The sequence below is a fragment of the Iodobacter sp. BJB302 genome, from assembly GCF_002735645.1.
Taxonomy (GTDB): domain Bacteria; phylum Pseudomonadota; class Gammaproteobacteria; order Burkholderiales; family Chitinibacteraceae; genus Iodobacter.
This window is the reverse complement of the sequence record NZ_PDZG01000022.1, coordinates 1-57,671: the sequence shown is the minus strand read 5'-3', so window position 1 is coordinate 57,671 and position 57,671 is coordinate 1. Positions and strand designations below refer to the sequence as shown.

Sequence of the window (57,671 nt, the reverse complement as noted above, 5' to 3'; positions counted from 1 at the left end):
TGGTGATTGATTATTCCTCGCCGAATCTCGCCAAAGAAATGCATGTGGGCCATTTGCGCTCCAGCATTATTGGCGATTCGCTGACACGCATTTACAGCTATCTGGGCCATAAAGTCATCCGCCAAAATCACGTTGGCGATTGGGGCACGCAATTTGGCATGCTGACTGCCTATATGCTGGAAAACGAAAATCAAAATTCGGAATTAGAGCTGGGCGATTTGGAAGGCTTCTACCGCGCCGCCAAAGTGCGCTTTGATGCCGACCCTGCTTTTGCTGATTTATCCCGCGAATATGTCGTGAAGCTGCAATCTGGCGACGCTGAAGTGCGCGCGCTGTGGCAACGCTTCCTCAATATATCGATGAAGCATTGCGAAGATGTTTATCAAAAGCTTGGCCTGTTGCTGACCCGCGATGATGTAAAAGGCGAATCTTCTTATAACGATGATTTACCCGTCGTGATCGATGATCTGCGTGCCCAAGGTTTACTTACCGAAAGCCAGGGCGCACAAGTGGTATTCCTTGAAGAATTCCGCAATAAAGATGGCGATGCAGCTGCCTTTATTGTACAAAAACAAGGCGGTGGCTTTCTTTATTCCACATCCGATTTAGCCACAGCCCGCTACCGTACCGGCGGGCTGGGTGCAAACCGTATTCTGTATGTAGTTGATGCCCGTCAGGGCCTACACTTTCAGCAGCTGTTTACCGTGGCGCGTAAAGCAGGCTTTGTGCCCGCCGACACCCACCTAGAACACGTCGCCTTTGGCACCATGATGGGCGACGATGGCAAGCCATTCAAAACCCGCAGTGGCGAGCTGATTAAGCTGGTGGATTTACTCTCCGAAGCGGAAAGCCGCGCCTTTGATCTGGTCAGCAGCAAAAATCCAAATATGGATGAAGCCACCCGCCACCATATCGCCCACGCGGTAGGGATTGCTGCGGTAAAATACTCGGATCTGTCCAAGCACCGCACCAGCGATTATGTCTTCGACTGGAACAGCATGCTTAGCTTTGAAGGCAATACCGCGCCGTATCTGCAATACGCCTACACCCGTATCGCCAGCATCTTCCGTCAGGCGGGTGATGTAGACGCCAATGCAAAAATCGAGTTAATCGAGCCTGCCGAGCACGCGCTTGCCCTCACACTGGTTCAATTCCCGGATATCTTGCAACAAGCCGCAAACGACACCTGCCCGCACGTTTTATGCAGCTATCTTTACACCCTTGCCACCCGTTTCTCACGCTTTTACGACGCCTGCCCGGTACTTAAAGCTGAAGGCGATACCCGCAGCAGCCGCTTAGCCCTTTGCCAGGCAGCAGCTAAAACCCTGCAAACGGGTCTGGATTTATTAGGAATTGAAGTGCTGCAAGAGATGTAATTAAAAATACCTGCCACTTTAAATACACGGAAATATTTACGACATAAACCATAAAAGTTGATGCTACTATTTGCACTTCTTTATATGAAAATTCAAAGCAATTAATTACATTTGCATATTGAATTGTCTCTTTAATATATATTGGTAGAAAAAAATGAAACAAAATACTCTTGCTTCCTTAGTTTTATCCACTCTAATTGCATCGCCAGTATTTGCTGAAGGTTTTTATATTGGAGCAGACGTAGGCATCAGTAAAATGTCTGAAAAAACAATGAATCTAACTCCAAAAAAAAATAATGCCGCTTGGGGTATTAACGGCGGTTATACGTTTTCTCCATATCTAGCTGCAGAATTAGGTTACCGTGATTTTGGTAAAGCTGAAGGAAAATACCATGGCATTTATGATGCATCTATTAAAGCCAAAGCAGTGCAAGCATCCGTATTGGCTTCTTATCCATTTACCGATGCATTTAGTGTATTTGGCCGCCTAGGGATTGCGCGCATTAAACTAACTAATGAACTAAACGTAAATGGAGTCCAGCACGCGTCCTCTAAAGAAGACTCTCAAACCAAAGGTCTATTTGGTGTTGGTGCACAATATGCATTCAACAAAAACCTTAGCTTGCGTGCAGAATACAATCAATATGCACACGTTGCAGATTTGAAATTATCAACATACACTGTTGGTACAAACTACAGCTTCTAAAAATAAATTAATTTATTTATTTATTTTTAGAAATATAAAAGCGCATTCCAATATGGAATGCGCTTTTTTTATAACCCGCTTAATAGCTGCTGATTAACTGCGGCTATTTACTATCAACAAATGATAACCGAATTGAGTTTTTACCGGGCCTTGAACTTCGTTCAATGGCGCGCTGAAAACAACTTTATCAAATTCCGGCACCATCATGCCCGGGCCAAACGAGCCCAGATCACCACCTTGAGCAGATGAAGGGCAGCTGGAGTGCTTTTTAGCTACGGCAGCAAAATCAGCACCGGCCAGAATTTCTTGTTTTAATTCTTCGCACTTGGCTTCGCTGCTTACTAAAAGGTGGCTTGCTGTCGCTTGTACCATTTCAAAACTCCAAAAAAGATGACGCCACTCTGTGGCATCATTAAAAAGCGCTGAGCGCATAGGTTAAAAGGCAATATGATGCCTTTATGATCAATTTCAAGTAAATAACATGAAAAAATACCACAGACATATCATCACAGCAGATTAATGGCCGCACTTTTTCAATACAAAAAAGCAAAGTGCCATAAAATAGCCCGTCCTCCCTTTCTTTGCACCGTGGCCAAACGATGAATAGTCAAAAAATCCGTTTTTTCCGCCAGCGAATTCCTTCATTTGAATGCATTCCAGGCTGCCACGATTGCTGCGGCCCCGTCACCACATCCAGTGAAGAAATGGCCCGCCTGCCCCGCAAAAGCGCCGCAGAACAAGCCGATGCGCTGGAAAACCTGAGCTGCCCCCACCTTGCCGAGAAAGGCTGCACCGTCTATGTAGAGCGCCCGCTGATTTGCAGACTATTTGGCACCACTCCCGCCCTAGCCTGCCCCCACGGTAAACGGCCAGAAATGATGATAGACGAAGCCATTGAGCAACAAATTTATCAATTTTTTAAAGAAACGCGCCAGGTTCTCGTTTAGAAAAACAACTGCGCCCCCAAGCAAAATAATCATTCAAGAACTATGCTGACATAGACCCTGCACTAGGATTTATCTCTTGATCAGCAAATTACGAATCAGAGTATTACGCCTGCTCGGTATCACACTATTGGTGACCGTTAGCTTTGGCTCGTATTTTTCTTACCAGATACTCTCTGAAAAATTCACCCAATTTGAAAAAAGAAGCATCCAAAGTGATTTAGATGCTGCTAATTTACTGATCAATGAGCAACTCCTCTCTCATAAAAAATTTGCAACCGATTATTCCGTCTGGGATGACACATGCACTTTTATGAAAGATGGTAATAAAAAATATATTGCTTCAAATTACACCTATGAAGCCATCAGCAATATGGGAAATGACTTCATCTTTTTAATTCATCCCAATGGTGAAATAGCACTATCAGTGATTCTCAGCGATTTCCTGGGCCAGGAGTCAGGAAAATCCATTATTAATTCAAAAAGCAGGGAAACTGACGCGCTTTTAAAAAAACTAAATATTGAAAAAGAAATAGCCATCACCAGCTCAAGATCAGCTATATATTTTTTAAATGATCAGGCCTATATTTTAGCATTCTCACCTATCGTAAAAAGTAATGGCAGTGGCCCGGCAATGGGAATAACGATTATGGGCAGGCATATTAATGCCAGCAGGCTGCAGCATATGCAAAAACTGATCCAGACACCATTTAAACTCTTACCACCCAATGTTCAGGCAGAAAACATCAGCTTTAGCGATCAGCAATACCATGCAATACGGCAAACCAAAGATGCGCAACCATTTATAATCAGCATTGATGGTGTACGCCCGCTCTATAAAGAAGGGCAATTTGCTTATATTTTACTGCTTATTAATTTAATTTCTGTATGGGCTATATCACTGATATTAGTTATGCTGGGGCTGGGCCATCTGGTTATTAAGCGGATTACCTTTTACAGCCAGAAACTGCACAGAATCCGCTTAGGTGAACAATCAGACGGGCGCCTGCAACATTCTGGCATTGATGAAATTGATTTTCTTGCCCTTTCCGTCAATGAATTACTCGACGAAATAGAAAATCAGCATCAAAAATTAATTAGGGATGCACTTTATGATCCGCTTACATCGCTTGGCAACCGCAGCCGTCTAAATGAGCAGTTAAAGTTATCGCTTAGTTTATTGCGCAGAAAATCAATGCAGGCACTGTGCTTATTATTAATTGATTTAGATGGTTTTAAAATGATTAATGATGTGCACGGGCACCCGGCAGGTGATCAGCTGCTTATTGTGCTTTCAAAACGAATTTTAGAAACCATACGTGAAAGTGATTGTGCAGTACGGCTGGGCGGAGATGAATTTGCCATTATGCTGACAAATCCGCTCAGCATGCCTATTGCGGAGCAAATTACTGAGCGAATTCGTGTACAACTTTCATTACCTGTAGATTTTGCGAATAAAACATTACGCGTTTCAGCCAGTATTGGCCTAGTGTATTTAAATAATGATATTAGTAAGACATTGCTTCCCGAAGATATTATCAAGCAGGCAGATATTGCCATGTATCAGGCCAAACAAGCCGGGCGGGACCGGACTGTTATTTTTGATAAGGCCATGGAATCCCTGCTTGATGAATATGAAAAATTAGAAAACGACTTAAGATCAAGCGTAGATGGCGAATTAATTGATATTTCTTTTCAGCCTATTTTATCTACAGATGGAAAAAAACTGGAATCACTGGAAGTATTAGGGCGCTGGTTTCACCCAAGGCTTGGTTTAATCAGCCCGGATCGTTTTATTCCTATTGCAGAAAATGCCCGGCTTATCCGACGCTATACTTTGGGCGTACTAAAAAAAGCCTGCATGGTGGCTAAAATGGAATTTGGCGTTTATCCGGATTTACGCCTTTCTGTTAATATCAGTGTTCAGGAAATGCTGGAAAATGACTTTTTTGATGATTTGCACGCCATTTTATTAGAAACTGATTTCCCTCCCCATTTATTAAACTTGGAAGTCACCGAATCTTTATTTGCAAAAAATGAATCTGAGCTAACCGAAACCATGCTGAAATGCTGCGAATTAGGAATAAAATTTCATATTGACGATTTTGGTACCGGCTATTCTTCTTTAGCACGCCTGCATGCGCTGCCTATCAGCATATTGAAAGTTGACCGTGCTTTTGTAAACAGAATTGGCGAGGGAGGCGAAACATTGATTAAGGCAGTCATCGAAATGGCTCATGGCTTAAATATGAAAGTCATTTGCGAAGGGGTAGAAACAACCGGGCAAGCCAGCTGCATTGCCCAGCTTGGCGGCGACTATATTCAGGGCTATCTTTATGCAAAGCCTATGGCTACAGCTGAATTATCCATGTGGCTGTTTAACTTTGCCCATCAGGAAACCAGCCCAAAACTTATACACTAGGCAAATCGCGGTAGAATAAATCATACCCATTTTGCAGATGCTGCCATGCCACATATTACAACCACCCGCCTTTGCCTCAGCACAATCAGCATTGAAGATGCTGCATTTTATCTGCAGCTTCTGAACGAGCCATCGTGGCATCAATTTATTGGTGACCGGGGAATTCGCACTTTAGAAGAAGCACAAGCCGCTATTATAAATGGCCCTGTTGATATGCAAAACCGCCTTGGCTTTAGCTTATATATTGTAAAACTGAGAGATTCTGAAACACCCATTGGCCTCTGTGGCCTGTTAAAACGAGATTATTTGGAAGATGCAGACTTAGGCTATGCCTTTTTGCCGCAATACTGGGGCCAGGGGTTTGCCTTTGAGGCGGCCACGGGTGTTGTTAAATACGCTAAAGAAGTATTAAACATGACCCGCCTGCTGGCAACAACGGATTTAAATAATCAAACATCAATGCAATTGCTGAATAAATTAAACTTTAAACTCATTAAAACGCTGTCCCTGCATAAAGAACTAAAATTATTCGCTCTTGATCTTTAAATTATTTTTATCATAAAAAAACGGGCATAAATGCCCGTTTTTTTATTCAGGAGGGTTTTGTTACCCTCCCTCTTCAGCCCTGGCCAGTTAAGCAATAATTGCTTTAGCCTTAGCCACTACATTTTCTACAGTAAAGCCAAAGTGTTTAAACAATTGGCCGGCAGGTGCAGATTCACCAAAGGTATCCATGCCAATAACATCGCCTTCGAGACCTACATATTTGCGCCAGAAATCAGAAGTGCCTGCTTCAATCGCCAAACGTGCTACGCCACGCGGCAATACAGCTGCTTTGTAAGCTGCATCTTGCGCATCAAATACATTGGTCGATGGCATAGACACTACACGGGCAGCAACACCATCGCTTGCCAGTGCTTCGGCCGCTTTCACAGCCAGCTCTACTTCAGAGCCAGTTGCAATCAAGATAACAGCAGGATTTGCTACGTCTTTTAATACGTAGCCGCCTTTCTTGATATTGGCGATGGTGGCTTCATCACGCGCCATAAACATTAAGTTTTGACGGCTGAAAATCAGGGACGAAGGCGTTGATTTTTGTTCAATCGCATGAGCCCAGGCCACCATCGATTCTACGGTGTCGCATGGACGCCATACATGGTGGTTAGGAATGCAACGTAGCGTTTGCAGCTGCTCTACCGGCTGGTGTGTTGGCCCATCTTCACCCAGACCAATCGAATCGTGGGTGTAAACGAAGAGGTTGTTGGTCTTCATTAGAGAGGCCATACGCAGGGCGTTCAGTGCGTATTCGCAGAACATCAGGAAGGTTGCGCCGTAAGGACGGAAACCGCCGTGCAGCACCACACCATTCATAATGGCGCTCATACCAAATTCACGCACGCCGTAGCTGATATGGTTACCAATCAGCTCATTGCCTTCACGTTTCAGTGAAACGCAGCCTTTCCAGTTGGTCAGGTTAGAGCCGGTCAGATCAGCCGAGCCGCCCAATAATTCTGGCACTTGCGGCGCATAGGCATTCAGTGCGTTTTGTGATGCTTTACGCGAGGCGATTGTTTCTGCCTTGCTGTTGGCATCGCTTACTGCAGCCTTCACCACATCTTGCCAGTTGGCTGGCAATTCATTGCTCATACGGCGTTTGAATTCTGCAGCGTCGCTTGGGTAAGCTGCTGCGTACTTGGCAAACAGGGCATCCCAATCGGATTCTAAACGTGCGCCGGATTCTTTTTTGTCCCAGCCAGCGTATACATCAGCAGGGATTTCGAACGGGCCGTGGTTCCAGCCAATTGCTGCGCGAGTGGCAGCGATTTCAGCATCGCCCAGTGGCGCGCCGTGGCAATCGTGGCTGGCCGCTTTATTGGGCGAGCCTTTACCAATAATGGTTTTGCAGCAGATCAGTGTTGGTTTGTCTGTAACCGCTTTAGCAGCAACGATGGCAGCATCCAGCGCATCCACATCATGGCCGTCTACAGATAAAACATGCCAGTTGTAAGCTTCAAAACGCTTAGGGGTATCGTCAGTAAACCAGCCTTCTACATGACCGTCGATAGAAATACCGTTGTCATCCCAGAATGCGATGAGCTTACCGAGGCCCCATGTACCCGCCAAAGCGCAAGCTTCATGGCTGATGCCTTCCATCAGGCAGCCATCGCCAAGGAATACATAGGTGTGGTGATCAACGATATCCAGACCTGGCTTGTTGAAATCGCGTGCCAGCAGTTTTTCTGCCAATGCAAAACCTACCGCATTAGTAATACCCTGACCCAGCGGGCCGGTGGTGGTTTCTACACCCGGGGTGTAATGCACTTCAGGGTGGCCTGGCGTTTTGGAGTGGAACTGACGGAAGTTTTTCAGATCATCCAGCGTTACATCGTAGCCAGTCAGATGCAGCAAAGCGTATTGCAGCATGGAGCCGTGGCCGTTAGACAAGATAAAACGGTCGCGATCAGCCCACTGTGGATTAGTCGGGTTAAAGCGCATGTGGTTGCCCCACAGTGACAAGCCGATTTCCGCCATACCCATAGGCATGCCAGGGTGGCCGGAATTCGCTTTTTGAACAGCATCCATTGCTAAAGCGCGGATTGCATTTGCCAGATCATTACGCGTTGCCATATCTTTTCCTTGTGTGCATTAAGGTGAAACTGCGCCCGCCTCTCTTACAAAGAGAAGCTAAGGGGGAGGGAGGCCAGGGCGACTTGCCCTATCTGTCAGGAAGCCCCGTTGCCTTGACCGGAAGGCCAATCATCATCAAGTCTTTTTATGACTCTAAATACCGTAAAAAGGCATAAGAGTGAATCGCTGCCCCCATTATCACTGAGGGACTGTGTCTGCAACAATATCAAATTACCATATCATTTTTAACACGAGATAACGCGCATAGCGTTGAGCTGGCTCAAAGTGTTAAGGCGGGCTTTCGCCCGCCTTGGAATAAATTAAAACCCGTAGATGTTTTTACTTAAAAACGAAGATTACGCAGTGGTGAACTCACATTAATAATACATGTGCATAACTTCCCGAATAACGCGATTTTATAGCTTGGGGATAGCGGTCTGCGAGCAAGGTTTACCTCGCTCAGCGATATTTCGCGCAATCCAATATTTTTTTCACCAGAGCCCGTTGGGTTAGGCAGGTTTATCCGCAAGAAAACCGCTGCTAATAAACCTGCTAACCCAAGCTACGCCAGCGGTCCGTGTTCGGGGAAGTTATATTGACCACATTTAAATCAACTTTTTCTCCGTGAACCCTGGTGGTCTTCATGTTAAAGAATTTGAATTTTAGCCACTACTCCAAAACATAAGTCCCTGGTGCCGCCCCTTGTTGTGGATGGGCACGGCTGGACAATTTTGGTTTGACCTGCTTGCCACACTGCGGCTTAAGCCACTCTACCCAGTTGGGCCACCAAGAGCCTGCTACCTTTTTTTGCCGGGCTAAAAAATCTTCGGCGCTTTCGCCTGCCTCAGGCACGCCTTGCCAGTAGCTGCGTTTGGATGTGGGGCCTGGTGGATTAACGATGCCGATAATATGGCCTGATGTGGAGAGGGTAAAGGTGACATCGCCCCCGCTGCGATCTGCCAGGGTGTAAGTTTGCCGCCAGGGTGCAATATGGTCTTCTTCGGCACTCACCATAAACAGCGGCTGCTTAATTTGGCCTAAATCGATTTTTTGCCCGGCAATTTCTAAGGCATCGGGCTGAATAAGTTTATTTTTCCAATACAATTCGCGCAAATAGGTGCGGTGCATTTTCATTGGCATACGGGTGGAATCCATATTCCAATATAAAACATCAAATTCGCTTGGTGTCTGGCCCAGCAAATAATTATCTACCCAGTAATTCCAGATCAGGCTGTTGGAGCGCAGCATTCTGAAAGAGGCGGCCATATCTTTGCCGTCCAGATAGCCTTTTTTCTCCATCACGCTATCAATAAAATCGAGGCCTTCTTCATCCAAAAAGACTTCGATATCACCAGGATATTCAAAATCAGTCAGCGTAGTGAGTAAGGTTGCTGACACCACCGGCACCTTGCCCGGCATTTTTCTATTGGCCCACGCAAGATAAGTCGCAGCAAGCGTGCCGCCAAGGCAGTAGCCCAATAAATGGACTTGTTCGCTGCCGCTGATTTCCTGTGCCACTTTAATAATTTGTGCCACACCATCATTCAGATAATCATCAAACGATACATCGCGCATGCTGCCATCGGGGTTTTTCCAGCTGGTGATAAACACCGAAAAGCCTTGGTCAACCAGATACTTCACGAGGCTTTTTTTCTCGTTCATATCGAGGATGTAATACTTATTAATCCATGGGGACACCAGCACCAGCGGCACGCTGTGCACCGTGGGTGTAGTCGCCTCGTAATGCAGCACTTCAAGCAAACGCCCGCGATACACCACCGATCCTGCAGTCGTCGCCAGATTTTCCCCTACTTTAAACGCGTTCATATCAGTCATGCTGATATCGCCACGCGCTTTGTCTTCTTTAAAGTTCTTATAGCCTGCAACAAGGCTTTCGCCATTAGTGCTTAATGCTCTGGCAATAGCCACCGGATTCGTCAGCAAAAAATTTGTCGGGGCCGCTGCGTTCAGCACCTGCCGAAGCCAGAATGCGCTGCGGTTACGCTCGTGCTCGCCCATGTCCGGCGTGGCATAAAGCGCATCCTGCAGCCAATGGGTGTTGAGTAAATACCATTCTTTAATACCATCCCAATAGGGGCTGTCGCTCCAGACAGGGTCTGAAAAACGCACATCTTCCGGGTGAGGCGGAAAAACATCGCTATCGGCTTCGCCCCAGAAGCGCCGCGTAGTAAAGTTTTGCCACTTTGTAACGTCATTAACATAACGGAATAAAACATTGGATAAGGCAACAGGGTTTCGCAACCATGCCTGCTGCGCCTTAAACGAGCTGGCAAGTAAGCCAAAGGGATCGGTCGATTGTCTTAATTTGTGCTGTAAATCGGCGTAGCGCTGAGATTGTTCCGTAAAAAAAGTAAACGCTGACATGGCCGTCCCCCTTGAGATCGTTGTTCCAGCTTAGGTTGCAGTGCAGCAGAACTCAATGTGTAAGATCAAAGAGCCCGCTGATTATTAAGCCCAAATATGTCAAATTGCTACCCTCTGCGTCAGGCCCACACAAAAAACAACAATACCCAGGCCCAGCCGTATAAAGCCAGCCCGAGGCCCGCCAGTGTCAGCGCACCCAAACGCGGCCCCCATTGCATCGTGCGCTGGCCCGCCAGGCGCCAAAACAAGCGCAGAGACCACAATAGCGCCAGGCTCAGCAACACGGCTCTGGTGGCTGGAGCCCATGCCGTTGCTACACCTTCATGCTTCAGTAAATTCACCGTCAGTGCCGACAGGCCTAAAAACACACCACAAGCCGCGGCGGGGATAAAGGATTGCGCCAGCTTATGCACGCTTAAAGCATCACGCTTGGGTAAGATCCAATCGGCCAGTTTTAAACACAGATAGAGGCTGCCGCCCAGGAACAGCATGCTGCAGCCGATATAAGCCACGATCAGGCCGCCATCGAGCCAGGAGAAGCTATCGTTCACCTCTGGGTAATGAGTCAGAATCCACCAAGGCGCGTTGTCTTGCAGCGGCCAGAAGATATCCCGGTTCACCAGCCACTCGGCCATCATCTGCTTGGCATCCACCAGCCACGGGCTGGCCGTCCACTGGAATGCGCCAACGGCAAGCCCCATCAGGCCAAATAAAATCAGTACGGTTTCCCAGCCACTGCCCTTGGCTACCTGGGTGATTTCAGCTTCCGGCGAGCGCACGCTCAGTGCAATTGCGCCGCGATAATCACTGCAACGCCCGCACATATGGCATTCGGTTGCGCCCTGCATATTGCGCATCGGCACCAGCGGAGCACAATTAATCGGAATCACTTTGGCTTGTGGCGTTTTCCATGCATCCACGTCTACCTTGTAATGCCAGGGTGCCAGCTTGGCTAATAAATTAAACACGCCATTCACAGGGCACAGATAGCGGCACCACACCCGCTTACTGCGGCCATACCAATAGCCAACACCCACCGCCGCCAGGGTGGAACCGCCCAGCACCAGCATGGCGGCCAAAGGATATTGGTACACACTCAGCAGCTGGCCGTAGACGGTGGTACAGGCGAAGGCCACAAAGGGCCAGCCCTGCCAGCGTATCCAGCGTGGAATAGTATGATTACGCCCGCGCTCACTGGCCCATTCTGTCAGCATGCCTTCCGGGCAAAACCAGCCACACCAGACACGGCCCATCAGCAGCATGGAGATCAGCACAAACGGCCACCAGATCCCCCAAAATGCAAACTGCGCAAAGATCACCAGATGATTAAAAACCCGCGCGCTTTCATCAGGCAGGCTGACAAAAGTAGGGATAATCAGCAGAAATAAATAGAAAAAAACCACCACCCATTGCAGCTTACGCAGCCAATGAGCGTGGTCCCGTAAAAAATTGCCGAACTGAGCGGTGCGAGAATTCAAAATAGTCATTGCCCTGTACGACTCACACGGCGCAGCAAATATGTGGTGGCAATCCAATAGCCACTCCAAATCACCAGCAAAGATAAAGCCGGGTGCGAGCGGTAACCTGCAAAATCGGCCAGCAATTTACCCACACTCGCGCTTTCATCCAGCCAGGCCGAGCTATCCCATAGCGGATCAATAATCGCTGGCAAAACACCCATGCCAATCAAATGTTCAACGCCGGAGTTCAGCATTGCGCCCGCCAGCAGCAGCAACAAGATTTCGGTCACCTTAAAAAACCAGCGCCAGGAAATATATTTACCGCCCAATTGCAAGAGCTGGAATGTCGCCAGCGCCACCACAAAGCCGCCCAAACCTGCAAGTGCTAAGGAGCTGCCATTGCTGCTGCCTGCCACGCTGCCGTATAAAAACACCACGGTTTCACTGCCTTCACGCGCCACTGCGAGCGCCACCAAAAACAGCAAGCCCCACCAGTTTTTCTCCGCCGCATTACTGGCAAGGCCGCCTTCTAATTCACGCTTGAGGCTGCGGCCATTTTTACGCATCCACACTACCATCTGCACAATCAGCGCGGCGGCCACCAAAGGCATTGCGGCCTGGAAATACTCCTGCGCCGTATCATCCAGCCAGCTGGAAACACCCAATAGCGTCAGCGCCAATAAGCCCGACAACACCAGACCCAGGCCCACACCACCCCAGAGATAAGCCATACCACGCTGCCCCGCCACCGGATTGGCACGCAACCACGCATATAAAATCCCCACCACCAGCAGCGCTTCCACACTTTCACGCCAGACAATAAATGCGACTTGTTCCATAGTCTTTAACCTTTAAAAATTGCAATAACATATGAGACAAAAACCTAAATCCTGAACCACGGAGGACACAGAGAACGCGGAGTTTCACGGAGAAAAACCAAGAATTGAATTAAGGCGCTTGCTTTGGGTTCAAAACAATTGCTATCCCACAAATCTGAATTGTTATCTCTACTCGTAGTACGGGGCTTAAAAATCCCCTTGAAGCACGCCGAAGCGAGGAACAAGCGGGGCGGGGTTTCGGCAAGGGAGCGAGGAACGAGCCAATCCCGCCCGCCGCCGACCCGATTGTCCGCAGCGGAGGGGCCTTCGTGCTTCGTGGGGTCGCCTTCTTTGCTTACTTTCTTGGCGAAGCAGAAATCACATACTTCGCGGGGATCCCGCACCTAAATCAACGTGCCGAAGGCACTAAAATAATGCCCCCTTACTTCACCACAATCACTCCCCGCGCCTGCGGATGGAAATCATCAAAGAAGATATATTCACCAGCCGATACCCCCTGAATCACTACAAAGGATTCAACACCAGGGGCGAGGACTTTTTCTTTACGCAGCGGCAGGCTTTCAAATTCGGCAGGCGACTTGCCCTTATTCACTAAAATCAGCTTAAATTTGGTTTTTGCCGGGGCTTCGATGCGCGTTGGCGTGACCTTGCCATCGTTAAGCTCCACCCTGAAAGTCAGCAAATCATCCGCACCCGCCATCAGGCTGCATGTGCTTAACAAAGCCACCACAATACGTCGCATCAAAAAATCCCTTCAATAGACCAACAACATTTAAGCCAAAAGAAAGCACAAAGCCCCCAGCCAGCAGCCTGTTGAACTGAATATCAGTCGGCTGCAAAGCTGAGGGCCTTGAATCAGGCGATATTAATAACCGCCCTTCTTACCGGTTCCGGCGTAGGTAAATTCATAGTTCAGATCAAAAGGCTTAAACCAGGGCGCAACGCCAGTTTCTTTATCCACATGGCGGCCAAAGTGGGCGTGTGGATTTTCTGATGGCGGCAAGATGGTGTATTTCAGTTTGTACTTACCTGGGCCTTCCAGCTTGATATTGTCACCATAATGCGGGCCGTCGCTCGCTACCATGGCCATAAAATCACCCTTGATCACATTCTTGCTGCCCACTTTTTGCAGCTCGTACTTAATCAGTAAATAAGGCACCCATTCACCTTCGCCAAAGCCATTCGGGTTGCCTTTGGCCGCATGAATATCGGCTTCAAGGTGAATATCCGAAGCTTCCGCCTTACGCATCATGCCATCCGGATCCATCTTAACCGGCTGCAAATAAACTGCCGCCAGCTCCATGCCATTTTTAATCGTTGGCTTACCAATCGGATATTCTGCAGCGTAGGCTTGAGCAGACAGCGCGAGCGCAATCGCGGGGACCAGATATTTCATAAACATACCTTTAAGCTAAGGAAAACAGCGATATATGTCATATTCATTATTGAATACGAACCACTATCAATATTATTCCTATCGCTGTAACTTAAAAAGGTTCTATTTACGATGAAAGCAGGTAAATGCGTTTTATTGATCTAAATCAAAAAACGCACGACGATTACTGGATGGTACCCCCCCCTCCGCCATAGTTAATAAAGACGCAGGGCGGGATTATCCGGTATTTATTCAGACCAAACCCGCCTTGAGCATGGCATCGGCCTGATTGAGCCTTTCCACCGTCCCCACATCCAGCCACAGCCCGGAAAATGACTCTGCCTGCAGCTGAGATTTTTCCATTCCACGCATAAATGAAGGAAGAAGCGCTGCGGCTTGCCCTGTTGCGATATCTGCAAAAAACGCGGGACGATATACCGCCACACCTGCAAACGTCATGGCCTGATCACCCTCTTCGCACAGCTTTGCCTTGCCATGGGCATTAATCGCTAAATCACGGCCAGTAGGGTAATCCGCTTTTTTTACCATGACTAAATGCCCCAGGTTTTCACCCAAATTCCGGGCAATCGCTGGCAACCTGGCAAAATCATAGTCAGTAAAAATATCGCCATTGATCACGGCAAATGGCTCATCCCCCAATAGCGGCAAGGCTTTAGCAATCCCCCCTGCTGTTTCCAGCGCGGTTTCTTCCGCCGAATATTGGATGCGCACCCCGCAGGCACTGCCGTCGCCCAGGCGCTCTTCTATCATGGCGCCCAGCCAGGCGTGGTTGATCACTACATCGCTAATCCCCGCAGCAGCAAGACGGCGTAAATGCCAGCCTATGAGCGGCGTACCGCCCACTTCCAGCAGGGGTTTGGGGCAGGCATCGGTAAGGGGGCGCATGCGCTCGCCGCGCCCTGCAGCAAGAATCATGGCTTTCATCAGAAGGTGAATCCTGTTGCCACAGGCTCGCCGTGTAAATTAAGCAGCAAGCGGCCCAGCGGCGTTAATTCGCTGTAACGCAGGCAAACTTTGCGTACGTATTCAAATACACGCGGAATATCAGCCTGGTATTGCTCTTTACCATCGCGGTGCTTCAGGCGAGCAAACAGGCCCAGGATTTTAAGATGGCGTTGCAGCCCTTGCCATTCGAATGCGCGATAAAAATCGCCAAAGTCTTCGTGCACCGGCAAGCCGGCAGCACGGGCCTGTTCCCAGTAACGAATCGCCAAATCGAGCACAAAGGCTTCATCCCATGCGAGGTAAGCATCTTTAAGCAAAGACACCAGATCGTAAGTAATGGGGCCAAGCACCGCATCCTGAAAATCAATCAGGCGCAGTTCATTGCCCTGCACCATGATATTGCGGGAGTGAAAATCACGATGCATATAGAGGGTTGGCTGAGCCAGATTATGTGCAACGATCAGCGCACAGCTGCGCTCCCACACGCCCAAATCTTTGCCTTCCAGCGTCACGCCATAGGCTTTGCCAAAATACCATTCGCGGCAAATATCCATTTCGCGTTGCATAAATGCACCATCAAAAGGCGCTAAGCCATCGACGGGCGTGCTCACCTGCATTTTCACCAACAAAGAAATAGCCTGACGGTAATAATTGGCGGCGTTGTCTGCATCAATCAGACTGGCGAGTGTTTTTGTACCCAGATCTTCAAGCACAACCCAGCCCTGCTCAAGGTTTTGTGCCAGTACAGCAGGCACCGGCAAGCCCGCAGTGGCAAGGCGTTGCTGCTGTTGTAAGAAAGGCTGGCAATCAAAATCTGCTGGATTTGCATCCATAATAATCAGGCTTCGGTCACTAAAAACAGCGCGCCAATACGAGCGAACGCTGGCGTCAGCAGCCGCAATTTCCAGTGTTTTTGGGGCTTGACCCTGTGTTTCGGTCAGCCAGGAATTCAGTGAATCTGTTCTAGTCATGGTCTTAGGTGCCAGCAATGCAGTAGAATCTGCAAATTCTATCAGCTCCTGATGGCCGCATGTCCGCGACCCACACACCATTTCATTTCCGTCTCACCGCAATTGCCGCTGCACTCCTCTGTGCGATGGCGCATTCGGCTGAGCCTCTTCCCATCAATGTGGAAGCCGACAACGTTGTTGGCACCACAACCGGGACCACTGAGGCCAGAGGCGATGTTCAACTCCACAGAGGCGATCTTGACGTCAATGCCGAGTGGGCCACCTTCGATCAGAAGTCGAATAAGGTGACCGCCGGTGATCAGGTCGAGATGACACGCCAGGGGGATGTCTTAAAAGGCAATCAGCTCGATTATTTGCTCGATACCAAATATGGCACGCTCACCAATCCAGACTATGCCATCGCCCAAGGTTTAGGCCGAGGCGATGCGGTAAAGCTGCTCTTTGAGGGGGATGATAAATATCGCCTGGAAGATGGCCGCTTTACCACCTGCAAGCCTGGTGACAATGCATGGTTTTTGCACGCCAATGAGCTGGAGCTGGATTACGTCACCAATAAAGGCGTAGCCCACAATGCCTGGCTGGAGTTCAAAGGCGCGCCAATTATGTATATGCCGTGGATGAATTTCCCGCTCAACAGCAATCGGCAAACCGGCTTTTTAGCGCCCTCTTTCAGCACCAACAACCGTAATGGTTTTGAATTCAGCACGCCTTTCTATTGGAATATAGCGCCCAATTATGACTTCACTCTAACGCCACGCTATATGTCACGCCGGGGGGTGATGCTGGGTGGCGAATTTCGCTATATGCAGCCTGATTACGCAGGCTCGCTGAAAGTGGAAGGCTTAAGCAACGATACGGTTTCAGACAACAGCCGCAGCAGTATTGTATTTCAGCACCAGCAATCACTGACCGATCGCCTGTCGCTGAGCTTAAATGTGCAAAAAATATCAGATAACGATTACTTTAACGATTTTGGTGATCGCTTAAGCGTGGCCTCGCAAACTAATTTACCGCGTGAAGCCGTGCTGAGTTATCGCGGCGATAACTGGCAGACTTTTGGCCGCTGGCAGCGCTTTCAAACCATTCAAAGTACAACCAACCCGGTTGACGAGCCCTATGCCCGTGTACCGCAAGTTGGTTTTTCTGCCTCGCCAGACTGGATTAAAGGCGTACAACTGAGCGTTGCGGCAGAAGCCACCGAGTTTAATCACTCGACCAAAATAAACGGCACGCGCGTCTGGGTAAAGCCTGAGATCAGTATGCCTTTTATAGGCTCTTATGGCTTTATTAAGCCAAAGGTCAGCGTACACGCCTCCAGCTATCAGCTACGCGCCAATGGCCCGGATCAAGTCAGCAGCACCGAAAATCGCGTTTTACCTATTTTCAGCATCGACAGTGGCCTGTATTTTGAAAAAGAAAGCCGCTTTGGTGGCGAGGAATACACGCAAACTTTAGAGCCACGGGCTTATTACGCCTATGTGCCTTACCGTGATCAATCCAAACTGCCTAATTTTGATTCGGCCATTACTGACTTCTCGTTTGCACAAATGTTTTCTGAAAACCAGTTTTCAGGAAACGACCGAATTAATGATGCCAATCAGCTGACCCTGGCGCTCTCTTCCCGCCTGTACGAATCATCAACCGGGATTGAGCGTGTCCGGGCCACAATAGGCCAGCGCTTTTACTTTACCGATCAAAAAGTCACCCTGGATGCTCCGGGCAGGCCCGAAGAAGCAACGTCATCCGATTTATTACTATCGGTAAGCGGGCAGGTCTGGCGCGATTTTATGGTAGGTTACAGCCTGCAGTACAACGCCCGCGACGACAGCACCATCCGCTCCGATATTAATCTGGGCTGGAGCCCGGGTGCTTACCGTGCGCTGAATATGCGTTATGTACAAAGCCGTAACAATAATATCGAACAGCTTGATTTCTCTGGCCAGTGGCCACTTGGCGGGGGCTGGTACGCGATTGGGCGCGCCAACTATTCGCTGCGTGACAATAAGGCTTTGGAAACTCTGAGTGGCGTTGAATATAATGCCGGCTGCTGGGCACTGCGCTTTGCCGCCCAACGCTACATTAACAACGATGGCACCTTTAATACCAACTTCTTCGCCCTGCTTGAGCTGGGCGGGCTAGGCGGCTTAGGCAGCAATCCGATTGATGTATTGCGCCAAACTATTCCTGGTTATACCGATACCTACAGCAAGGTCCACTGATTATATGAAGCTGCGCCACATTTCCCGCGCCTTAGCGCTCGTTGCCCTGATCGGCACATCCCAACTTGCAAGCGCATCGGTTGAAACGATTGATCGCATTGTTGCCGTAGTGAATAAAAGTGCCGTCACCCAGCAAGAGCTTGATGCACGGATCAGCAGCGTCCAGAAAAACATGGAAAGCCAGCGCATCACCCTGCCACCCGCTGCCGTGCTTAAGCAGCAGGTACTGGACCGGATGATTCTGGAGCTGGTACAGGTGCAGTACGCCGATCAGATAGGGATCCGGGTTGATGACAGCCAGCTGGAGCGCGCGATTGGCCGGATGGCAGAGCAAAATAAAATGTCCTTGCCACAGTTTCGCGAAACCCTTGCCAAACAAGGCATGAGCTGGAAATCATTTCGTGAAGATATCCGCCGCGAAATCACCCTTACCCGCCTGAAAGAGCGCGAAATCGACAACCGTATTGTGATCAGCGACAGCGAAATCGACGAATACATCAAGCTGAACACCGGCAAAGAACAGCAAGAATTCCGCCTTGCACATATTTTGATTCCGCTGCCGGAAAACGCCAGCCCGGAACAAATCACCGCCAAACGCACCCGTGCGCTTGCCGCCATTGAAGAAATTAAATCCGGTAAAGACTTTGCCTCGATTGCTGCGGTTTATTCCAGCGCACCGGATGCCACCAGCGGCGGCAGCTTAGGCTGGCGCGCGGCAGGCTCACTTCCCCCTGCGTTTACCCAACTGCTGGAAAAACTAAACCCAGGTGAAATCACCGATTTAGTGCGCAGCCCTGGTGGTTTTCATATTGTGAAGCTGCTTGAAAAACGCAGCCAGGAACAAAAAACCGTGGTTGAGCAAACCCACGCCCGCCATATTCTGATCCGCACGAACGAGCTGGTTTCAGAAGGCGATGCACGCCAGCGCCTGAATCAGCTGGCCGACCGGCTGAAAAACGGCAGCAAATTTGAAGAGCTGGCCCGCCTCTATTCCGACGATGGCAGCGCCAGCAAAGGCGGCGATTTAGGCTGGCTCACACCCGGCGAAACCGTGCCAGAGTTTGAAACCGCGATGAACGCACTCAAGCCAGGCGAAACCAGCCAGGTCATTCAATCGCCGTTTGGCCTGCACATTATTCAGGTACTGGAACGCCGCTCAAAAGATATGACCAAAGAGCGTGAGCGCTTCCGTGTAAGAAATGAACTAAAACAACGTAAGAGCGAAGAGCAGTTTGAAGACTGGCTGCGCCAGCAAAGAGACCGCGCTTTTGTTGAATTACGTTTAAAAGACGAGTAAAGCAATTCTGACAGCGCGGGCACCATGCCCGCGCTGTCACTTTGCAGACCTGCAGCCATAACCTCTCAAGCCGTGTGAAAATCAATGAACAAACCCACACTGCCCCGCATCGCCCTCACCAGCGGCGAGCCTGCAGGCATAGGCCCTGAAATCAGCGCCATGCTGGCAGCCACCGGCCCGCAAAATTGCCAGCTGGTTATTGTCTGCGATAAAACCCTGCTTGCAGAACGGGCAAACGCCAGCCAGATTGATGCCAGCTGGCCCGATTACTCGCCGGAAAATAACGCGCCCATCTCCATCTTGCATATCCCGCTCACCGCGCCTTGCACCGCCGGCCAGCTCAATACCGGCAACGCCCGCTATGTGCTGGATTTGCTGGACAGAGCCACAGACGGCTGCCAGAGTGGCGAGTTTGCTGCCATCGTAACCGCGCCAATTCATAAGGGCGTGATTAACGAAGGCGCGAATTTAGGACGGTTTTTCTACGGGCATACCGAGTATTTAGCTGAACGAACGCAGACCCAGCAAGTCGTCATGATGCTGGCTTGCAGCGAAATGCGCGTGGCGCTGGCGACTACTCATTTGCCGCTAAAAGACGTGGCAGCCGCCATTACAGCTGAATCGCTCACCACCACACTCAATATTTTGCACCATGATTTACAAACAAAATTCGGCATCGCTAGGCCAAGGATTATTGTGGCGGGGCTGAACCCCCACGCAGGCGAATCCGGCCATTTAGGGCGTGAAGAAATAGAAATTATCAGCCCCGTGTTAGATGCATTACGCCAGACAGGCATGACGCTGATCGGGCCATTGCCAGCTGACACCCTGTTTAATCGTAATATCCTCGCCTCTGGCGATGCGGTACTTGTCATGTATCATGATCAGGGCCTGCCGGTACTCAAGTACGCCAGCTTTGGCCACGGCATCAATATCACGCTGGGGCTGCCGATTATTCGCACCTCGGTGGATCATGGCACCGCCCTTGATCTGGCGGGTACAGGCAAAGCAGACGCTGGCAGCCTGCTGGCAGCCACACAACTTGCGGTTGAGTTGGCAAACAATACGATTTGAACCCGTAAATCGTCGGTTGATAAAACATCTGTAGTGATGACTATTGGGTTACGCAATGATCACTGAGCGAGGTAAACCTCGCACGCAGACTGCTAACCCAAGCTGCATGAAAACCATTTCAAAGCGCTGCGCCGGGCCCCCTGGCACAGCGCACACATAATGACCGTGGCACACGCCGCGACAGAACTCGCTGGAAAAAAAATGACTTCGCATATCCCTCGTAAACGCTTCGGGCAAAACTTTTTACAAGACCAAAGTGTGATTTCCGACATTATCAACTCCGTCAGCCCGCGCAAAGGCGATGTACTGGTTGAGATTGGGCCGGGCCTTGCTGCCCTGACCATGCCGCTGATGGATCGCACAGAAACGCTGCACGTAGTAGAGATCGACCGCGATATCGTGGCGCATTTATCCGAAAAGTTTTCTCCGGAAAAACTCGTGATCCACAATGTGGACGCGCTGAATTTTGATTTTGGCGCCTTAGCTGCAGAGATTGCACCGGGCAGCAAAATTCGCCTGATCGGCAATCTGCCTTACAATATTTCCACGCCGTTGTTATTCCACCTGGCAAGCTTTGGCGACTCGATTTTTGATATGCATTTTATGCTACAAAAAGAAGTGGTTGACCGCATGGTGGCCGAGCCATCGACATCGGATTACGGCCGCCTCAGCATCATGCTGCAATACCGCTTCAATATGGAACGCGTGTTTGACGTACCGCCAGAGGCCTTTTTCCCGCCGCCCAAAGTTGATTCATCCATCGTACGCATGGTGCCGTGGCCAGAGCTGCCCGCACCTGCCAGCGATTACAATCACCTGCAAAAGCTAGTAGCCCAAAGCTTTGGCCAGCGCCGCAAAACCCTGCGTAACAATGTAAAAAGCCTGGTGAGCGATGCCGAGCTGGAAGCGCTGGCGATTTCCCCAAGCTGCCGCCCGGAAAACGTCACGCTGGAGCAATATGTAGCGCTCAGCAACTACCTTGTTGCCGCTGGCCGATAATAAAATCCTTTCATGAAAACCAAAGTAGTAAGCCACAAATCACTCAGTCAGCACGGGGCTTTTTAAATCCCCCTGAAAACACGCCGAGCGAGGAACAAGCGGGGCGGGGTAGTCGTCAATTCGTGTTTGAGCGAAGCGAGTTGAATTGACGCCGCCTCGATTGTCCACAGCGAGGGGCCTTCGTGTTTTAGGGGTCGCCTTCTTTGGCTTCGTTTCTTGGCGACGCAAGAAAGGAAGGTCCAGCGGGACGCCCGCACCTAAACACTGTGCCGAAGGCACTAACAACAGCTTTTGGCTTTTGTTTACTATATACGGGTAGCCTAGGGTTTCCCCGCCTTGCCAACATTGCACAATATTTAACAGAATCAGGTCTCTTGTCATGCCCCAATCCAAGCCAATGATCAAATTTAATCACGTCAATAAATGGTATGGCCCAGACCATCATGTACTGAAAGACATTTGTCTTGAAGTCAAACAAGGTGAAGTGGTCGTGGTTTGCGGGCCTTCTGGCTCGGGTAAATCCACCATGATCCGCACCATCAATCAGCTGGAACCCGTCAACGATGGTGAAATCTGGATTGGTGATGTGCAGGTCAACAGCCCCAAAACAGATATCAACAAACTGCGTGCTGAAGTAGGCTTTGTTTTCCAGCATTTCAATCTTTACCCGCATTTATCGGTACTGGAAAACATCACGCTGGCCCCGATCCGTGTAAAAGGCATGAAACAGGAAGAAGCGGAAGCGCTTGGCTTAAAACTGCTCGAGCGCGTTGGCCTTGCCGACAAAAAAAATGCTTATCCGTCAAACTTATCCGGTGGCCAGCAGCAGCGCGTAGCCATTGCCCGTGGCCTAGCCATGAACCCGGGCGTAATGCTGTTTGACGAGCCCACTTCAGCACTCGATCCGGAAATGATTGGTGAAGTGTTGCAAGTGATGAAAACGCTGGCTGAATCAGGCATGACCATGATGGTCGTCACCCATGAAATGGGCTTTGCCCGCGAAGTAGCAGACCGGGTGTTATTTCTGGATCAGGGCGTTATTTTAGAAGATTCTCATCCGGAAGACTTCTTTACCAACCCACAGCACGATAGGGCTAAGCAATTCTTACGTCAGATTCTAGCCCCCATGCAGCAGTAATATTTGTAAGCTAACATCAAAAACGGCCCTTATGGGCCGTTTTTGTTTGAAACACTAAGGATTATCCCCAAAGTCTTATTTTTTCAGTCAGTCTATACTGAAACAAATACAGATCCCCCGCTATTTTAGGAGAACACCCGTGAAGAAATTGTTACTTGTTTTGGCTGTATCCTCTCTTTTTACCGCAAACGTGCAAGCTGAAGAATTAAGCGGCACGCTCAAAAAGATTCAAGAAACAAAAACCCTGGTATTAGGCCACCGGGATTCTTCTATTCCCTTCTCCTATTTAGACAATGGTCAGCGGCCAATTGGTTACTCTGTAGAAGTAGCTAATCACATTGCTGAAGCCATTAAGAAAAAACTGAATATGCCATTTATTCAGGTTCGTTATAACCTGGTTACATCGCAAACACGTATTCCGCTGGTACAAAACGGCACCGTAGATTTGGAATGTGGCTCCACGACCAATAATGTTGAACGCCAGAAACAAGTTGCTTTTTCTAACGGCATTTTTGAAATTGGCACACGACTTCTCGCCAATAAAAAATCCGGCATTAAAGACTTTGCTGATTTAGCGGGCAAAAACGTAGTTACAACGGCTGGCACCACTTCGGAACGTCTGATTAAAAAGATGAACGAAGAAAAGAAAATGAATATGAACATCATCAGCGCCAAAGATCACGGTGAATCCTTCCTGATGCTGGAATCAAATCGTGCCGCTGCATTTATGATGGACGATGCTTTATTAGCCGGTGAAATTGCTAAAGCCAAATCACCAGCAGACTGGGCCATTGTTGGCACACCACAATCGAATGAAATTTACGGCTGCATGCTGCGTAAAGATGACGCCCAGTTTAAAAAACTGGTTGATGATTCCATCGTTGATCTTTACAAGAGCGGCCGCATCAAGGCCGTATATGCACGCTGGTTTACTCAGCCTATTCCACCAAAAGGCTTAAACCTGAATTTCCCTATGAGCGATGATCTGAAAAAGCTGATTGCCAGCCCGACAGATAAATCTGCAGAACAGATGTAAAAAAACCTTTTCAGGTTTACACATCATCAGGGAGGCCAGGTAGTCTGTTGGACTTAAGCAAGGCCCGTAACAAGAAAAGCCGGTTTGTATAGATTTCCCCAATTAAAAAACGGGAAATCCAAGCCAATCCGGCACTTCTGAAAATGGCCCGTCTTAAATCCAGCAGGCTATCAGGCCTCCCTTTTACCTTCGGGGAGAAAATATGAATTACAACTGGGATTGGGGCGTTTTTTTTAAGTCCACCGGTATTGGTAGTGAAGTTTATTTAGACTGGTTTATTTCCGGACTGGGCTGGACACTTGCACTGGCTTTATCTGCCTGGATTATTGCGCTTATTTTAGGCACCATCATGGGTGTGGCGCGTACATTGCCAAATCGTTTTGTTTCCGGTTTTGCCAGTGCTTATGTAGAATTATTTCGTAATATTCCACTCTTAGTGCAATTGTTTATCTGGTATTTCCTGGTACCCGACTTTTTACCAGAGCCTTTAGAAATTTGGTTTAAACAAGATATTAAACCTTCAACCTCTGCATTTATCAGTGTGGTGGTTTGCTTAGGCTTATTTACCTCTGCCCGTGTTTGCGAACAAGTACGCACAGGTATTCAGGCCTTACCCAAAGGGCAAATCAATGCTGGCTATGCTTTAGGCCTTAATATCGCCCAAACTTACCGCCACGTATTATTGCCACAAGCTTTCCGTATTATCATTCCGCCTCTCACCTCTGAATTTTTAAATGTATTTAAAAATTCATCCGTCGCCTCATTAATTGGGCTAATGGAATTGCTGGCACAAACCAAACAAACTGCAGAATTCACCGCCAATTTGTTTGAAGCCTTTACTCTTGCCACCATCATCTATTTCACCCTCAATATGAGCCTGATGATGATTATGCGCTGGGTAGAAAAGAAAACCAGCGTGCCTGGCCTGATGTCGCTGGGAGGAAAATAAGATGGATTTATCAAATATTGGCCCGGCCCTGCCGGGGCTTCTGGAAGGCATGGCACTCACGCTTGAGCTGCTTTTTTTTGCAGTTATTGGCGGTGTAGCATTAGGCACTTTACTGGCGCTGGCACGGATGTCCAGTAATCCGGTGTTATCCAAATTAGCCGGCTTTTATGTTAATTACTTCCGCTCTATTCCATTACTACTGGTCATCACCTGGTTTTACTTTATGGTGCCCTTTATTATTGGCTGGGTAACAGGACGCCCCACACCCATTGGTGCATTTACCTCCTGCTTAATCGCTTTTATGATGTTTGAAGCGGCTTATTACTGTGAAATTGTGCGTGCCGGTATTCAGGCTATATCCAAAGGCCAGGTAAATGCCGCTTATGCTCTGGGCATGAATTACAGCCAGGCCATGCGCTTAATTATTTTGCCGCAAGCCTTTCGCAAAATGATGCCTTTGCTCTTAATGCAAAGCATTATCTTGTTTCAGGACACATCTTTGGTTTATGCAGTTGGCATAATGGATTTTCTGAATACCGCCCGCTCAAAAGGCGATATTGTTGGCCAACCTCATGAGTTCCTGCTGCTGGCGGGTGCTGTATATTTCCTGATTAGCTTTAGTGCTTCCATGCTGGTGAAGCGCTTACAAAAAAAACTGGCTGTGTAAAGAACGCTTACACGGTAGCTTTAACCAAACAATATCGCGCAGAAGCACTGCTTCTACGCTGTTTGCAAAAGAGGTTAGCAGTATGATTTCAATACAGAATGTCAATAAATGGTATGGCAGCTTTCAAGTTTTGACCGACTGCAGCACCGAAGTAAAAAAAGGCGAAGTGATTGTGGTTTGCGGCCCATCAGGCTCGGGTAAGTCCACACTGATCAAATGCGTGAATGGGCTGGAGCCATTTCAGAAAGGCACCATCCTGATTGGCGACACTTCGGTGGGCGACCCAAAAACCGATCTGCCAAAACTGCGCTCTAAAGTCGGCATGGTTTTCCAGAATTTTGAGCTGTTTCCACACCTGTCTATCACCGATAATCTGTGCCTCGCTCAGCAGCGCGTGCTTGGCCGCAGCACTGATGAAGCCATGGAAAAAGGCCTGAAACTGCTGGACCGTGTTGGCCTGAAAGCCCATGCCAATAAATATCCAGGCCAGCTGTCAGGCGGCCAGCAGCAGCGCGTAGCCATCGCCCGTGCGCTGGCAATGGACCCGATCGCCATGCTGTTTGACGAGCCCACCTCCGCACTTGATCCAGAAATGGTCAATGAAGTATTGGATGTAATGGTTGAGCTGGCACAGGAAGGCATGACCATGATGTGCGTCACCCACGAAATGGGCTTTGCCCGCAAAGTGGCCACGCGCGTCATCTTTATGGATCAGGGCCATATTGTGGAAGACGCCAGTAAGGACGAGTTCTTTAACCAGACCCGCTCCGAGCGTGCGCAACTATTTTTATCCAAGATTTTGCAGCACTAAGCACAACACGCTTCAATCAACGCCACGCCCTTTGCGTGGCGTTTTTTTGCCTGTGTTTTGCTATATTCCAATTACTTACCAAAGCTAACATGAATATGTCTTAAAGCCGAAAGGCAAGAAATGCCAAGGCAGTATACAATCCGCCCCTTATAAGGTGCTCAACACGAGTGAAACGGGAAGCAGGTTCAAATCCTGCGCTGCCCCTGCAACGGTAAGCAAGCGTAAATACACCCACAGCCACTGTCTGACAAAGATGGGAAGGCGGTGTATTGATCTGTCGGTTTTTCCAAACCGATAGCGACTCTTGCAAGCCCGGAGACCGGCCTTAGACCTTTGCTGACACTCAGCCAAGGCAACCAACGCGCGGCAGGGTGCACGAAGCGGGTGAGATTCATCGCGCTTTGGCCGTGCATCATCTCCTGCTCCCCCTGCTGCTATCATCGCCACACAGCGGGTGTGACACTCAGGAGAGAGTAATGTTATTTCGTATCGCCCCATTAAGCATTTTAATCGCCAGCATCTGTGCACAGGCTGAAGTTGTTCAGCTGCCCGCCGTCGTCACCACGGCCGCCCGCCTGCCGCAAACCGCCAAAGAAGTCATCGGTGATGTCACCGTACTGGATCAAAAAGCCATTCAGGCTGCGGGCACGATCAGTCTGCCTGAATTACTTGCCCGCCAGCCAGGCGTGCAAATCACCAACAATGGTGGTGCGGGTAAAACTACAAGTGTGTTTTTACGCGGCAGTAGTGGCCAACAAACAGTGTACCTGATTGATGGGATTCGTTTTGGTTCGGCCACTGCCGGTGGCGCAGCATTACAGCACATACCATTAGCACAAATTGAGCGCATCGAAATTCTGCGTGGTCCAGCGGCCAGCCTGTATGGCTCGGATGCAATTGGCGGGGTCATTCAGATCTTTACCCGCCAGGGAGATAAGGGGCTTCACCCCTCTGTGGAAGTGGGCTTTGGTACAGAAAACAGCCAGGCCGTGAGTGCACACCTTGCGGGTGGTGCAGATGGTACCCGCTTTGCAGTTGGCATAGCACACAATAAAACAGATGGAATTAGCGCTCGATCCAATCCTAAAGCTGGTACTTTCAGTGCAGATAACGATGGTTATGAAAATACCAGCTTGTCAATTAATGCCAGCCATCGCATTAATGAATCTCATGAATTTGGCGCAAGCCTGTTACAAGCAAAAGTAGAAAACCATTACGATTCATCGGCCTCAAGCAATTATGACGATAGGGATGATGGCACAAATGGTAGCGCTACCTTTTGGATGAATAATAGCTTTACCAAAAACTGGACCAGCAAATTACAAGCAGGCGTCAGTATTGATGACAGCACCAATTACACCGCTTATGGTGAAAGCCACTTTAAAACAAAACAAACTCAATTATCCTGGCTCAATGAAATTAAAGTTGGCCCAGGCATTATGACTGTAGGTGCAGAAACACTAGAGCAAGCCGTTAGCAGCACCACCAAATTTGATGTCGACCAGCGCCGCATTAACAGCCTGCTGGCGGGTTATCTTGCTCATTTTGACGATATTGCATTGCAGGTGAACCTGCGCAATGACAACAATAGCCAGTTTGGAGACAACACCAATGGCAGCATCGGAGCATCTTGGCAGCTTGCGGATGCTTGGAAAGTAGGCGGCAGCTTTGGTACTGGCTACCGTGCACCCACGTTTAATCAGCTCTATTACCCAAACTACGGCACGCCAACATTGCAACCAGAGACCTCCAAAAATACAGAAGTTTTTGTTCGCTTTGAAGCAAACAATATCCAACTGAGCGCAACGGCTTACCACAACGAAATCGATGGCATGCTGGAAACAGGCAAAACCACCACAACCGTGATTGGTAATGCAAAGTTAAAAGGCATTACCTTCACCGCAGACTGGCAAGGCGAGATGTTTCAAGCCGGAGGTAGCTTTGATTTACTGGATGCCAAAGATACTTCCGGTGGTGGGTCAACGGATGGCAAGCAACTCACGCGCCGCGCCAAACAATTTGGCTCAGCCTATGTGGGTGTAACTCAGGGGCAATGGACCGCACGCGGCGAAGTACAAGCGCAAGCGCATCGTGAAGAAGATATTTACGGTGGTCCACGCGCCCGTCTAGCAGGCTACGCCCTCGCTAATCTGAGTGTGAGCTGGCAGTTTGCTAAAGACTGGCAAGCCAGCGTCCGTGTCAACAATGTATTCGATACCGAATACGAGCTGGCAAAAGATTACAGCACGCTGGGCCGTAATGCCATGCTGAACCTGCGCTGGCAACATTAAGATCATATGAATAAATAAAAGCCTCACATGTATCAGATTATCGATGTGGGGCTTTTATGATTAGCGACTCAATATGCGATTCACTTACAGAGCTGCACCTTGCTAAAGGTGCGCGCCGGGCAAGAGCTGCAGACGGCAGCTCACCAAATAGTTTTTTAAAATCCTGAGAAAACTGGCTCATATGCCAAAACCCCATAGCCGCTGCAGCTTGCTGTACCGAGTCATATTGCGAATAAGGGGCCAGCAACTCTCGGCGAACTGCATTTAAGCGAATCGCTTTCAAATAGGCCAAGGGACAAACATCTAAAGTTTGATGAAAGATATTTTGTAAAGTGCGCCGGCTAATACCCAAATACTCGCAAAGCTCAACAATGCTTATCGGCTCCCCAGCACGATCCAGCACATACTCGCGGGTTTTGGCGACCGCCTGCCAGGCACTATCGACCCGGCGTATGGTTTGCCGATTGGGCTTGGCGTCATCAATCAAGCCGATAAAGCCATCGAGCAGCTCATGCCGTAACTGTTTTCGGCAAACCTGCTCAAGCAATTGCCCCGATCCATTTCCCGCCACCTGTAACATGGCCCGCATAAAATGCGTAAATTTACGCATCCGCTCAGAGCCCACGTGCAGCACCATCGTGTTATCTAAAGGCAAAGACTCACCTTGTAAAATGGTGGTATAGCTTTCCAGCTCGCTTTGGGCGAGCACCAAACCCATGATTTGGAAATCATCAGGCGTACCCAGCTCAAACTCTACCCCCCCTCTGCGGATTGCAACCGTATCCGCCTCAATGCTTGTAGTGCCAATTCGCGCAAAATGCTCGCTTGAAGTAGGAATACCTACCCATACAGAACCGGGCCATACCATGCAGGATTGACGTAAAGCATGGCTGGTGTGTTCCTCAAAGCATTGCATTCCATCCAGCCAGGTCTCGGCCAAATAACCATGAAACTGCCCCGGTTTAAGCTGATCATAAAGCTGCTGCCAGGCAGTGATACTGCGGGCCTGCTGGCAGACATCAACACTTTCTACTACATGCAACTGACCATCACGCCCCAGCGGATCACGCTGAGGCCCCTGAGCTAAACTCACTAAGTGATGCATGCCAGCGGGCTCTGCCACAGACCATCCTAAGCCCGGCAAAACCCCTGTCATTGTAAAATACTCAGTACAAAGTATGGGAGATTACGTGCTGCTATTGCCTGCGAGAACGTCCTCCAGCCATTTATGTAAACGGCGCTAAAACCACTTTTTCCTTTTCTCATTATCCCTTCTCATGCATCCGCTTTGCCGTTGATTTACTCGCCACCCACATAACATCCAAACTCAACAATAGCGGCTATCAGAGATAAATTATTGATACAAATCAATCGGATATTTAAATCTTACAAGCACAAAAATCATTATTACCAAATTATTCCACAGGCATTTTCACGGCATTAAATAAGGGATAGATCGTGCTAAATTTCATCACTATGACTGGCAGTCATCAAATACTGAAAAACAAAAAAACCGGCACAGCGTTAGCCTCTGTGCCGGTTAGGGTAAAGCAAAAAAGAGCAGTTTATTTAGACAAGCTTGCAATAGCGCCCCATGACTTTGGCAAGTCGTTTTGCTTTGCACATATTTTCAAGTGCTCGGCGAGTTACCCCCGCTTCGGGTAATGCAACAAGCAACTCTGCAAGCGTGAGGCCACTATCAGAAGCGGCCACTGCCGCTAAAATAGCAAGCTCATCACACCCCATCCCCACTGTTTTTTCCTCATCAGCAGAAGCCAGCGCTACAGGTGCTTCCACCTCAGCCTCAGCCTTGGCAACGACCACCACTTCAGCCGGAATCCCGACGGGAGCGGGCTTGGCAACGCGCTGCTTTTTAGGTTTAGGTGCGAGCATTTTGAGTATCATGCGCTCAACATCAGGGTCTGGCCGGCCAATTTCTTGTCGGCTCACCACTTCACCCAACCTTGCCGCCGCAGCAACACCTGCATCAACCGCCGCCCGGCAAGAAGCAATATCGCCTTCCACCACGAGCGAGATCCAACCTGGGTTTGTCTCATACTGGCGAATCAAACGCACACTCGCCGATTTCAGCATGGCATCCGCCGCCTCAAGAGCGGTTACAAACCCACGGACTTCAAGTAAACCCAAGGAATTAATCATCACGACCTCTGTTAAATCCGGCCCACAGGCTGGCGTGCAACTTCTAATACCGCAGCGGTAAATGCCTGGCAGGCCGCATCACAAGCGGCTTGGCTGCCCGTAAGAAAAGCCCCTGAATAGTTTGTTTCTGATGGCGGAGCCACATAACTCACCAACTCCACATCAGCCGCCTTCAGTGCCGCATCAATACCATAAGTGGCTTCCAGCGGCGGAGCGATCAAATACGCCAGTGGATCACCTAAGCGAATACCGGTTTGTGCAGATAAATACGAGCCGGTACGAGACACCACATGTGCTAAAAATGCGATGGTTTCATCATCATTCGCCCAGCGAAAAGCAGGCCCTGATTCTATGGTTGCCACCATCGAATCCAAACCCGCACGCACTTCAGCAGGCGAGCTGCCGCCAAGCATAATCATGACTTCACCGGCAGTTGGAGAGGAGCTATGCGCCGCCCCCGCATACAGCGAGCGACCAAATACCACTTCAACCTGCGCCTGTTTGGTCACTTCATCTGCAGCGATATACGCCACATCATCTGAATCAGCGGTGAGCAGCCCCAAGCAATTAATATGCTCAGGCAACTTGAGTGTTTTTTTAAAATCACTCTGAACCGACGCAATCAAACGCATCGCTTTCACACTGGGTTTAATAAGATCGAGCATTGCCATGATGTACTCCTTATGCAGAACGGCTGAGGGACATGCCAGACGCTTTTTTTGCCAGCATCTGCTTCGCTAAATCAACGATGACAGCGGCAGCCTCAACGGGCGGAGTGCCCCCCCGGTGAATATTAGAAAAACAAGTTCGATCCGCCTCAACCGTTTCTGCCGTTGGGTTGTAGATCATGTAGCAAGACATACTTTCGGATTGCCCTAGGCCGGGGCGCTCTCCGACTAATAAAATCACTACTTTTGCGCCTAAAATTTCCCCCACCTGGTCTTGTACTTTAACGCGGCCATAGCGTACAAAGAGCGGCGTCCCCACATTCAGGTTTGCGCTTTCCAAGCCCTTTAACAGCGGCGGCAAAATTTCATCCAGGTTGACGGTAATGGCATCGGTCGATAAACCATCCGAAATCACAACCTGTATATCAGGCTGCTGCTTACAGCTGCTTTTCAAAAGCGCCAGCGATTCAGCGCAAAGGCGGCGGCCTAAATCTGGGCGTGTTAAATACTGATCTTTGCTGCTGATTTCACTTTGCAGTGCCAGCAAACCTTTCTTTTCTACCCATTCTTGCGGCACTTCTTTTAATACCGTGTCTTTTGAGCGCGAGTGATCCGCCAGAAAACGCAGCAAAGCGGTAGTGCGAGGCCGTGGCCCGGCACGGCCTGTATTCACCCGGGCAGCAGTGCAATTACGAAACTCTTGCAGCACTTCAGGGCGATGCGCATTTTCTACGCCCATATAGGTACGAAACGCTTCGCCACCCAAATCAGGCAAGCTGGCCTGATCCATATTGCTCTGACACACTTCAGCCTCTGTGCCAGCAGGCTCTGCAGCAAGCTGCCTCATTACGGCACGTACAATCTCATCAATTTGCATCTTGTCCATTTTTACACCCTGAAATTAAAAGAAGATTGACGAGTCACCAGCACGCGGCGTCAAGATACCGTTTTCCATCAGGCCCATTTTCTCCATCCATGCTTCAAACTCTGGCGCTGGGCGTAAATTAAGCAACTGACGAATTGTGGCGGTATCGTGGAATGCCATGGTTTGATAATTCAGCATAATGTCGTCGCCCATCGACATCCCCATAATGAAATTGCAGCCTGCAGTGGCCAGCAAAATAGCCAAAGATTCATTCGCGCTCTGATTAGAATCGGCATGGTTGGTGTAACAACAATCCACCCCCATCGAGATACCGCTCAGTTTGCCCATAAAATGGTCTTCTAAGCCGGCACGCATAATTTGGCGATCGTTATAGAGATACTCAGGCCCAATAAAGCCCACCACCGTATTCACCAAAAATGGGTCGTAATGACGGGCAAGGCCGTAATTACGAGCTTCCATCGTGACCTGATCTGCACCGTTATGCGCATTGGCCGAAAGTGCCGAGCCCTGCCCTGTTTCAAAATACAGGCAGTTTGGCCCAGCAAGCCGGTTGTATTGGCGGCCCACTTCCAGCGCCTCATCCATCAGCTCCAGAGTTACGCCAAATTCTTTTAAGCCTTTTTCGCTACCGCAAATACTTTGGAAAATCAGCCCTCCCGGCGCGCCCTTACGAATCGCCTCGATCTGGGTCGACATATGCGCCAGCACGCAGCCTTGGGTAGGAATGGCAAACTTATCAATCGCCTCGTATACGGTATTGAGCATCCGTGTGACGTTTTCGACATTATCGGTTACAGGGTTAATCCCGATCACGGCATCGCCTAAGCCATAAGACAAACCTTCATACATCTGCGCCGCAATACTGCGCACATCGTCACGCGTATCGTTTGGCTGCAAACGCGCACTAAAATGGCCAGACAAACCTATCGTGGTATTGGCATGTTTAATCACCGGCATTTTCTTTGCGCCGTAGATCAAATCTGCGTTTGAGCAGAGCTTTGCAACCGCAGCCACCGTTTCAGAGCTCAGGCCCTTACGCATAAAATCAATGTCTGCCACGCTGGTGGTGTCCGACAAAATATATTCGCGCAATTCAGCAATAGTTTTACTGCGAATGCTGTTGTAAGCGGCGACATTAATATCGTCCTGAATAATCCGCGTCACACAGTCGTCTTCATAAGGAATCACGGGGTTGTTGCGCAGATCCGCCACCGACATTTCAGAAAGCACATGCTTGGCAGCCACACGCTCTTGCGAGCTGGCCGCACTCACGCCAGCTAAAATATCGCCGGAGCGGGGATCATTGGCTTTCGCCAGCACATCTTTGACATCCCGAAACTGGTATGTCTTACCAAACAACTGGGTCTTCAATTTCATATCTATCACCTGAACTAAGAAGGAAATGCCAGAGATTTAATGGTGACCGGAACGATATCGCCGCCAAATAAAGGCTCACCGATATCGATGTAATCACCATCACAAGTTTCCACTTCATCAATCACGGCCAATTCGCGGCCAACAAGATGCGGCTGTAACAGCATCCCTAAAACCTTGCCCAAATCCTGACGGGCAGTCACAAGGAGGGGATGGTTTGCATTGGGATAAAGCCGCCCGAATGCCGCTAATTCATCCACACAGGCCTCAATTTGCAAATAAGACAGCGGCAAATCCCGAGGCAGGGATAAAGCAAAAAAATCGTGTTGCAGATCGATATCCATCAGCATGGCGACGTGTGCCCACTCGGTAGCCAAGGCTCCCGGCGTGACTTCGCTCCATTCAATCAAAGGATGAACAACAGGAATATTGCGCACCGGTAAATGCCGGTGATTCAGCCAAATGGTGCTGCCCGATAAGGACAAGGTATGAGCACCAGCGCCAATTACCGTTGCCCGGAGGGTTTGTGCAGGCCGCTGAATAGGCTGCTTAGATAAAGCCACATGCCCATCCATTGCCAGTGCCAGCAATGGGCCAATATCACCAAAGGCATGCACATCGGCGGCGGGGTGGTAATAGCACTCGCCCACGCCGCCCGAAAACATCACGCTGTCGTAAGCCTTGCTTGGGTGCAGGCAATCGGTCATTAAAAGCGCACGCGCTAAGGGCGATGGCTCGCCAATCAGCACTTCAAATAAAAGCTCGCTCATGCGATAAACCACGCGCTCTATGCCCGCACGATCTAATTTAAGAGAGTCAAAGCCCGCACCAAATAGCTCGGTGCAAATCAGGCGTGCGGGTGCATGCACCTGCCGCACACGCCCCTGCTCATCCAGCTCGATAAGGCGGCCACCCACATTAAGGCAGGCGCTATCAATCACTCTGCCCGCCTCAAACACCACATAGTTCGATGTACCACCGCCAATATCAATATTGACGACCCGGCTGGTTTCCCTGCTAGACAGCTCACCCGCGCCTGAGCCGTGGCCAGCAATCACCGATTCAAGATGCGGCCCGGCACTGGCCACCACAAAATTGCCTAGCTCTTCGGCCAAAGCCAGTACCGCAGCGCGGGCGTTTTTGGCCTTTGACGTTTCACCTGTAATGATGATCGCGCCGGACTCAACACGCTGCTGATCCATCTCCGCCGCAGCGTACTGCTCACGGATAAAGGCTGCGAGTTCATCCTCACGAAGCCGCCCTTCAAAATCGATGGGGGTAAACACAACGGGGCTGACGTACACGATGTCACGCTTAGAAAACTCATAACGCGGCACCTGCGAGACACCGGCCCGATTAATCAACTCGAGTCTCGAGAAAATCACTTGGGTGGTGGTGGTCCCGATATCGATACCCACACTTTGAATTTGCCGGCGTGACATCTGCTGCTCCTTAAGCATGTGACAACTGACTCACGGGCTTAGCCGCTGGAGTCACATCATCTTTAGGAGCCAGTTTCATTGCCAGGGCGACGGCAGTAAAACCACCAAATAATTTACCCACGATCACCGGCAAAATCATTGCCGACATATTGCCTGCGGTAAAACCCAAATGATCGCCAAGCGTAAAGGCGGCAGACACTGCAAAGGCCACGTTAATGACCTTGCCACGGTTATCCATCCTGGCCAGCATGCCAAACATCGGGATTGAATTTGCCAGTGTCGCCACCAAACCTGCCGCAGCGGTATCGTTCATACCCAGCAAGCTACCCACGCGCATTAAGGGCTTATCAAACCAGCGTGTGAGCATAAAGACCATCGGGTAAGCGCCCAGCAATACGCAGGCAATAAAGCCGATATTCTCAATACCCAGCATCTCACCGCCCTGGCCGGAGCTGGAGAAAATAGGCGACATACCAGGAATAATGGTCCAGCCAACGGTCACTTCAAGTACAGCCAAAACCAAGCCAAAGGTAATCACCACCACGAGGCATTTGGCAAAAATCTGAAAGCCAGCAACCATTTTCTCTTGCATAAACTTCAGGCCCAGCGCCAGCAATGCCGCCACAATAATCACTGGAATCATATTTTTCAGCAGCATCGCCACATTGAAATCAGCCACTTGGCCATTCACAGCAACGCCCATTCCCATGGCCACCAAACCGCCCGCAATACAGCCAAGGGGAATCGTGATAATGCCGGCCATAATGCCCAGCGCCAGAAAACGACGATCTTCTTTTTCGATAATGCCCAGCGCAACCGGGATGTGGAACACCACGGTTGCCCCCATCATTCCGCCCAGCAATAAGCCGGAATACAGATAGGCCGCAGTATCGCCATTAGCTAATTCTTTAGCTAAGAAATAGCCACCCATATCGTTAGCCAGCAAAGTTCCGGCAAACATGGCGGGATTTGCGCCCACCGCTTCATAAAGCGGAATCACCACGGGGCCAAGCAAAGTGGCCAACACCGGCGCTAAAGCAATCACCCCGATCATGGCCAGGCCCAAAGCGCCCATCGCCATAAAGCCTTCATCAAATTGAGCACCCGACCCACCAATTTGTCGCCCCACCGAGCCAAGGCCAATCTTTCCCAAGACGGCCTCCGAGCCACCAAACTGCGCCAGCATTCGGTCAAACGCGGCAATGATCATAAAGATCATCATGAACCACATGATTATGTCGTTGATACCCATGCTTACTTCCCCTCTAGATCAAAGCCCTAACAGCCACCATGGCTGCGATGCCCTTTTATCGATGCCTTAGCGCTGCCAAACATCCTTATAAATCTCAAGATTTATCGATGTATTAGCGCTGCAAGGCGTCTTTATAAATCTCAATATTTATCGATGCCTTAGCGTTGCAAGGCGTCTTTATAAATCTCAATATTTATCGATGCCTTAGGGTCTGTTGACGTTTCATGCACGGCTGCGTTGGCTGCAGTTTTGGGGCTGAACAAGGCAAAAATTGCGACATGGCACGAGTACCATTAGCGATTTTTAACGATGTGCAGCCCCAAAAATGCAGTCAACCCTCTGCGTGCGAGGGGTTTTCCTCGCTCAGCGATGGGGCTGAGCCGGAAAACGGCCATTCACTGCGTTATGCTCCTCGACAATAACCAGTTATTGCCTTCGTCGCATGCCTTGTGCTTGGCCGTTTTCCGGCTCAGCGCAATTGTGAATGAAACGTCAACAGACCCTAGCGTTGCAAGGCGTCTTTATAAATCTCAATATTTATCGATGCCTTAGCGTTGCCAGGCGTGCATATAAATCTCAATAATTTGCGCGCGTGTTGCGCTCCTTGGATTGCTGGCGGCGCACACATCGATCAGCGCGGCATCGGCCATTTCTGCAAAATCACCGGGGTTTACACTGGCAATTTGTAAGTTGGCGGGCAGGCCGACTTCAATAATCAGCGCTTGCACGGCAGCGATCAGCTCGATGTCTGAAAGCACATGCCCAAGCAAGGCCAAGCCCAATTCGCCATAGGATTTTTTGCAAACTAAGCGGTTAAAGTGCATAACCGAAGGCAGCAGTAAGGCATTAGCCACGCCATGAGGAATGCCATAACGAGCGCCAATCTGATGCGCCATCGCATGGGTTAAACCAAGGCCCGCATTGGAAAACGCCATCCCCGCAAGATAAGAGCCCAGCATCATGGCTTCACGCGCGGCGGCGTTATTCCCCTGCCCAACCGCAACCGGCAAAGCTTCCCCAATCAGGCCAATCGCCCGATAGGCCAGCGCCTGTGTCAGCGGATTAGTGCCAAGCGCCACATACGCTTCGATGGCATGCGTCAGCGCATCTACACCAGTTGCTGCCGTTAGCGATGCAGGCACGGCAAGCGTTAAGCTGGCATCAATAATGGCCAAATCAGGCAACATGGTTTCATGCAGGATCAGCTGCTTGATGTGGGTAACAGAATCCGTAATCACCGAAACATTACTGGCTTCTGACCCTGTACCTGCGGTCGTTGGTATCGCAACAAGCGGCAAACGACCACGGCTGATATTGGCCGGATCAACCAACTGAGCCACCGCCAGCCCGGGATGCAAAGCCAGCACCGCAATCGCCTTGGCGGTGTCCAATACCGAGCCGCCGCCAAATGCAATCACCGCATCACAAACACTGGCGCGCAGCTGTGCACATGCGGCTTCCACTTTTGCGCTATCTGGCTCGCCCTGTGGATAAGCCATTGCTTCCCATGCAATGCCTTGCCGCTCCAGCGAGCGGAACAAGCCATCGGCCAGGCCATTTTTTAATAAGAACTCATCAATCAAAACAAAGGCGCGCACGATGCCACGCTGGCTTAAAGCGGCCCCCGCTTTGGCAACGGCTCCTGCCCCCATTAAGGTGGTCGGTGGCACATTAAAAGTGCTCACTGCTTGTGCGTTAATCAAATCAATCGTTTGATAAATCGCGCTATTCATCTCATTTTGATTAAACATGGGCATTTCCATCCTCTGCAACGATACTTAAGGCGTAAGCAGCGATCGCCAGTGGCGTCAAATAAATAGGGTGCCGGGGCAGATGAACCCGGTGATTGGGAAACTCATGGGCAAAGAGCGATTGCACGCCCGGCATGGTGCAAGAGCCGCCCGACAGATAAAGATCTGCAACCTCATGCCCCGCCAGATGATCACGCACGATATCGCTCATCTTTTCGAATACCGGCTTTACCACCGGCCAGATGTCTTTACCCTGCATTTTTTTAATCACATCGACGTCTTCTAAGGCCATGCGCAAACTACCTGCGAGCGTCAGCGAAATATGATGGCCACCCGTAGGCTCGTCACCCGAGTAAATCACCCGCCCGCCTTCCACCACCGCAATCCCCGTGGTGCCGCCACCAATATCCACCACCGCAGCGCGATCGAGCTGCAACAGATGCGCCACCGCTGAGGGCTCATCACAAACACCAATCACATTCAGCCCGGCGGCTTCCAGCACATTGACCGAAATTCGCGGATCCGTACCCGGTGGAAACGAGGTGGCAGCATGGCTGAAACACTGGCCAAAGATGGTTTCTAAGGTATCCAGATGACGGCGCAAGATGGTCACTGCGCCAAAGAAATCCCAAACAATGCCGTCCCGCACCACATCTGCCCAATCGAGGCACACGGCCAAAGGCTGGGCGTTTTGATCGACCACCATAGACACCACGTCGCTGGTACCTAAATCAATCCCCAGGGCCATCACAGGCTCTGCCCCGGCAGGCGTTGCATCGTTTAGTAATGCATGCGCTAAATCTAAACGAGGCTGTAACCAGCTTTGAATATCACGAGGAATCATGGTGGTCATCTCATCACACGATGCGGAAGTTGCCGGCCATCACACAGCGGCGCAGACGAACAAAGCTGCGCGCCGAGGTAACGCCTTCACCGGTTGGGGTAGAAATCGTCATCGTGGTCCAGCCTTCACCACCAAAACCTAAACCAGCCAAATGGGGGCCATTTTTGACAAAGATGCTGGTATTCACGGCATTGGCCATGCGATCCAGATTGTCGATATTGCGTGAGTGCATCCCTGCGGTATGACGGCAGCCGCCTTCTAATTTCACGGCCAGATCAATTGCGACATTCACGTTTGGCGCGCGAATCACCGGCAGCACAGGCATCATCAGCTCGGTCACTGCAAAGGGATGACTGGCGGGGGTTTCTACAAAGAGCAAACGCGTATCGGCGGGTACATCCAGACCAATCGCTGCAGCAATCTTGGTGGCGTCACGGCCCACCCAATCGCGGCTCACCGTGCCGTGGCCGCTTTCATCGACCTTGGTCAGCAATATTTTTTGCAAACGCTCTGCTTGCTCGGCCGTCAATTCAACGGCTTTATTTTTTTTCATCTCGCTTTTTAGCGCGTCGCACACGCTGTCCACCACGATCACTTCTTTTTCCAGCACGCAGATCATGTTGTTATCAAACGAGGCGCCCCAAACAATGCTCTTACCTGCGCGGGCAAGATCAGCCGTTTCATCCACCACCACAGGTGGATTACCTGCACCTGCCGCAATCAAGCGTTTATCGGTATTCGAGCGTGCGGCATCAACCACCGCCTCACCCCCGGTCACCACCAATAAATGAATGCCCGGATATTTAAATAAGCGCTGAGCGGCTTCCAGTGTTGGCTTGGCAATCGTCACCAGCGTATTGGCCGGGCCGCCCGCCGCCACAATGGCTTCATTCAAAACGGTAATGGCACGTTGCGAGGTTTTCTTAGCGGCTGGATGCGGGGCGAACACCACGGTATTGCCCGCAGAAATCATGCTGATCGCGTTGTTAATCACGGTGGCGGCGGGGTTGGTGGATGGCGTTACAGAAGCAATCACCCCCCATGCAGCGTTTTCGATAATGGTGAGGCCGTCATCGCCAGTCAGCACTTTGGCTTCTAAACATTCCACGCCTGGAGTGAGGCGGGCTTGAGAAATATTCTTGGTAATCTTGTCATCAACACGGCCCATGCCGGTTTCAGCCACAGCCATTTCGGCCAGCTCTTTTGCACAGGCTTCGCCAGCGCTGCGAATCGCAGCCACAACTAAGCGGCGCATCGAAACGGAAGATAATGCTTTTTGGGCTTCGATTGCGGCGGCAACAGCGTCGTCAAGTTCAGCAAACACGCCAGCTGGCAGCTTTGCTACAGGGGCCGCTGCTACGGCAGAGGCTGGCTGCATCGAGGCAATCACCGCCCGAACAACCTGTTCTATTTCCTTCGCTTTCAAATCCACAATCTGTCTCCTGTTCTGTACTCAAACACGGGCTTACTTGTGATAAGCCACAGCACCATCGAGTACGACTTCATCAATAATGCCCACGACACACAGATCGACCGGAGCACCTTCGCTGGTCGATTCACGAGCCGAGCTACCAGAAACCAGCAGCACCCATTCGCCATTGCCTCCGCCGATACTGTCTGCCGCAACATGCATCTCGCCACTGGGCACACCACTGGCATCAATCATCTTTACTAACAACAAACGTTCACGCGTTAAAGCCGCATGTTTAACGGTTGAAACAACCTGTCCAACAACCACACCCAGCCTCATAACGAGCTCCAATTCATAAAATTCAGGCAAAGCAATTCCCTGCCTGCTATTTCGGCATTTCCAGAATTCAGAGGGAAATCAACAGCAAGGTGAGCCGACGCGCCTCAGCGCACCGGCAGGGGTACTACCAGATCAGTCGAAATCCTTGCTATCCATCTTGATTGGAAAAACATCTTCCAAATCAGAATGCGGACGTGGGATAACGTGCACAGAAACTAACTCACCAATACGCTGAGCCGCTGCTGCACCTGCATCTGTCGCCGCTTTACATGCAGCCACATCACCACGAACCATGGCTGTCACTAAGCCGCCACCGATGCTTTTCACACCGACCAGCTTTACACGAGCCGCTTTGACCATCGCATCGGAAGCTTCAATCAGAGCGACCATACCGCGTGTTTCAATCATGCCAAGTGCTTCCATTTTCAAACTCCTTAAGGGTGGTTAAATCTAAAACAAATTAACTTCGGGTCAGCCCGGCCACGGCCAAATCTGGCTGTGATCGTGCGTCACCCGATGGGGCCATCTTCATTGCCAGCAGGCTGACTTGCACCATATCTTCTGCGGTACAGCCACGCGACAAATCGTGGTAAGGCAGGCACAGCCCCTGAATCATTGGGCCTAGTGCCGTATATGCGCCCATACGCTGAGCAATTTTGTAGCCAATATTGCCTGCTTCTAAGCTTGGAAAAACCAGCACATTGGCACGCCCGGCCACCGGGCTGTCTTTGGCTTTTTGCGCGGCCACTTCCGGCACCATGGCGGCATCAAATTGCAGCTCACCATCGACGCTTAAATCAGGCCGGCGCTCACGCACCAAACGGGTGGCTTCCCGTACCGCATCCACCGAGGCATGGCGCGCACTGCCTAAAGTCGAAAATGACAGCATGGCAATATGCGGCTCTAAGCCCGTCACACGCCGATAGCTATCAGCGGCGCTAATGGCAATATCAGAGAGTTGTGCTGGCGTTGGATGAGGCACCACACCACAATCGGTAAAGACCAAAGGCTGGCCATCATCTGGCGGCAACATAAAAAAGATCGACGACACCGTTTTATTGCCTTCAGCCAAACCCACTACACGTAAAGCCGCACGCAATACATTACTGGTTGGGGAATGATTACCGCCCACCACGCAATCCACATCCCCCGCCATGAGCATCGCTCCGGCAAACCACAAAGGGTCTTTCAATAATGCTGCTAACTCTTCTTCGCTCTTGCCTGGCATACGCTCCGCAAGGGCTGCGATATACGCGGGTAATCTGGCCGATGTTTGCGGATCAATCATTGGCACCCGCCCAAGCGGCAAATGCTCCTGATGGCAAAACGCTCGCATTTCAAAGGGATTACCCAGCAATACCGGCTGTGCATAGCCTGCTTCGGCTAAATAAAACGCTGCACGCACGCTTCTGGCGTCAAGGCTGTCTGGAAATACCAAACGCGCAGGACAAGCTAAGGCTGCGGTGCGACATTGGTCTAACAAAGTCATCAATGGCCTCCCAAATTAGGCAAAGGTTTGCCTGCTTCTTGCAGCAGCACCAAAATCATCAGCACATAAACTGCACTGGAAAGCCGGTTAAGGGCTTGCAAAATATCAGGCCGGACCAGATCAAAATCACGATCAATATAAAGATCTGCGGCCTGAACTTCGCATTCACGAATCCGCGCACGCAGTAAATTAAGCCTGGCGATGCTTGCCCCATGCTCAAGCGCAGGAACGATATGATCGTGGCCCAGCTCTTTTAATGGCTGGTGCGACAGAGCGTGAATGCGCGCTTCATCTAAATCACCCATAGTAATAGCCGGCATTGGCTCACCACTCACCTCAGCACGTAAAACATTGCCTAGCCATGAGCGAATATCCGCGAGCATATGTGCCAGCGCCTTGCGCCTACCCTGAGGATCAAACTCTGTTTGTGCCCAAATCGCTAGGGCGATGGTGCTATCAAGTAAGCCCCGTAAACGGATACGCTCATCATTTTTGGCCACCATCGTGCCGGCATTCAGATGCGTCATCGCGGCAGATTTACGTGCAACAACTTGCTGGCATAGGGCGCAATGCGCGGCGTGGTGCTCTGCATCGCCCGTCAATACATGCACCGGCGCAAGGACGACTTCACCATCTGCACCGGCCTGCTCTACAAACACACTGCCGTCCGCATTGATAAACTTCACTGTTAAATGGCGGTCTTCAATTAAAGAGCGCGCCGCAGGCGTCAGCCGCGCATGTGCGGGAAGTTGAATCTCGGTGCCTGTGGCGCGGCCAAAGTGCTCACGCAGCCAGTCTTCAGTAATGAAGGTCATCATGCTTAGCACTCTTGCCAATTCGCCGGATAAGCCACGTATAAAAAGGACACTTTGCCTGGCGTGCCAAATTCGATACTGGAATTCTTAGGAATAAAAATCACGTCGCCAGCCTTGGCGATGGCGGTTTCGCCATCGCAACGAATATGCAGCTCGCCATCCAGCACGATATCAATCTCGTCGTAACGCAGCGTCCATGGGAAAAAGCTGTTTTCCCATTGCATAAAACCAGCCGCCATCGTGCTGCCGTCGGCACCGGTAATCACATCGGCAATCCCGATCTGATTCGCTCCTGCCCCCTCAAGCAAGCCCATTTTTACCGAGCTGCCTGTTACACGCTTAATGCCGCTTTTTAAGGTAATTGATTCATAGCCAGCCACTGCCGAAGCAGTCGTTGTCGTGGCCGCAGTGGCCTGCTCTGCCGCCACTTTACGTACCAATTGATCAATCACGTTTTCCGGCACGCTGCCTGCGGGCAACTGCGCCAATACGGCCTGACGAATCGCCGCGAGTGAGGCTTCATGCTCAGTTGCAGGCGTGGCGGCTGAAGTCACCGGTGCAGAGCCAGCCATCGAAGCAGTTGTTTTACCCGCAAGCACTTCAATAATCTCAACCCCTAAGCGCTCAGCAACCATGCGTGCCTCTGCCGTCAAAATGCAATCGGGCAGGGTAATTTCGATTCGGGTTTTACCTTCGGCGTGTGCTGCACGAAGGGCGTCGGCGGTGATCAATTGCTTCATACTCTAATAACTCCTTGCGGTAGGCAGTCTTTATCCGTACTACCCATGAGAGAGGATTTCAGTACGGCCACCGTTTCAGGCCAATAACTGGAAACCTGGAAAATTTCGCCCACAAACCCGTGTTCGCGCAGCATGGCTTCAACGGCATCAGGATCAGCATCTTCTAAATCAATTTGGCTAATCACACCCAGCACCCGCTTACCGCCATATACACTCAGCAAACCCGGCGGCATCCGGTACTGCATATCATTAGCGGCATGCACGTAGACCAGGACATCCACATCATTCACGGTATTGATCAAGGCGCTATAGAGACGAGGATGATTAAAAAATTCACCCGGCGTATCCACCCCGCCCTTGCCATCGAATTCCAATGCCTGGGTTTTTTGTGCCACCAGCCCATCGCCCTGCAAGGCGTGAAATAAGGTTGATTTACCTGCGGCAACGGAGCCCACCATGGCGTAATGAATCGTCTTCTGCATTAGCTGCGCGTCTGTACGCAAATGGTGTAGCCAAGCACACGTTGCAGGCCAAGAATGGTTTGATTTAAGGCTTCTTCTACCGACCCGGTTGATCCGTAAATCACCAGAGCCCCAGAAAAGCGGTCTAAAAAACCGATATGAATATTGGCAGCCTTGCTGGCAAAATCACCGGCGATCATGGCGGTTTCACCCGGTGTGAGCGTCATGATTCCAATCGCCTCAGCCGTTGGCACGCCAATTTTTTTGGCCAGCTCTTCGGTTGGATGTGAAATCAAATGCGCCAGCGTCACTTGCTTACCGGGCACAAACTCCTGAATGATTCTTTCCTTTTCCATGCCAGCCTGCCGTATGAATTGCTGATTCAGACCGCATACTAATTCGCCACTCAAAAAAGCCACTATCAAAAATCGGCAACAATTTACGTGCAAATTTACACAACAGAAAAGGAAGCATTTTTTGCGGAAGCGGGGAACAATAAGGCCGTAAGGCAATGGATTAGCCAGCAGAATGTGTAAAGCCGAAGGGAGGAGAAACGGTGATGAGCTAAGAATTAAGCGGCTAAAAAGTGAGCAATTTAAAATACAACGCCGACAAAAAGCCTTGCCTCATGCCAATCATTTTTTAAGAATGCAGTCTGAACTTACAAGGAACGAGCCGCATGACATCGCCGTTATCTTTTATGTTCAAAAACCATAAGCAGAACAGAAGCCCTTCAGCCAGCCATGCATTGAGTACATAGGCAATTTGTGCTGAGGAGGTATACAATCCGCCCATTCTAAGGTGCTCGAAAGAGTAAAACGGGAAACAGGTTTAAATCCTGTGCTGCCCCTGCAACGGTAAGCAAGTAAAAATACATCGTGTAAACCACTGTCTGAGCAAGATGGGAAGGTGATGTATTGGGTCTGTAAATTGAGCGCGCTCACATTAACAGATCTGCTTGTAAGCCCGGAGACCGGCCTTAAAACCTTCGCCCTCAGGGCAAAGGTCAACCACGCGCGGCAGGGTAGCCGAAGCGAGCTTGATTCATCGTGCTTTTGCGCCTTGTTTCCTCTCTGCCTCCTCCTTGTCATCATTACCCCTCTTGGGTGATGGCGCTCAGGAGATCAATCATGTTGTTCCGCAGTACATCCCTCTTTATGCTGACGACGCTTGCCGCCAGCCTTTGTGCTCAAGCCGAAACAATCCTGCTTCCCCCTGTGATTACCACGGCCGCACGCCAGCCCCAATCGCCACGCGAAGTGATTGGTGACGTAACCCTGATTGATCAGGCCAGCATTCAAGAATCCGCGGCCATCAGCCTGCCCGATTTGCTGGCCCGCCAGCCTGGCCTGCAAATCTCCAGCAACGGCGGAGCAGGCAAACCAAGCAGCGTGTTTTTGCGCGGCAATAATAGCCAGCACACCCTGGTCTTAATCGACGGGATTCGTGTTGGCTCGGCCACGCTGGGTGCGGCGGCATTTCAGCATTTCCCGCTCAGTCAGATTGATCGTATTGAAATACTGCGCGGGCCAGCCGCCAGCCTGTATGGCTCTGATGCCATCGGTGGCGTGATTCAAATCTTTACTAAAACAGGGAAAAAAGGCTTTCACCCTTCGGCCGAAATCGGCTACGGCAGCCAAAACAGCGTAGAAGCTAAAGCGGGAATTTCAGGCGGCGATGACGACACCCGCTACGCGCTGAATTTAGCCCACTCAAAAACAGATGGCATCAGTGCCATTAAAAACAGCAGCAACCCCGGTTTTTATCCTGATGATGATGGCTACGAAAACAACAGCCTGTCTTTTTCTCTCACGCATAAAATCAACGAGGGCAATGAGCTGGGCGCCAGCCTGATTTCTGCATGGGGGAAAAACCAGCTGGATGGTTATGTATTTGATGACAACTACGCACCGGTCGCACAAAACTATGACTATCGGGATGAAACACGCAATAGTAGCGCCAATATCTGGAGCAAAAATCGCCTGACGACCAACTGGAGCAGCCTGATCAAACTGGGCCACAGCAGCGATAAAAACACCTCATTCACCCCTCAGTCGGCCTCCGATTACAGCGATAAAACGAGCCGTATCCAAACCGAACAAACGCAATTATCCTGGCTTAATGATATAAAAACTGGCTTGGGCACCTTTCAATTAGGGGCAGAAACCCTGGAACAAAAGGTCAGTGGTGATGTGGCTTATGCCGTAGATCAACGCCGGATTAACAGCCTGCAAGCAGGTTATTTAGCGCATTTTGGCGACGTTTCGCTACAAATAAATGCACGTAGTGATGATAACTCCCAATTTGGCCGCCACAACACCGGCAGTGCAGGTTTAACTTGGCAATTCAATGATGATTGGCAGTTAGGCGGCACTGCAGGCACCGCCTTCAAAGCGCCCACTTTCAATGATTTATATTGGCCGGAAGATCCATACAGCAGTGGTAACGCCAATTTGAGTCCTGAGGAATCCAATAATAAAGAGATCTTTATTCGCTATAGCGCGGGCACGATCAATGCTTCTTTAACCGCCTACAACAATAAAGTCACCAACTTGATTCAGTGGGCAGAAAGCCGCCCTTATTTTTCTCAGCCTATGAATGTGGGAGAAGCGCAGCTTCGCGGCATCACGCTCACGACTGATTGGCAACAAGGCGATTACTTAGCAGGCTTTAGCTACGATTATTCAGATGCAAGTGATGAATCAGCAGGAGCCAACCACGGCAACCGTTTGGCCCGCCGCGCCAAGCACTCTGGCCTGATCTATGCAGGCATGGCCTTAGATGCCTGGACGCTGCGCACAGAAATACAAGCACAGGGGCACCGCTTTGATGACGCTGCTAATAAAAAAGAGCTGGCCGGATATGCGCTGACTAACCTCTCTGCCAGCTGGAAAATCAATAAAGACTGGTCCTTGCAAGCGCGTGTTAACAACCTCTTTGATCAAGAATACGAGCAGGTTAAGGATTACGGCACGCTAGGGCGCAACGCCATGCTTAATTTGCGCTGGCAACAATGAGCACCGAGCTCATTTTAGGTGGGGCGCGCAGCGGCAAAAGCAGCTACGCGCTGGCAAAAGCACTGGCCCACGACGGGCCGGTGTTTTGGCTGGCAACGGCTCAGGCTTTTGACGAGGAAATGCAGGAGCGCATTATCCGGCACAAGGCTGAACGCCCCGCGCATTGGCAAACGCTGGAAGCCCCCTTGCAGCTGGCTGCGGCACTCACCCAAAGCCAGGATCAATTTTGTGTGATTGACTGCCTGACGCTCTGGGTTTCCAACTGGCTGTGCAAGGATGATCTGAGCGGTTGGGCGCAAGAAAAACAGGCCTTTATCGCAGCAGCAGCGGCACATTGTGGCACGCTGTTATTGGTGAGCAATGAAGTGGGCTTTGGCATCGTGCCGGATAATGCCCTGGCCAGATTATTCCGCGATAAGGCTGGCCGCTTACATCAGGATATCGCCAGGCAAGCCGCCAATGTCACGCTGGTGGTCGCCGGCATCCCTATGCCGGTGAAGCGCAGCGGATGTTGACTCTGAACCCAACTCACTGGCTATTCGCCTTCGCCCTTGGCCTGCTGCTGGAGCTTTGCCTGGGAGAGCCTAAGCGCTTTCATCCGCTGGTGGGCTTTGGCTGGCTGGCGTCCAAGCTGGAGCGGCGCTTTAATCTGGACCATCTTTCGCAAACAGCAGGCCAATCCAATCTGCACAATATCTTGCGCGGTGCGCTGGCATTGCTGTTCCTGACAGGTGCATCACTCGCCGCCTTTGCCTTACTAAAACATTTTACAGGCTGGTGGGCCGACGCTTTGGCGCTGTGGTTTGCCCTTGGCGCACGCAGCCTGTTTGAGCATGTGCTCGCCATCGCCCGCCCCTTAAGTAAAGGAGATTTAGCCGCTGCCCGCAGCGCCGTTAGCCGGATTGTTAGCCGTGACTGCCGCCAGCTCGATGAAACAGGCGTCGCGAAAGCGGGCCTTGAATCCACCTTAGAAAACGGCGCAGATGCGATTTTTGCCAGCCTGTTTTTCTTTGCGCTGTTTGGTGGCTATGGCGTGCTGCTGCATCGCCTTGCCAATACGCTGGACGCCATGTGGGGCTATAAAACCGCGCGTTTATTTCACTTTGGCCGCATTGCAGCGCGGGCCGACGATGTACTCAACTTTATCCCAGCCCGCCTCACAGCACTCAGCTACGCCCTGCTCGGCCACTGCCGCAGTGCGTTTTCCTGCTGGCAGAGCCAGGCACCACTTTGGGACAGCCCCAATGCAGGCCCGGTAATGGCAAGCGGTGCGGGTGCTTTGCAGGTTTCTTTAGGCGGTGAGGCAACGTATCACGGCGAAATGCATGCCCGCCCGCAACTGGGCTGCGGCCCCGTACCAAACGCCCATGACTTGCAACGCGGGATAATGCTGGTGCAAAAAACGCTGGCCCTGTGGATCGCCCTTTTATCAGGAGGCGCGCTGTGGATGCTGTAAATCAGCCCCAGCACGGAGGCGATCTCCAGCGTGCAGTGGCGGCCTTTGGCGGAGATTTAGCCGACTGGATCGACTGCTCCAGCGGCATTGCCCCTTGGGCCTATCCCTTGCCTGCCGTGCCCGATCACATCTGGCAACGTCTGCCCGACCAAGATCACGCCCTGCTGATTGCGGCGCAAAAGTATTACGGCTGCGAGCACCTGCTGGCCCTGGCTGGCAGCCAGGTTGGCATCGCCCTGCTGCCCAAACTACGCCCTGCTTGCCGCGTGGCCATCATCAGCCCAACCTATGCTGAGCATCATTGGCAGTGGCAGCAGGCTGGGCATGAGGTCAGCGCAATCAGCAGCGGGCAAGTGGATGAATACTTAGAAAGCAGCGCCATTGATGTGCTGATCGTGGTCAATCCAAACAACCCCAGCGGCCAGCAAATTAGTGCTGCAACCCTACTGGCGTGGCATAAAAAATTAGCTGCACAGGGTGGCTGGCTGATTGTGGACGAAGCCTTTGCCGATTGCGCCCCCACTGCTAGCCTGCTGCCACACGCAGGTAAAACAGGGCTAATTATTCTGCGCTCTATTGGTAAATTTTTTGGGCTGGCAGGTATTCGCTTGGGCTTTATCGCCTGTGAAAAGCGGCTTTTAGAAGAAATAAAACAAGCCCTCGGCCCCTGGCATATCAGCGGCCCGGCCCAGTGGGCAGGGCAAATCGCCTTAAGCGATACAGCCTGGCAAGCTGCGCAACAACAGCGTTTGCTGGCCAATCAGGCGTGGATGATAGACACGCTCAGCGAGGCAGATTTAACGCCCAGCGGAAGCCTGCCGCTGCTGCACTGGTGCCCGACGCTCAATGCCAAAGCTCTGCATCGCCAACTCGCTAAACAAAAAATATGGTGCCGCCTGTTCGATCAATACAATCACCAGGGCCTGCGCTTTGGGCCGGTGGCAGAGCATCAGCAAGCACAATTTAAAACCCGATTAATGACGGCATTGTGCAACAAGGATTAAACATGAACACCCCCACAAAAATCGCCTGTCTTTCCAGCGAAACCGTTGATGTTTTATATGCACTCGGCCAGCAGCATTGCATCGCGGGCATCAGCGCTTTTTCGCGTCACCCGGAAGGCGTAACCAAACAGCACCCGATTATTTGTGGCTTTTCCAGCGCCAAAGTCGAGAAAATCCTCGCGGTAAAACCCGATCTGGTACTGGCTTATTCCAGCCTGCAAGGCGAAATGGTGAAAGAATGCGTGCTGGCCGGTTTGGAAGTACATTTTTTCAACCAAAAAAGCATTGCTGGCATTTTCAACATGATCGCTACGCTGGGGCGGCTACTCGATTGCCAGCCAGCCGCCACCGCTCTGATTACCGATTTACAGTCCCATATCGACGCCGCCCGCGCCCAAGCCGCCAGCTATAAATCGCGGCCTAAAGTCTATTTTGAAGAATGGCACGATCCGCTCTATACCGGCATCCGCTGGGTTTCCGAGCTAGTCGAAATTGCCGGTGGCGACGATATTTTTAGCGAGCTATCCCACGCAACACGCGCCAAAGATCGCACCGTTAGCCCTGAGCAAATTATTGCAGCACAGCCGGATATCATCATCGGCAGCTGGTGCGGCCAGCCCTTCGATGCCGATGCCGTACGGGCAAGGCCAGACTGGCAGTCCATCCCCGCTATTGCCAATAATCAGCTATTCGAAATAGCCAGCCACGACCTCCTCGTCCCCGGCATCGCCGCGATTCGGGATGGCTTAGGGCAAATCCAAAAAATTATTGCTGATTGGCCGTTGCATATAAAACCCACTTCTTGAAACACGGAGGACACAGAGAACACGGGGTTTCACGGAGAAAACTAAATATCAATCAAAAATCACCAGAAAATTAAGTAATCCTTTAAGGCTTCAGCAGTACTAAGTAATTTGCTTTTTGAGTAGCACACAAAGAAAAAACGTAAGTTCTACGCTCTTCGCACGGGGCTTTTACCTCCCCCTGAGACCAGCCGATCGAGGAACAAGCGGCATGGGGAAGTCGTCAATTCGTGTTTGAGCGAAGCGAGTTGAATTGACGCCATGCCGATTGTCCGCAGAGAGGGAACCCCGCGCAGCGGGGCGCAGACGCCGGGGCGGCCTTCTTTTGGTTCTTTTCTTGGCCGTCAAGAAAAGAACGCCCCCGCGGTGGCTACCGCACCAAAACACCGTGCCGCAGGCACTATTTAAATAATATTTTTAAGTTAGCGAATGACCGGAGAGCCATCACCATGACCATCAACACCGAACGCAATGCCCGCCACGCCGCCCGTATGGCGCGTAAAAAAGCCGTTATCGATGCGCATATCGCCGAAGCCAATATCGACACCGGCATCATGATTTTGCTCACTGGCAATGGCAAAGGTAAATCATCATCCGCCTTTGGCATGGTGGCGCGCGCCATTGGTCACGGGCTAAAAGTAGGCGTGGTGCAGTTTATTAAAAACCGTACCGATACCGGCGAAGAAGCCCTGCTCGGCAAGCATTGCGAATGGCATGTGATGGGCGATGGCTTTACCTGGGAAACGCAGAATTTTGAAGCCGACAAACTCAAATCTGAACAAGCCTGGGCCATCGCCGCGTGCATGCTGAACGACGCCAGCTACGACGTGGTGGTCCTGGACGAGCTGACCTACTGCCTCAGCTACAACTATCTGGATAAAGACATCATCATTAAAGACATCGAATCCCGTCCAGAAATGCAGCACGTAGTGGTCACCGGCCGCGCCGCCGTCAAAGAATTACACGAGATTGCCGATACAGTGACAGTACTGGCCGACGAAAAACACGCATATAAAGCAGGCATCAGGGCGCAAAAGGGTTTGGAATGGTAAGCACCGCCACCCTGCTAATCGCAGCCCCTTCTTCTGGCAGCGGCAAAACCACGATTACTGCGGCCTTAGCTTGGCATCATCGCAGCTTGGGCCGCAGAGTACGGGTATTTAAGTGTGGGCCAGATTTTCTAGATCCCATGCTGCTTGCCTACGCCAGCGGTGCACCAGTCAACAATCTGGATTTATGGATGGTAGGCGAGGATTTATGCCGTCAAATGCTGGCCGATGCGGCACAAGACGCCGATATCATCCTGATCGAAGCGGTGATGGGCCTCTTTGATGGTGAGCCTTCCGCTGCCGAGCTGGCCACCCGCTTGGGCCTGCCGGTGCTAGCGATTATCGACGCCAGCGCCATGGCGCAAACCTTTGGCGCACTGGCTTTCGGGCTGGCGCACTATAAAAATGATCTGCCGTTTTATGGCGTACTGGCTAATAAAGTAGCAGGCGATCGCCACGCACAAATGCTGCAAGAATCAGCAAGGCCCGAGCATTGGCAAGGCTGGCTGGGCAAGCATGAAGCCCTGCCCGAGCGCCATTTAGGCTTGGTGCTGCCGAATGAAATCCCCGATTTGGATCAAAAACTCGACGCACTGGCCGATGCCTTAGCCAGTCAGCCGATTGCGGCTTTGCCGCCAGTCATCGATTACAGCGCCTCTGCACGCCCGGCTTTAGCCCCGCTGCTCACAGGCAAACGCATCGCCATCGCCCGCGACGCGGCATTTTGTTTTATTTACCCAGCCAATTTAACTTGCCTGAGCGAAATGGGCGCGGAGCTGGTGTTTTTCTCCCCGCTTGCCCATGAAGCCCTGCCGGATGCCGACGCGCTCTACTTACCCGGTGGTTATCCAGAGCTACACGCGGCAACACTCGCGGCTCATCCGAGCATCGCCGACGATTTACGCCATTGGCTGGCAGCAGATAAGCCGGTATTTGCCGAATGCGGCGGTATGCTAGCGCTTTGCTCATCGTTAACACTTAGCGATGGCACCTCCCATAAAATGTGGGGGATTTTAGACGCCACAGCGACCATGCAAAAACGCCTTTCGGCCCTTGGCATGCAAGCTTTCGACTTAGGTGCGGGCGAACTACGTGGCCACACTTTTCACTACTCAACATTGCAAAGCACGCTGCACCCATTACGCCATGCCACGCCTTGCCGCTTGGGCAGCCAAGGTGAAGCAATCTATCGCCAGGGCAGCCTCACCGCTAGCTATGTGCATGCATGGATGATGAGTAACCCCGCTGCCAGCGCGGCCCTTTTTGGAACGACAGCATGAAACACATCCGCTATGCGACTTTTGCCAGCCTACTACTGGCCCATGCCGCCATCGCCAGCGTCAGTGTAAAAGACGATCGAGGCCAGGAAATTACCTTAGCCAACCCCGCACAACGCATCATCAGCCTGGCCCCGCACGCCACCGAAGACTTGTTTGCCATCGGCGCAGGCAAACTCATTGTTGGCGCGGTGAGTTACAGCGACTACCCGCCAGAAGCCAATAAAATCGAGCGTATCGGCGGCTATAACGGCTTTGATCTGGAACGCATCCGCGCCTTAAAGCCGGATCTGATCGTGGCATGGCAAAGTGGCAACCCCGCCAAGCAGCTGACACAAATCGAAACGCTGGGCTTGCCGGTTTTTTATACCTTTTCTAAAAAACTGGAAGACGTACCCACGGTGATGGAACGTTTAGGCGTGTTAACCGCCAAAGAGGGCGAAGCTCAGGCAGCCGCCAGCAAATACCGCAACAGCCTTGCCGCACTGGAGAAAAAATACGCGGGCAGAAAGCCAGTGCGTGTTTTTTATCAGGTATGGGACAGGCCCTTGATGACAATTAACCGCGAGCAAATTACTACCGATGCAATGCGCCTTTGTGGCGGCGTCAATGTCTTTGCCGACCTGCCTGCACTGGTACCCACCATCGACGATGAAGCGGTACTCGCCGCCAATCCGGATGTGATCATCACCAGCGGCGAGCCGGGTGTGAAAGACAGCGGGCTAGACCGCTGGAAACGCTGGCCTAATCTAAAAGCCAATAAACACCTCTACATCCTACCCAAAGACCTGCTTAGCCGCATGGGGCCAAGATTGGTAGAAGGCACAGAAAAGCTCTGCGAAGCGATTGATAAAGCGCGCTAAACCCAAACCAAACCCAGATTTTGAAACACGGAGTTACACAGAGAAAAGCAAAAGCGCTAATGATGGGGCGCTAAATGCGTAGCCCACCGCTATTGAGAAGGCCGAAAACCTAAAATTTCTGATCTTCTCCGTGAAACTCCATGCTCTCTGTGTCCTCCGTGTTTCAAGATTTGGGTTTTATTTATTACTCTCAGCAATTCAAGATTTGGTTTTTCAGGCAAAGTAATTATGAAGCATTCCCGCCTTACCCCGGCCAGACTCACCCTTACACTACTTGTGCTAAGCGGCCTGCTCTTGATCACCGCCATCCTTAGCCTCTGCTTTGGCAGTACCAGCTATCGCCCATGGCAATTACTGGGCAATGGCCCCGATGCCGCGCTCGCCCGTGATGTAGTGCTTGAGCTACGCCTGCCGCGCACCTTGGCGGCGATTTCCGTTGGTGGTTTGCTGGCGCTGGCCGGTGCATTGCAGCAGGTTTTACTCAGAAACCCGCTTGCTGATCCTTATATTCTCGGCACCTCGGGAGGGGCCAGTGTCGGCGCTTTGCTGGCGATGCTCTTGGGTGCGGGAGCCGGCACCGTCAACTTCGCAGCCTGCTGTGGAGCCTTGCTCAGTATTACCCTGGTGTTTATTTTGGCGCGCAAAGATCAATCCAGCAGCCAGGCACGATTACTCTTAACCGGGGTGGCGATTGCCTCTTTCTGTGGGGCTCTTTCCAGCTTATTACTCAGCCTTGCTCCCGATGGCCTCTTGCGCGGCATGGTGTTCTGGATGTTGGGTGATTTGGCCGGAGCACGCTGGCAGCTCGCTTTGCCCCTGCTGGTAGTGCTGCTTTTACTCGTCTGGCCACTGGCACGGCAGCTGAATGTGCTTAGCCAGGGCGCACAAACCGCCCATGCACTCGGGGCCAATACGCGTAAATTGCAATGGCTACTCTACTTTGTGGCCGCAGCGGCAACGGCCATCGCGGTAACCACAGCAGGCATGATCGGCTTTATCGGCCTAATCGTTCCTCACGCCTTGCGGCTGGTTTTAGGCCACGATCAGCGCCTGCTCTTACCTGCGGTCGCACTCACAGGCGGTACGGTTTTACTCGCTGCGGATATCGCTTCGCGTATTATTCTGGCCCCGCAACAACTCCCCGTTGGGGTGATCACCGCACTGGCCGGTGTGCCCGTTTTTTTATGGTTATTACAACATCGGGGAGTCGCACGATGAGCCATTTATCGCTGAACTCCTTAGCCATTCAACAGGGCGAGCGCCTGCTTTGCAAAAATCTGAATCTTGAAATTAATAAAGGCGAAAGCTGGCTTATTTTGGGCGAAAATGGCTGTGGCAAAAGCACCCTGCTCGCCACCTTGGCGGCATGGCTTAAGCCTGCAGCAGGCAAGATCCTGCTCAATCAACGACCATTAAAAAAATGGGCAGGCCATGAGCGGGCTAAAGAAATCGCGTGGCTTAGCCAGCAGGATGACTGCCCTTTTCCACTCTCCGTTATCGAAAAAGTCCTCAGCGGCCGTCACCCGCACCAAGGGCCATGGGATTGGGAAAGCCAGGATGATCTGCACCTTGCCGATGAGCAATTAGCAAGGCTGGATTTAAGCGATCTGAAACACCGCGATCTGGCCACGCTATCAGGTGGCGAGCGCCGTCGGGCCAGCCTTGCAGCGACGCTCGCTCAACAAGCCCCGCTAATCCTGCTCGACGAGCCCTTGTCACAGCTCGATCTGCGCCACCAGCAACAAGCCCTTTCGGTACTGCGCGAAGAAAACCAAGCGGGCCGAACCCTGCTGATGATCAGCCACGACCCAAACCACGCCCATCAATGGGCAAGCCATGTGCTGCTGATGTTTGGCAATGGGCAATGGCTTGCAGGGCCCAGATCCGAAATCATGAATAGCCAGAACCTCAGCGCGCTCTATCGCAGCGAAATCCGCAGCGCCAGCATCGAAGGGCAAGAGTGGTTTATCCCTCTGCCCCGCTAGAACCCAAATCTTGAACCACGGAGGACACAGAGAACACGGAGTTTCACGGAGACAAACTGAGCGGTTAAAAAATAATCTCCCCCAATGCCACGACCGTCATTCCCGAGTGTTTTTATCGGGAATCCAGCTGTGGCACTGGATTTCCAGACCCGAAGTGGGAAGTAATTGAAATCACACCCTCAGTATTGAAACACCTCTCAAGGTTTTCTCAGTGTTCAGCTTTTAATCTCCCCGTTCTCAGTGCCTACAGATCTTAGATTTGAGCATTTCTAACTCCCAATATTGCACAAGGCAAAACCATGCCCACTCTTATGATTCAAGGCTGCACCTCCGATGCAGGCAAGACTACCATCGTAGCCGCGCTCTGCCGCATTCTCTTGCGCCGTGGCATTAAAGTTGCACCGTTCAAGCCACAAAATATGGCGCTCAATAGCGCGGTCACCAGCGATGCAGGCGAAATTGGCCGCGCCCAAGCCATGCAAGCCGTTGCTGCAGGTATTGCCCCGCATACCGATTTCAACCCCGTACTCCTCAAGCCTTCCAGCGATTGCTGCGCCCAAGTCATTATTCAAGGGAAAAGCATCGGTAATTTAGATGCTGTGGATTACCACGCCTACAAGCAAACCGCCAAAAAAGCCGTGTTTGAGTCATGGGGGCGCTTACAAAATCAATACGAATGGGTGATCGTCGAAGGGGCTGGTAGCCCCGCCGAAATTAATCTGCGGGAGGGTGATATCGCCAATATGGGCTTTGCTGAAGAAGCAGACTGCCCTGTCTGGCTGGTTGCCGATATCGATCGGGGTGGCGTGTTTGCCCACTTTGTCGGCACACTATCTTGCTTGTCTGCCAGCGAGCAAGCAAGGGTCACGGGCTTTATCATTAATCGCTTTCGTGGTGATATCAAATTATTACAAGGCGGCATAGACTGGCTTGAGCAAACCACCGGCAAACCCATCATCGCGGTTGTTCCCTATTTGCATGGCCTAGATATCGCAGCTGAAGACGCCGTGCCCCGCACAGCAGGTAATGGTGGTGACTTTAAAATCGTTATCGCCACCCTGCCGCATATTTCCAACCACACCGATTTCGACCCGCTGCGCCGCATTACTGGCGTCGATTGCAGCTATGCCACTCCTAACCAGCCCTTGCCAGCAGCCGATCTGCTGATCATCCCCGGCAGCAAAAACACCCGTGGCGATCTGGCATGGCTGCGCCAGCAGGGTTGGGATAAACAAATTGAGAAACACCTGCGCTATGGCGGCAAAGTCATCGGCATCTGTGGCGGCTACCAAATGCTGGGCCAAACCATCGCCGATCCACTCGGGCTGGAAGGCGAGGCGGGAAACTCAAAAGGATTAGGCTGGCTGCCCATTAGTACATCGCTGGAACAAGACAAACAGCTGCGCAATTTATCAGGGCAACTCATCGCCAATGGTGAAGCCGTAACAGGCTACGAAATCCATCATGGCGAAACCCAAATCCTCGATTCAACCGCCATTCCACTGATTAAATATGCCAATGAACACGATGGCATCATCACAGAACAAGTGCTTGGCTGCTATCTGCACGGCTTATTTGATTCCAGCGCAGCATTAAAATCACTACTCGCGTGGGCTGGCCACCAAGTCGCAGAAGTCGTCGACCACCAGCAGCTGCTTGAGCAAGAAATCGACCGCCTGAGTGACGCGCTAGATCAAGCCATAGACTGGGAAAAAGCAAAACTAGCAGGCCTTAAATAACTCTTGGTGACATAGCTTTTGTAAGTTGAGTTAGCAGTCTGCGTGCGAGGTTTACCTCGCCCAGCGATAATCGCGTAACCCAACACGCAAACCACTAATGGTTCTTGCAACCACTTTTCTCCCGCGCAAAGCAAAAACCCCGATATCGCTTGATATCGGGGTTTTCTATGGGGTGTCTGGCAATGACCTACTTTCACACAGGTAATCTGCACTATCATCGGCGCTAAGGTGTTTCACTGTCCTGTTCGGGATGGGAAGGAGTGGGACCACCTCGCTATGGTCGCCAGACTTTA

Annotated in this window: 52 protein-coding genes, 1 rRNA gene and 2 riboswitches (1 of these 55 running past the window's edge); of the genes, 26 read left to right on the top strand and 27 right to left on the bottom strand. The window is 51.0% G+C overall.

Annotated elements, in window-relative coordinates:
* A protein-coding gene (gene argS, locus CSQ88_RS09375) for an arginine--tRNA ligase (protein WP_099397847.1) crosses the window boundary here: on the top strand, positions 1-1,376 show its 3' portion. The gene continues 340 nt to the left of window position 1, outside the view; only the last 1,376 of its 1,716 coding nucleotides appear in the window; the start codon falls outside the window, past its left edge; the stop codon is at positions 1,374-1,376.
* Positions 1,377-1,530: 154 nt separating this feature from the next.
* On the top strand, positions 1,531-2,082 hold the full coding sequence (locus CSQ88_RS09370; protein ID WP_099397846.1) for a porin: 552 nt from the start codon (positions 1,531-1,533) through the stop codon (positions 2,080-2,082).
* Between the two features lie 93 nt (positions 2,083-2,175).
* On the opposite strand, the gene CSQ88_RS09365 is transcribed toward CSQ88_RS09370, so the two are convergent.
* Entirely contained in the window at positions 2,176-2,454 is a 279-nt protein-coding gene (locus tag CSQ88_RS09365; RefSeq protein ID WP_099397855.1) for a peptidylprolyl isomerase, read from the bottom strand.
* A 227-nt stretch (positions 2,455-2,681) separates the two neighbouring features.
* On the opposite strand from CSQ88_RS09365, the gene CSQ88_RS09360 reads away from it, so the two are divergent.
* The 3 genes from CSQ88_RS09360 (at position 2,682) to CSQ88_RS09350 (ending at position 5,994) form a co-directional block, all read left to right on the top strand.
* On the top strand, positions 2,682-3,029 hold the full coding sequence (locus tag CSQ88_RS09360) for a YkgJ family cysteine cluster protein (protein ID WP_099397845.1): 348 nt from the start codon (positions 2,682-2,684) through the stop codon (positions 3,027-3,029).
* Positions 3,030-3,105: 76 nt separating this feature from the next.
* A complete protein-coding gene (locus tag CSQ88_RS09355) occupies positions 3,106-5,448 on the top strand; it encodes an EAL domain-containing protein (RefSeq protein WP_099397844.1) in 2,343 nt (780 codons plus the stop codon).
* A 45-nt stretch (positions 5,449-5,493) separates the two neighbouring features.
* Positions 5,494-5,994: a GNAT family N-acetyltransferase gene (locus tag CSQ88_RS09350; protein WP_099397843.1), complete on the top strand. Its 501-nt coding sequence runs from the start codon at positions 5,494-5,496 to the stop codon at positions 5,992-5,994.
* 87 nt (positions 5,995-6,081) lie between these two features.
* On the opposite strand, the gene tkt is transcribed toward CSQ88_RS09350, so the two are convergent.
* The 8 genes from tkt to CSQ88_RS09310 form a co-directional block, all read right to left on the bottom strand.
* Entirely contained in the window at positions 6,082-8,076 is a 1,995-nt protein-coding gene (tkt, locus tag CSQ88_RS09345) for a transketolase (protein WP_099397842.1), read from the bottom strand.
* Positions 8,077-8,745: 669 nt separating this feature from the next.
* The gene (locus tag CSQ88_RS09340) at positions 8,746-10,461 is read right to left on the bottom strand and encodes an alpha/beta hydrolase (protein WP_099397841.1); all 1,716 of its coding nucleotides are present in this window, start codon (positions 10,459-10,461) and stop codon (positions 8,746-8,748) included.
* A gap of 119 nt (positions 10,462-10,580) precedes the next feature.
* Positions 10,581-11,948, bottom strand: coding sequence for a 4Fe-4S binding protein (locus tag CSQ88_RS09335; RefSeq protein WP_099397840.1), 1,368 nt, complete (start codon positions 11,946-11,948; stop codon positions 10,581-10,583).
* Positions 11,945-12,760, bottom strand: coding sequence for an FTR1 family protein (locus tag CSQ88_RS09330; protein WP_099397839.1), 816 nt, complete (start codon positions 12,758-12,760; stop codon positions 11,945-11,947). The genes CSQ88_RS09335 and CSQ88_RS09330 overlap by 4 nt, the downstream gene beginning before the upstream one ends.
* Before the next feature lie 421 nt (positions 12,761-13,181).
* Positions 13,182-13,502, bottom strand: a complete 321-nt coding sequence (locus CSQ88_RS09325; RefSeq protein WP_099397838.1) for a cupredoxin domain-containing protein — start codon at positions 13,500-13,502, stop codon at positions 13,182-13,184.
* Positions 13,503-13,625: 123 nt separating this feature from the next.
* The gene (locus tag CSQ88_RS09320) at positions 13,626-14,156 is read right to left on the bottom strand and encodes an iron transporter (RefSeq protein ID WP_306475241.1); all 531 of its coding nucleotides are present in this window, start codon (positions 14,154-14,156) and stop codon (positions 13,626-13,628) included.
* Between the two features lie 231 nt (positions 14,157-14,387).
* The gene (murU, locus tag CSQ88_RS09315; protein WP_099397836.1) at positions 14,388-15,080 is read right to left on the bottom strand and encodes an N-acetylmuramate alpha-1-phosphate uridylyltransferase MurU; all 693 of its coding nucleotides are present in this window, start codon (positions 15,078-15,080) and stop codon (positions 14,388-14,390) included.
* Complete coding sequence (locus CSQ88_RS09310) at positions 15,080-16,072, bottom strand: aminoglycoside phosphotransferase family protein (protein ID WP_099397835.1); 993 nt, start codon at positions 16,070-16,072, stop codon at positions 15,080-15,082. The genes murU and CSQ88_RS09310 overlap by 1 nt, the downstream gene beginning before the upstream one ends.
* A 59-nt stretch (positions 16,073-16,131) precedes the next feature.
* Here CSQ88_RS09310 and CSQ88_RS09305 point away from each other — a divergent pair, with 59 nt between their 5' ends.
* The 10 genes from CSQ88_RS09305 to CSQ88_RS09255 all read left to right on the top strand — a co-directional run bounded on the left by CSQ88_RS09305 (position 16,132) and on the right by CSQ88_RS09255 (position 28,553).
* Positions 16,132-18,291 carry an LPS-assembly protein LptD gene (locus CSQ88_RS09305; protein ID WP_099397834.1) on the top strand — a complete coding sequence of 720 codons (2,160 nt, stop codon included), beginning with the start codon at positions 16,132-16,134 and terminating at the stop codon, positions 18,289-18,291.
* Between the two features lie 4 nt (positions 18,292-18,295).
* Positions 18,296-19,588 (top strand): peptidylprolyl isomerase, encoded by a 1,293-nt coding sequence (locus tag CSQ88_RS09300; protein WP_099397833.1) that lies wholly within the window; start codon positions 18,296-18,298, stop codon positions 19,586-19,588.
* Between the two features lie 84 nt (positions 19,589-19,672).
* On the top strand, positions 19,673-20,662 hold the full coding sequence (gene pdxA / locus CSQ88_RS09295; protein ID WP_099397832.1) for a 4-hydroxythreonine-4-phosphate dehydrogenase PdxA: 990 nt from the start codon (positions 19,673-19,675) through the stop codon (positions 20,660-20,662).
* Positions 20,663-20,863: 201 nt separating this feature from the next.
* Positions 20,864-21,661: a 16S rRNA (adenine(1518)-N(6)/adenine(1519)-N(6))-dimethyltransferase RsmA gene (gene rsmA / locus CSQ88_RS09290; protein ID WP_099397854.1), complete on the top strand. Its 798-nt coding sequence runs from the start codon at positions 20,864-20,866 to the stop codon at positions 21,659-21,661.
* A 397-nt stretch (positions 21,662-22,058) separates the two neighbouring features.
* Complete coding sequence (locus tag CSQ88_RS09280) at positions 22,059-22,799, top strand: amino acid ABC transporter ATP-binding protein (RefSeq protein WP_099397853.1); 741 nt, start codon at positions 22,059-22,061, stop codon at positions 22,797-22,799.
* Between the two features lie 148 nt (positions 22,800-22,947).
* On the top strand, positions 22,948-23,835 hold the full coding sequence (locus CSQ88_RS09275; protein ID WP_306475242.1) for a glutamate/aspartate ABC transporter substrate-binding protein: 888 nt from the start codon (positions 22,948-22,950) through the stop codon (positions 23,833-23,835).
* A gap of 202 nt (positions 23,836-24,037) precedes the next feature.
* Positions 24,038-24,784: an amino acid ABC transporter permease gene (locus tag CSQ88_RS09270; RefSeq protein ID WP_099397829.1), complete on the top strand. Its 747-nt coding sequence runs from the start codon at positions 24,038-24,040 to the stop codon at positions 24,782-24,784.
* A 1-nt stretch (position 24,785) separates the two neighbouring features.
* On the top strand, positions 24,786-25,451 hold the full coding sequence (locus CSQ88_RS09265; RefSeq protein WP_099397828.1) for an amino acid ABC transporter permease: 666 nt from the start codon (positions 24,786-24,788) through the stop codon (positions 25,449-25,451).
* An 82-nt stretch (positions 25,452-25,533) separates the two neighbouring features.
* A complete protein-coding gene (locus CSQ88_RS09260) occupies positions 25,534-26,262 on the top strand; it encodes an amino acid ABC transporter ATP-binding protein (RefSeq protein ID WP_099397827.1) in 729 nt (242 codons plus the stop codon).
* Positions 26,263-26,397: 135 nt separating this feature from the next.
* Positions 26,398-26,605, top strand: a riboswitch (cobalamin riboswitch).
* A gap of 133 nt (positions 26,606-26,738) precedes the next feature.
* Entirely contained in the window at positions 26,739-28,553 is a 1,815-nt protein-coding gene (locus CSQ88_RS09255) for a TonB-dependent receptor domain-containing protein (RefSeq protein WP_099397826.1), read from the top strand.
* Positions 28,554-28,590: 37 nt separating this feature from the next.
* On the opposite strand, the gene CSQ88_RS09250 is transcribed toward CSQ88_RS09255, so the two are convergent.
* The 17 genes from CSQ88_RS09250 to eutS form a co-directional block, all read right to left on the bottom strand.
* The gene (locus CSQ88_RS09250) at positions 28,591-29,676 is read right to left on the bottom strand and encodes a helix-turn-helix domain-containing protein (RefSeq protein WP_180273610.1); all 1,086 of its coding nucleotides are present in this window, start codon (positions 29,674-29,676) and stop codon (positions 28,591-28,593) included.
* A gap of 446 nt (positions 29,677-30,122) precedes the next feature.
* Positions 30,123-30,713, bottom strand: coding sequence for a BMC domain-containing protein (locus tag CSQ88_RS09245; RefSeq protein ID WP_099397824.1), 591 nt, complete (start codon positions 30,711-30,713; stop codon positions 30,123-30,125).
* Positions 30,714-30,724: 11 nt separating this feature from the next.
* The gene (gene eutL, locus CSQ88_RS09240) at positions 30,725-31,384 is read right to left on the bottom strand and encodes an ethanolamine utilization microcompartment protein EutL (RefSeq protein WP_099397823.1); all 660 of its coding nucleotides are present in this window, start codon (positions 31,382-31,384) and stop codon (positions 30,725-30,727) included.
* 10 nt (positions 31,385-31,394) lie between these two features.
* Positions 31,395-32,267, bottom strand: coding sequence for an ethanolamine ammonia-lyase subunit EutC (gene eutC / locus CSQ88_RS09235; RefSeq protein WP_099397822.1), 873 nt, complete (start codon positions 32,265-32,267; stop codon positions 31,395-31,397).
* A 15-nt stretch (positions 32,268-32,282) separates the two neighbouring features.
* Positions 32,283-33,644, bottom strand: a complete 1,362-nt coding sequence (locus tag CSQ88_RS09230; RefSeq protein WP_099397821.1) for an ethanolamine ammonia-lyase subunit EutB — start codon at positions 33,642-33,644, stop codon at positions 32,283-32,285.
* A 14-nt stretch (positions 33,645-33,658) separates the two neighbouring features.
* A complete protein-coding gene (locus CSQ88_RS09225; protein ID WP_099397820.1) occupies positions 33,659-35,083 on the bottom strand; it encodes an ethanolamine ammonia-lyase reactivating factor EutA in 1,425 nt (474 codons plus the stop codon).
* 10 nt (positions 35,084-35,093) lie between these two features.
* On the bottom strand, positions 35,094-36,335 hold the full coding sequence (gene eutH / locus CSQ88_RS09220) for an ethanolamine utilization protein EutH (RefSeq protein WP_099397819.1): 1,242 nt from the start codon (positions 36,333-36,335) through the stop codon (positions 35,094-35,096).
* A 548-nt stretch (positions 36,336-36,883) separates the two neighbouring features.
* Positions 36,884-38,086, bottom strand: a complete 1,203-nt coding sequence (locus tag CSQ88_RS09215; RefSeq protein WP_099397818.1) for an iron-containing alcohol dehydrogenase family protein — start codon at positions 38,084-38,086, stop codon at positions 36,884-36,886.
* Complete coding sequence (gene eutJ / locus CSQ88_RS09210) at positions 38,079-38,930, bottom strand: ethanolamine utilization protein EutJ (protein ID WP_218963049.1); 852 nt, start codon at positions 38,928-38,930, stop codon at positions 38,079-38,081. The genes CSQ88_RS09215 and eutJ overlap by 8 nt, the downstream gene beginning before the upstream one ends.
* A 13-nt stretch (positions 38,931-38,943) precedes the next feature.
* A complete protein-coding gene (locus tag CSQ88_RS09205; protein ID WP_218963048.1) occupies positions 38,944-40,362 on the bottom strand; it encodes an aldehyde dehydrogenase family protein in 1,419 nt (472 codons plus the stop codon).
* Between the two features lie 33 nt (positions 40,363-40,395).
* A complete protein-coding gene (gene eutN / locus CSQ88_RS09200) occupies positions 40,396-40,680 on the bottom strand; it encodes an ethanolamine utilization microcompartment protein EutN (protein WP_099397817.1) in 285 nt (94 codons plus the stop codon).
* 132 nt (positions 40,681-40,812) lie between these two features.
* The gene (eutM, locus tag CSQ88_RS09195) at positions 40,813-41,103 is read right to left on the bottom strand and encodes an ethanolamine utilization microcompartment protein EutM (RefSeq protein WP_099397816.1); all 291 of its coding nucleotides are present in this window, start codon (positions 41,101-41,103) and stop codon (positions 40,813-40,815) included.
* A gap of 37 nt (positions 41,104-41,140) precedes the next feature.
* Positions 41,141-42,169, bottom strand: a complete 1,029-nt coding sequence (pta, locus tag CSQ88_RS09190) for a phosphate acetyltransferase (RefSeq protein WP_099397815.1) — start codon at positions 42,167-42,169, stop codon at positions 41,141-41,143.
* Positions 42,169-42,987, bottom strand: a complete 819-nt coding sequence (gene eutT / locus CSQ88_RS09185; RefSeq protein WP_099397814.1) for an ethanolamine utilization cob(I)yrinic acid a,c-diamide adenosyltransferase EutT — start codon at positions 42,985-42,987, stop codon at positions 42,169-42,171. Before eutT ends, pta begins: the two co-directional genes overlap by 1 nt.
* Before the next feature lie 2 nt (positions 42,988-42,989).
* The gene (gene eutQ, locus CSQ88_RS09180; RefSeq protein ID WP_099397813.1) at positions 42,990-43,724 is read right to left on the bottom strand and encodes an ethanolamine utilization acetate kinase EutQ; all 735 of its coding nucleotides are present in this window, start codon (positions 43,722-43,724) and stop codon (positions 42,990-42,992) included.
* A complete protein-coding gene (locus CSQ88_RS09175) occupies positions 43,721-44,206 on the bottom strand; it encodes a EutP/PduV family microcompartment system protein (RefSeq protein WP_099397812.1) in 486 nt (161 codons plus the stop codon). The genes eutQ and CSQ88_RS09175 overlap by 4 nt, the downstream gene beginning before the upstream one ends.
* The gene (gene eutS, locus CSQ88_RS09170; protein WP_099397811.1) at positions 44,206-44,541 is read right to left on the bottom strand and encodes an ethanolamine utilization microcompartment protein EutS; all 336 of its coding nucleotides are present in this window, start codon (positions 44,539-44,541) and stop codon (positions 44,206-44,208) included. Before eutS ends, CSQ88_RS09175 begins: the two co-directional genes overlap by 1 nt.
* A gap of 426 nt (positions 44,542-44,967) precedes the next feature.
* Positions 44,968-45,182, top strand: a riboswitch (cobalamin riboswitch).
* Between the two features lie 133 nt (positions 45,183-45,315).
* On the opposite strand from eutS, the gene CSQ88_RS09160 reads away from it, so the two are divergent.
* From CSQ88_RS09160 to CSQ88_RS09110, 11 genes are all read left to right on the top strand, one after another.
* A complete protein-coding gene (locus tag CSQ88_RS09160) occupies positions 45,316-47,202 on the top strand; it encodes a TonB-dependent receptor domain-containing protein (RefSeq protein ID WP_180273609.1) in 1,887 nt (628 codons plus the stop codon).
* Positions 47,199-47,717 (top strand): bifunctional adenosylcobinamide kinase/adenosylcobinamide-phosphate guanylyltransferase, encoded by a 519-nt coding sequence (gene cobU / locus CSQ88_RS09155; RefSeq protein ID WP_099397808.1) that lies wholly within the window; start codon positions 47,199-47,201, stop codon positions 47,715-47,717. Before CSQ88_RS09160 ends, cobU begins: the two co-directional genes overlap by 4 nt.
* The gene (locus CSQ88_RS09150) at positions 47,711-48,658 is read left to right on the top strand and encodes a CobD/CbiB family cobalamin biosynthesis protein (protein ID WP_099397807.1); all 948 of its coding nucleotides are present in this window, start codon (positions 47,711-47,713) and stop codon (positions 48,656-48,658) included. The genes cobU and CSQ88_RS09150 overlap by 7 nt, the downstream gene beginning before the upstream one ends.
* Positions 48,646-49,662 (top strand): threonine-phosphate decarboxylase CobD, encoded by a 1,017-nt coding sequence (gene cobD / locus CSQ88_RS09145; RefSeq protein ID WP_180273608.1) that lies wholly within the window; start codon positions 48,646-48,648, stop codon positions 49,660-49,662. Before CSQ88_RS09150 ends, cobD begins: the two co-directional genes overlap by 13 nt.
* Positions 49,663-49,664: 2 nt before the next feature.
* Positions 49,665-50,468 carry an ABC transporter substrate-binding protein gene (locus CSQ88_RS09140; RefSeq protein WP_099397805.1) on the top strand — a complete coding sequence of 268 codons (804 nt, stop codon included), beginning with the start codon at positions 49,665-49,667 and terminating at the stop codon, positions 50,466-50,468.
* A gap of 446 nt (positions 50,469-50,914) precedes the next feature.
* Positions 50,915-51,517: a cob(I)yrinic acid a,c-diamide adenosyltransferase gene (gene cobO / locus CSQ88_RS09135; RefSeq protein ID WP_099397804.1), complete on the top strand. Its 603-nt coding sequence runs from the start codon at positions 50,915-50,917 to the stop codon at positions 51,515-51,517.
* On the top strand, positions 51,511-52,794 hold the full coding sequence (locus CSQ88_RS09130) for a cobyrinate a,c-diamide synthase (RefSeq protein WP_099397803.1): 1,284 nt from the start codon (positions 51,511-51,513) through the stop codon (positions 52,792-52,794). The genes cobO and CSQ88_RS09130 overlap by 7 nt, the downstream gene beginning before the upstream one ends.
* Positions 52,791-53,654, top strand: a complete 864-nt coding sequence (locus tag CSQ88_RS09125; protein ID WP_099397802.1) for a cobalamin-binding protein — start codon at positions 52,791-52,793, stop codon at positions 53,652-53,654. The genes CSQ88_RS09130 and CSQ88_RS09125 overlap by 4 nt, the downstream gene beginning before the upstream one ends.
* 228 nt (positions 53,655-53,882) lie before the next feature.
* Complete coding sequence (locus CSQ88_RS09120; protein ID WP_099397801.1) at positions 53,883-54,872, top strand: iron ABC transporter permease; 990 nt, start codon at positions 53,883-53,885, stop codon at positions 54,870-54,872.
* Positions 54,869-55,639 (top strand): ABC transporter ATP-binding protein, encoded by a 771-nt coding sequence (locus CSQ88_RS09115; protein WP_180273607.1) that lies wholly within the window; start codon positions 54,869-54,871, stop codon positions 55,637-55,639. The genes CSQ88_RS09120 and CSQ88_RS09115 overlap by 4 nt, the downstream gene beginning before the upstream one ends.
* Before the next feature lie 299 nt (positions 55,640-55,938).
* The gene (locus CSQ88_RS09110; RefSeq protein WP_180273606.1) at positions 55,939-57,378 is read left to right on the top strand and encodes a cobyric acid synthase; all 1,440 of its coding nucleotides are present in this window, start codon (positions 55,939-55,941) and stop codon (positions 57,376-57,378) included.
* A gap of 174 nt (positions 57,379-57,552) precedes the next feature.
* Here CSQ88_RS09110 and rrf read toward each other — a convergent pair.
* Positions 57,553-57,666, bottom strand: a 5S ribosomal RNA gene (gene rrf / locus CSQ88_RS09105).
* Positions 57,667-57,671: the final 5 nt, after the last annotated feature.

What these genes read in the sequence shown, in the direction of transcription:
- CSQ88_RS09370 (WP_099397846.1), top strand. Translation starts at nt 1,531, where the DNA reads ATGAAACAAAATACTCTTGCTTCCTTAGTTTTATCCACTCTAATTGCA.
- CSQ88_RS09365 (WP_099397855.1), bottom strand. Translation starts at nt 2,454, where the DNA reads ATGGTACAAGCGACAGCAAGCCACCTTTTAGTAAGCAGCGAAGCCAAG.
- CSQ88_RS09360 (WP_099397845.1), top strand. Translation starts at nt 2,682, where the DNA reads ATGAATAGTCAAAAAATCCGTTTTTTCCGCCAGCGAATTCCTTCATTT.
- CSQ88_RS09350 (WP_099397843.1), top strand. Translation starts at nt 5,494, where the DNA reads ATGCCACATATTACAACCACCCGCCTTTGCCTCAGCACAATCAGCATT.
- tkt (WP_099397842.1), bottom strand. Translation starts at nt 8,076, where the DNA reads ATGGCAACGCGTAATGATCTGGCAAATGCAATCCGCGCTTTAGCAATG.
- CSQ88_RS09340 (WP_099397841.1), bottom strand. Translation starts at nt 10,461, where the DNA reads ATGTCAGCGTTTACTTTTTTTACGGAACAATCTCAGCGCTACGCCGAT.
- CSQ88_RS09335 (WP_099397840.1), bottom strand. Translation starts at nt 11,948, where the DNA reads ATGACTATTTTGAATTCTCGCACCGCTCAGTTCGGCAATTTTTTACGG.
- CSQ88_RS09330 (WP_099397839.1), bottom strand. Translation starts at nt 12,760, where the DNA reads ATGGAACAAGTCGCATTTATTGTCTGGCGTGAAAGTGTGGAAGCGCTG.
- CSQ88_RS09325 (WP_099397838.1), bottom strand. Translation starts at nt 13,502, where the DNA reads ATGCGACGTATTGTGGTGGCTTTGTTAAGCACATGCAGCCTGATGGCG.
- CSQ88_RS09320 (WP_306475241.1), bottom strand. Translation starts at nt 14,156, where the DNA reads ATGAAATATCTGGTCCCCGCGATTGCGCTCGCGCTGTCTGCTCAAGCC.
- murU (WP_099397836.1), bottom strand. Translation starts at nt 15,080, where the DNA reads ATGAAAGCCATGATTCTTGCTGCAGGGCGCGGCGAGCGCATGCGCCCC.
- CSQ88_RS09310 (WP_099397835.1), bottom strand. Translation starts at nt 16,072, where the DNA reads ATGACTAGAACAGATTCACTGAATTCCTGGCTGACCGAAACACAGGGT.
- CSQ88_RS09305 (WP_099397834.1), top strand. Translation starts at nt 16,132, where the DNA reads ATGTCCGCGACCCACACACCATTTCATTTCCGTCTCACCGCAATTGCC.
- CSQ88_RS09300 (WP_099397833.1), top strand. Translation starts at nt 18,296, where the DNA reads ATGAAGCTGCGCCACATTTCCCGCGCCTTAGCGCTCGTTGCCCTGATC.
- pdxA (WP_099397832.1), top strand. Translation starts at nt 19,673, where the DNA reads ATGAACAAACCCACACTGCCCCGCATCGCCCTCACCAGCGGCGAGCCT.
- rsmA (WP_099397854.1), top strand. Translation starts at nt 20,864, where the DNA reads ATGACTTCGCATATCCCTCGTAAACGCTTCGGGCAAAACTTTTTACAA.
- CSQ88_RS09280 (WP_099397853.1), top strand. Translation starts at nt 22,059, where the DNA reads ATGATCAAATTTAATCACGTCAATAAATGGTATGGCCCAGACCATCAT.
- CSQ88_RS09270 (WP_099397829.1), top strand. Translation starts at nt 24,038, where the DNA reads ATGAATTACAACTGGGATTGGGGCGTTTTTTTTAAGTCCACCGGTATT.
- CSQ88_RS09265 (WP_099397828.1), top strand. Translation starts at nt 24,786, where the DNA reads ATGGATTTATCAAATATTGGCCCGGCCCTGCCGGGGCTTCTGGAAGGC.
- CSQ88_RS09260 (WP_099397827.1), top strand. Translation starts at nt 25,534, where the DNA reads ATGATTTCAATACAGAATGTCAATAAATGGTATGGCAGCTTTCAAGTT.
- CSQ88_RS09255 (WP_099397826.1), top strand. Translation starts at nt 26,739, where the DNA reads ATGTTATTTCGTATCGCCCCATTAAGCATTTTAATCGCCAGCATCTGT.
- CSQ88_RS09245 (WP_099397824.1), bottom strand. Translation starts at nt 30,713, where the DNA reads ATGATTAATTCCTTGGGTTTACTTGAAGTCCGTGGGTTTGTAACCGCT.
- eutL (WP_099397823.1), bottom strand. Translation starts at nt 31,384, where the DNA reads ATGGCAATGCTCGATCTTATTAAACCCAGTGTGAAAGCGATGCGTTTG.
- eutC (WP_099397822.1), bottom strand. Translation starts at nt 32,267, where the DNA reads ATGGACAAGATGCAAATTGATGAGATTGTACGTGCCGTAATGAGGCAG.
- CSQ88_RS09230 (WP_099397821.1), bottom strand. Translation starts at nt 33,644, where the DNA reads ATGAAATTGAAGACCCAGTTGTTTGGTAAGACATACCAGTTTCGGGAT.
- CSQ88_RS09225 (WP_099397820.1), bottom strand. Translation starts at nt 35,083, where the DNA reads ATGTCACGCCGGCAAATTCAAAGTGTGGGTATCGATATCGGGACCACC.
- eutH (WP_099397819.1), bottom strand. Translation starts at nt 36,335, where the DNA reads ATGGGTATCAACGACATAATCATGTGGTTCATGATGATCTTTATGATC.
- CSQ88_RS09215 (WP_099397818.1), bottom strand. Translation starts at nt 38,086, where the DNA reads ATGTTTAATCAAAATGAGATGAATAGCGCGATTTATCAAACGATTGAT.
- eutJ (WP_218963049.1), bottom strand. Translation starts at nt 38,930, where the DNA reads ATGATTCCTCGTGATATTCAAAGCTGGTTACAGCCTCGTTTAGATTTA.
- eutN (WP_099397817.1), bottom strand. Translation starts at nt 40,680, where the DNA reads ATGAGGCTGGGTGTGGTTGTTGGACAGGTTGTTTCAACCGTTAAACAT.
- eutM (WP_099397816.1), bottom strand. Translation starts at nt 41,103, where the DNA reads ATGGAAGCACTTGGCATGATTGAAACACGCGGTATGGTCGCTCTGATT.
- pta (WP_099397815.1), bottom strand. Translation starts at nt 42,169, where the DNA reads ATGACTTTGTTAGACCAATGTCGCACCGCAGCCTTAGCTTGTCCTGCG.
- eutT (WP_099397814.1), bottom strand. Translation starts at nt 42,987, where the DNA reads ATGATGACCTTCATTACTGAAGACTGGCTGCGTGAGCACTTTGGCCGC.
- eutQ (WP_099397813.1), bottom strand. Translation starts at nt 43,724, where the DNA reads ATGAAGCAATTGATCACCGCCGACGCCCTTCGTGCAGCACACGCCGAA.
- CSQ88_RS09175 (WP_099397812.1), bottom strand. Translation starts at nt 44,206, where the DNA reads ATGCAGAAGACGATTCATTACGCCATGGTGGGCTCCGTTGCCGCAGGT.
- eutS (WP_099397811.1), bottom strand. Translation starts at nt 44,541, where the DNA reads ATGGAAAAGGAAAGAATCATTCAGGAGTTTGTGCCCGGTAAGCAAGTG.
- CSQ88_RS09160 (WP_180273609.1), top strand. Translation starts at nt 45,316, where the DNA reads ATGTTGTTCCGCAGTACATCCCTCTTTATGCTGACGACGCTTGCCGCC.
- cobU (WP_099397808.1), top strand. Translation starts at nt 47,199, where the DNA reads ATGAGCACCGAGCTCATTTTAGGTGGGGCGCGCAGCGGCAAAAGCAGC.
- CSQ88_RS09150 (WP_099397807.1), top strand. Translation starts at nt 47,711, where the DNA reads ATGTTGACTCTGAACCCAACTCACTGGCTATTCGCCTTCGCCCTTGGC.
- CSQ88_RS09140 (WP_099397805.1), top strand. Translation starts at nt 49,665, where the DNA reads ATGAACACCCCCACAAAAATCGCCTGTCTTTCCAGCGAAACCGTTGAT.
- cobO (WP_099397804.1), top strand. Translation starts at nt 50,915, where the DNA reads ATGACCATCAACACCGAACGCAATGCCCGCCACGCCGCCCGTATGGCG.
- CSQ88_RS09130 (WP_099397803.1), top strand. Translation starts at nt 51,511, where the DNA reads ATGGTAAGCACCGCCACCCTGCTAATCGCAGCCCCTTCTTCTGGCAGC.
- CSQ88_RS09125 (WP_099397802.1), top strand. Translation starts at nt 52,791, where the DNA reads ATGAAACACATCCGCTATGCGACTTTTGCCAGCCTACTACTGGCCCAT.
- CSQ88_RS09120 (WP_099397801.1), top strand. Translation starts at nt 53,883, where the DNA reads ATGAAGCATTCCCGCCTTACCCCGGCCAGACTCACCCTTACACTACTT.
- CSQ88_RS09115 (WP_180273607.1), top strand. Translation starts at nt 54,869, where the DNA reads ATGAGCCATTTATCGCTGAACTCCTTAGCCATTCAACAGGGCGAGCGC.
- CSQ88_RS09110 (WP_180273606.1), top strand. Translation starts at nt 55,939, where the DNA reads ATGCCCACTCTTATGATTCAAGGCTGCACCTCCGATGCAGGCAAGACT.